Raw genomic sequence first — 55,750 nt, 5'->3', positions numbered from 1 at the left:
GCGGTGGAGTCGCCCGAACCGATCGACGTGCGCGGCCCGGACGACACCGAACGCGCCGACGCGCCCGTCCAGATCAGCATCGGTCTCGGCGGCAAGGAGGAGTTCGCGTCGGCCGTCAAGCGCATCGCAGAGTCGGTCGAATCGGGCGATCTCGATCCCGACGACGTCGACGCCGACCGGATCGAGGAGCGACTCGTCTTCGACGACGAGCCAGACCTCCTGATCAAGACCGGTGCCGAGCGGCTCTCCGACTTCCTGATCTGGCAGTCGGTCTACTCGGAACTCTACTTCACCGACGTCAACTGGCGGGATTTCCGGCGACGCGATTACCTCCGGGCTGTCCTCGACTACAAGAGCCGTCAGCGACGGTTTGGTCGGTGATCGGCGCGCCGTGTCAGCAGCCCCTCCTACCGCGGGACAGTGGTTTCCGCGTCGAAAAGCCGTCTCTCCGCCGATCAGTCGGGACCGTCGCGTCGCAACCGGAGGTCAGTGTCGGTCAGTCCGCCCTGTCGGCGGGATCGGTCCCGCGCTGACGCGCCAGTTCGGCCGAGACCTCCTGTGCGCCCGCCGAGGGGAGTTTCGACCGGAGCCTGCGAGTGACCGCCCGGGCGTCGGCGAGTTCGGTCTCCGTGACGGCGCGGACCAGCGCCACCGCCCGCTCGGTCCGCGACTGCTGCCAGGACTGTTCACGGGACTCGTACGTCCGGAGCCCGCGGAGGAAGTCAGCCTTCGAGAACTCGGGCCAGTACGGCGCGCAGAAATAAACCGCAGCCTCGTTGCCGTTGGCGTGCCACGGCAGGAAGTTCGAGGTCCGCTCGTCGCCGCCGGTCCGAACGATGAGATCGACGTCGCGCGTGGTGTGACGCGCCAGGCGCGCCTCCACGGCCGTCGCGTCGACGTCGTCGGGGTCGAGGTCACCGGATTCCACCTCGCGGGCGATCTCCCGTGCCGCGCCGAGCAACTCCGATCGGCCACCGTATGCGAGCGCGATGTTGAGCCGGAGCGTGTCGTATCCGGCCGTCTGCGACTCCGCGTACGCGACGGCCTCGCGGACCCGCTCGGGGAGTCGGTCCACGTCGCCGATCGCGCCGATCCGGACGCCGTTCTCGTGAACGCGGTCTGCGTCGGCGAACTCGTAGAGTTTCGATTCGAGGAGGTCGAAAAGCGGGTCGAGTTCGTCCGCCGGACGGTCGAAGTTCTCCGTCGAGAAGGCATACAGCGTCAACTCCTCGACGCCGAGTTCGTCGCACCACTCGAGGACCTGCTCTGTCGTCTCCGCGCCCTCGCGGTGACCCTCCGGCGCGTCGTCGCCCTGTTCGCGGGCGTAGCGTCGGTTACCGTCCTGAATGATCGCGACGTGCGCCGGTGCATCGTCGAGTTGCCGTCGAAGCATCCGTTGATACGCATCGGAGACCTTTCGACGGAGCCAACGTCTCGTACTCGACGTCACGTTACTGACCCCCAGTTCGCCATCGGGTATGTGTCTTTCCGTTCTGCCACCCCGATCGGGGGTCCGGCCGCCCCGTCGATGCGACACGGTTTTGCCGGATCCCCAAGAATCGGCCGGTATGATCGAAAGACAGTTCCTCCGCGAGAACCCCGACGCGGTCCGCGCCGCCTTGGAGCAGAAGGGCGTCGAGGACGTCGATCTCGACCGCGTTCTGGCCGTCGACGAGGAGTGGCGCGAACTGAAGACGCGCGGCGACGACCTCCGCCACGAACGCAACGAGATCTCCTCGAAGATCGGTGATCTGAAAGCCGAAGGCAACGAGGAAGAGGCCCAGGAAGCCATCGAGCGCTCACAGGAACTCAAAGCCGAAATCGACGAAGTCGAATCGCGCGCGACCGAACTCGAAGCCGAACTCGAGGCTGCTCTGCTCGAGATTCCACAGATCCCGGCCGACGAAGTTCCGATCGGTGCCGACGAGTCCGAGAACGTCGAGCGCCGCCGCGAGGGCTTCGACGACCACCGCGACCTCCCCGAATCGGTCGTTCCACACTACGATCTCGGCGAAGACCTCGAGATCCTGGACTTCCAGCGGGGCGCGAAGGTGACCGGCGGCGGATTCTACTTCACGAAGGGCGACGGCGCGCGCTTGGAACACGCCCTGATCCAGTTTATGATGGACATCCATCGCGAGCAGGGATACGTCGACGTCTTCCCGCCGATCCCGGTCAACTCACGCTCGATGATCGGCACGGGCCAGTTCCCGAAGTTCACCGAGGACGCCTACCGCATCGGCGGCGCGAACGACGATCCCTGGGACGACGACGACCTGTGGCTCTGTCCGACCGCGGAGGTCCCGGTGACGAATATGTACCGCGACGAGATCCTGCTCGACGACGATCTGCCGCTGAAGATCCAGGCCTACACGCCGAACTTCCGCCGCGAGGCGGGCGAGCACGGCACCGAGACCCGCGGCATCGTCCGCGTTCACCAGTTCAACAAGGTCGAGATGGTCAACTTCGTCCGGCCCGAGGAGAGCGAAGCGCGGTTCGAGGGACTCGTCGACGAGGCCGAGGAGGTGCTCCGTCGGTTGGAACTCCCCTACCGGATCCTCGAGATGTGTACTGGCGACCTCGGATTCACGCAGCGGAAAAAGTACGACATCGAGGTATGGGCCCCGGCCGACGATATGGAGGAGGGCCCCGACCTGGGTGGCCGATGGCTCGAAGTGTCCTCGGTCTCGAACTTCGGTGCGTTCCAGGCGCGCCGCGCCGGCCTCCGCTACCGGCCTGAGCGGCACGAATCGGCCGAGTACCTCCACACGCTCAACGGTTCGGGGCTCGCGATCCCCCGGATCGTCGTCGCAATAATGGAGTACTACCAGAACGACGACGGCACGGTCACGGTGCCGGAGGCGCTCCAGCCGTATATGAGCGGCACCGAGGTCATCGACGGCCACGACCCGGTCGGCGAATCGGCGCTCGGTGCCGATGAGTCGGACTGACTTCGCTTTCCCCCAATAACCACCGATTAAACGGACAATTCGGTCAAATCGTGGCAAACTTGACGCCAGCGTAGACCCGTTTCATACGCTTCGCAACGAACGGACTCGTATGACGAATCAGACGGGAGATCCGGGTCCGGAGGGACTCAGCGAGTGGCGGCGAGTAGGCTATCACGACTTCGACGGACCGGACGAACTCGATGCGACCCTCGCCGCAGCGCTCGTCGACAGCGAGGGATCGTGGGACGAATCGCCCCTGTACGACGCCGTCGAGACGGAACCGGCCGAACGGTTTCTCGCATCGGTAAATGACGACGACGCGAGCGTAATCTTCTCCGTGGCGGACCGAACCGTTCGCGTCTCGGCTGACGGAACGGTCGAAGTCAGAAGTATGGGTTCTGAATCCTGAGGTCGACAACTGGTCGGGCGGTAAGAGTGGCACATAGTCGGTCGAATGTATGGCCCGTGACCGGCAGATAATTGCGGCCTGCGGTGCTCTGCCGTCGTTGTCTCGCCGTCCACGCGTCGGCTACGAGCAGAGTGACCGTCCTGGATCCGTTCCTTCGGCTTCGGACGGTCGCAGTCGCGTCCGGACGGCATCCCTGCCGCCGGGAACGTTTTATCTCCCGATTCGCTACCGTGCATATGAGTTCTGACAGTACACCGGTGACAGTGGTAAGCGGATACCTCGGTGCCGGCAAAACGACGCTCGTGAATCACGTCCTCGCGAATCAGCAAGGGTACGAAGTCGGCGTCATTGTCAACGATATGGGCGACGTCAACGTCGACGCCGAACTCGTCGCCGACCGCAACGAGGAGTCCGGCGTCATCGACCTCTCGAACGGGTGCATCTGCTGCCGACTGCAGGACGACCTCCTCACGGAGGCACACGACCTCGTCACAGAGCGCGACGTCGATTACCTGCTCGTGGAATCCTCGGGCATCAGCGAACCCATCCCGGTCGCGCAGGTGTTCACTGAGGGGACCGACGAGAGCGACGTCGATCCAACGGAGCAGTTCCGTCTCGACACGATGGTGACGGTCCTCGACACCTACGGCTTCTGGAAGGAGTTCGACGCCGGGACGTCGCTTCCCGACAGCGCCCGCGCCGACGACGAACGACCGCTGAGCGAGGTGCTCGTCGAGAGCATCGAGTTCTGCGACGTGTTGTTGCTCAACAAGTGCGATATGGTCCCAGAGGACGCTCTCGACGACATCGAGGCCGTCGTCACCGAACTTCAACCGCGCGCGGAGTTCCTCCGGACGACGTATTCCGAGATCGATCCGGGCCGCATTCTCGACACCGGACGGTTCGACTTCGCCGCAGTGTCGGGCTCACAGGGCTGGAAACGCCATCTCGCGGACGAGCACGATCACTCGGCCGCCGAGCACCACGGAGTGTCCTCGTTCGTCTACCGCTCGACGCGGCCGTTCGATCCTGCGGGGTTCGCCGCGTGGCTCGAAGATCCCGATCCGTCGGTCATCCGTGCCAAGGGGTTCTGTCGCGTTGCGGGCCTCGATGACGTCCTCGGCGTCAGTCAGGCCGGCGAGGCAGTGCAAGCAGGCCCGATCGGATCCTGGGACGAGGACGACGAACGGCAGACGCGGCTGGTGTTCATCGGTCAAGACGTCCCGGAGTCGCGCTTTCGAGACGAACTCGACGCGCTACTCGTCGAGGCGGATCCGGACTCACCACCGTCGTCGGATCCGTTTCCCCTCTAGATGCCGAGTTCATCGCGGAGGTCGTCCCACGAGTCCTGAAACCCGTGTGTGGACTCCGTAGTGGGCCCCTCGAACGTCGACTGGTAGAGTTCGTCATACTCGAGTAGTTGGCCCCAGCCGTCGTCGAAGACGACGCTGCAGTACATACACATACGACAGAGTCCGGTATCCATCGTCTTACCAGTTCCCCCGTCGGAAAAAATGAGACCGTGTCGAGCGCTACGGCTCGAGGATGACTTTGGTGAAGCCCTCTTCCCGGTTGTCGAACCGATCGTACATCTCCGCCGCCTCGTCGAGTCCCACTCGATGGGAGACGACGAAACTCGGCTCCGCGCGGCCCGAGATGATGAGATCACGGAGGTAGCGGTTGTAGGACTTCACGTCGCACTGACCGGTCGCGAGTCCCTGACCCTTCTCGAAGAGCTTCCCGAAGTCGATGCCGAGGCGGCCCTGCGCCTCCATCTCACTGATCGTCTCGGGTGCGCCCGGATCCTCGGGCACGTACAGTCCGATGATCCCAAGGCGTCCTTTCGGCTCGACGACACGGATGAGTTGGTTGATGAGGACGCCCGGATTCTCCTTGGTAGGGTCGTAGGGCTCGTCGCTGTCCCGGACCGACTCCGGTTCGACTGACTGGTAGCCGACGGCATCGACCCCTTTGTTGACCATCCCCCCGTGCTCGTCGATGATCTGCTCGACGGGGTTACCGTCCTCGAAGTTGATCGCGGTGGCGTCGCAGTGCTCCTCAGCCAGTTCGAGGCGACTGGGGACGCGATCGACGACGTAGATCTCGGACGCGCCCTTGATTTTCGCGCTGTATGCGGACATCAGACCGACCGGACCCGCGCCGAAGATGGCGACGGACTCACCGGGTTGGAGGTCCGCGAGTTCGGTGCCGTGCCAGCCGGTGGGGAAGATGTCTGCCAGCAGCGCGAAGTCGTCCTCGTGTCCCTCGTCGGGGAGTTTCAGCGCGTTGAAATCCGCGAACGGAACGCGCATTCGCTCGGCCTGTCCGCCCTGATAGGGACCCATTCCGACATAGCCGTAGGCGCCGCCAGCGGGGACGCTCCCCTCCTGATTGACGTTCAGACAGAAGCCGGTCTTTCCTTCCTCGCAGTTCTTACAGTGCCCACAGGCAACGTTGAACGGGACCGAGATCCGGTCTCCGACCTCCAGTGACGAAACCCCTTCGCCTACCTCGTCGACGACGCCCATCGCCTCGTGACCGAATACGATCCCCGGTTCTGCCGCGGTCCGCCCCTCGTACATATGCAGATCCGACCCGCAGATACACGTCGACGTGACATCGATGACGACGTCGGTCGGATTCTGTATTTCCACATCGTCCACTTCTTCGACAGCAACCTCGTGTGGGCCGTTGTACACGACCCCTTGGATGGACATTAGAGTTTACCTCCGAATAAACACTAGTGATTAATCAACATAAACACAGTGGGTAGAACCGCATACTGTGTGCGGCTCTCACCTATGACGAAGGCTTTTCGCTTCCCCGACGACTATCGAGACTGTGACCTCCGAGTCCGACGCGGACGAGTCGCCCGACACCAGTGTGTCGACGGCCGGATGGGACGGTTCGCTCCACGTCCGCTACGAGGGCGACGACGACCCCGAGAAGTGCACGGCGCGGAAGTTGGCCCGTTTCGACTTCGTGGAGTTACACCGTTCGGATCGCGACACGCCTTACGGCGTCGTCCTCAACCCTCACGCAGAGCGTGCGCTTTCGCCGGCTGACGCCGATACCGGTACGCTCGTCGCGCTCGATTGCTCCTGGGAGTCGGCCGGCGAGGCCCGATTCTCTCTGCCCGGCGAGCACCGCGCGCTCCCGTATCTCGTCGCCGCGAACCCGGTCAACTTCGGTCGCCCGATGCAACTGACGACCGTTGAGGCGCTCGCGGCCGGGCTCTCGATCTTCGGTCGTCGTGACCGCGCGGAGGGGCTGCTCTCGAAGTTCACCTGGGGACACACCTTCCTGGAACTCAACGACGAACCGCTCCGGCGATACGCCGAGTGCGCTGACTCCGACGCAGTCGTCGCCATCCAGCAAGAGTATCTCGACCGCGGCGAAGACGACTGAACCCGAGCCTACTCGCCGACGAGTCCACCAATCGCACCGCCGATGGCGCTGTCGATAGCGAAGAATACAGTCGCGACGATTCCGAGGAGGAACGCTCCCGCTCCGCCGAGGAATCCGCCGAGCGACCCACCGAGCGGGCCGCCGCTGAGTCCGATTGCACCGCCGATGATCAGGCCGACCAGCCCGATCACAATCGAGACGAGGACTCCCGAGATCGACCCGGCGACCAGGCCGTTCCACGTTCCCTTTGCGATCCCCCCGCCGGCGAGGAACCCGGCTGCGGCACCGCCGAGGAGTCCGGCCGTGAGTTGTCCGAGCGGCGCGATGGTGAGTCCGATGACCGATCCGATGACTATCACTGCGAATCCGATCCCCACCGCGCGCCAGTCAGTTTCCATACCGCGACCGACGCGCCGCGGGACTAAAACGATCCGGGCCATTCCCGCGACGGATGGCGATTTCACCTCTGCAGATCGCACGTGTTACAGTAGCGCTTGCAACTGATTGTATATCCGCTCACACGCAGTCGTGCGATCGAGTGAACGAAGACTTGCAGACGCTACTACGTGTGATATCCGAACGAACGCGCTTTTACCGCTTGGCCGAGTAGGAGCAGCCAATGATTTTTGAGTCTCTTCCGACGACGCCCCGGTCGGAGGAACTTCTCGACAAAGCGTTTTCGCGAGCGGCGCGTGCGGGGCGAGCGAAATCCGGCCTGGAGGCCCAACAGTCGATGCTCCAGACCGCCTCCTCGATTCTCTCGGACAACCTGGAGAACGTCGTCACGCGGTGGCCCGACTTCGGAACGGTCGATCCGTTCTACTACGAACTCGCAGATGCGATCGTCGACGTCGACGAACTCAGACAGAGCCTCTCGGAGGTGACGTGGGCGAGCCGACAGATCGGCGAACTCCGTCGGGAGTATCAGCCGAAACTCCGCAAAACGGAGCCCACGACCGCCCGAAAGCACCGCAAGCAGGCGTTCGCCCGGATGGCCGACGTCGTCGAGGAGGTCGCAGACGACCTCATACGCATCGGCGAGGCTCGCGACGCGCTGAGGACGCTGCCAGATATCCGTCCGGGCGAACCCGCTATCGTCGTCGCCGGGTATCCCAACGTCGGCAAGTCGTCGTTCGTCAACGGCGTTACCCGCGCGGACAACGAGACCGCTCACTATCCGTTCACGACCCGCGGCGTCCACGTCGGGCACTTCGAGCGCGATCGGATCCGCTATCAGATCATCGACACGCCGGGGCTGTTGGACCGCCCCGAAGACGAACGAAACGACATCGAGCGGCAGGCTGTGAGTGCGATCGAACACCTCGCCGACGCAGTGGTGTTCGTCCTCGACGCCAGCGAGGCGTGCGGCTACCCGCTCGAATCGCAGTTGGAACTCCGCGACGCGGTGGCCGAGCGTTTCCGTGAGCGCGACGTGCCAGTCCTCACCGTCAACAACAAAAGCGACCGCTCTCGCGACGTCGACGCCGAGTACCAGATGAGCGTCGAGAAAGGCGACGGCGTTGACGCGGTTCTCGATGCGGCTGTGGACGCTGTGGCGTGGGAGCCCGACATTCCGCCGTCGCGGCAGGAGTAGCGGTCCGATCCGCGAGACCCTTCGGGGCCCACCCGCCTGTGCGACAGTGTACGTAACGTCGACGCGCGCCGTGACGGTCACCGGATCGGCCTCGAATCGTGTCCCCGACCCGGTTCCGTCGGCGGCCGACTCGCGCACCGCATAGATCGGCCCGGAACTCCCGATTGCGGCCGATTGAACGCCGCTCACCGAGAATCCGGCAGCGGGCTATCGCGCGCTCCAGCGCCTGCGATCGGAGTTCCGCGCGGACGGGACCGGCTGCGCTTTCGTGCGTCCGCTACCCCTCGGTTGCAGTCGCTCGGTCGACGCCCACGTAGCGGATCTCAACGCGGATCGATTCGTCACCGAACGGCCACAGGGGGTTGGGACCCAGCGCAGTGATGCGATCACGTATGGAGTTCGCAACGGGCGGCGGTTCCGTCGACGGCGGATGCCCGACCGTCACGACGATCCGCTGCGGCGTCTGTAGCGGGAACCCCTCGTAGGTCACGTCTAAATCGAGAAGGGTTGCCTCCGGCGGCAACTCCGCTTCGATCGCCGCGGTGGCCCCGCGCTCGAACTCCGACGTCCGGTAGGAACTGTACGTGAACGCACCGAGCAGTCCCGTCAGGACGAGCAGCACCGCTGCCAGAGCTGCGATCCGCTTGAGAGTCGTCGCCCGGGCCTCTTCCTCGCGGAACCACAGTTTCGGCCGGTAGCCCATCCGCCAGAGCACGACGAGCGCGACCAGATTGATCGCGAGGATGTTAACGAGCACGAGGACCGCCGAGCCCACAATCGTCTGTGGCTCTCCCCAGGCGATCCCGATGCCCACGACTGCCGTCGGGGGCACGAGCGCCGCCGCGATCATCACGCCGACGAGCGCCGAGGAGACGCCCGATGCGACCGAGACGGCCCCTGCAGCGCCGGCTCCGAGGGCGATCACGAGCGAGAGCACGCCCGGCGCGAGGCGCTCGCGGACCTCCCCGATCGCGAACACCTCTTCGGCGGTGAGCGGCACGATGTTCGTCACCCGCAACAAAAGGGCGAAGAACGCCGCTGCTCCGATCGCTAGCGCGCCACCGAGCGCTTGCAGTTTGACCCCTCGGAGCGCCAGTTCCCGGTCGTTGACGACGGTCCCGACGCTCGCGGCCATCGCGGGCCCGATCAGCGGTGCGATCACCATCGATCCGACGACGATCGCCGGTGAATCTAAGAGGAGTCCTGCGGTTGCGACGATGGCGCTCACCGCAGTCATCAGCACATAGGGACGGATCGTCGGCGCCATCTCGTCGGCACGGGCGACGAGTTCCTCGCGGGCGATTCGACTGCCGTTGCTGCCCTCTTCGTCGTCGGATTTATACCGCTCCTTCAACGCCTCGAAGCGGTCGGAGACGACCGTCTCAGCCTGTACGATCACCGTGTACGCGTCCCGCTCGATCCCGACGCCGCGGAGTTGCTCGAGAACCGGCTCGACGGCGGACGTCGGGAGGGGAAACGTGACCACGGCGGTATAATCGCGGCCGCTGGTCTCGTCGGAGACGGCGTAATCGACGCCTTCGTCGTCGAGCACGTCCAGCACGGCCTCCCGCTTCCCAGTCGGGATCATCACCTGAACGAGTCGCACGTCCGACGCTCACGCCGGTGTGACAAGAATCCGGCGGGTCCAGCGGTGGACCCGCTCGGTCGTAGCGTGGCGAACAGCCGGCAGGACCGCTTCCACGCCGCTGTGCCGGACAACCGCTGTGCGACGTGGAACACCTCTCAGCGCACGCCGTTGCTGGCCGCGTCTTCGCATATAACCCATCGGTCCCTCGATCAATCGACGTCGCGCGCTGCACGCCGCCCAAGCACTCATACTCACGCGGTACCCACGCACGTGTGATGCGGCGCGTCTCGGTCCCGAACCTCCTCACACCCTTCGAGAACGGCCTGCGACCGGTCTTCGTCGATCACCGGTCGTTATCGGCACCCGTCACCGACCTGCTTGTCGTGATCGTCTGTGCAGTCTACGCGATCCAAGCGTTCCAGACCGCGCTGTGGGGGGCGCCGTCGGTCTTCGTGACGACCAATTACGTGTACCTCCGCGCGCCGTGGCTCGCGTGGCCGCTGTCGCCACTTCTCCACGGCGGCCTCGTTCACGTGGTCCCGAACGTCGTGACGCTCTTCGCTTTCGGTCGAATCGCGGAAGCAACGCTTCCAGAACGTCGTTACGTGTCGATGGCGTTCGTCGCCGCGGTGATGTCGATCGCCGCACTCACCGGGTGGGGCCTCGCCTTCGGTTCGGGTCCGCAGGCCGTCTACGGGATCAGCGGCGTCGTGTTCGCCATCGGCGGCTTCGCCGTCACGTACTACCCGCGCCACCGACGCGCGACCGACCTCGAACTCCTCGCCACCCTCTTCGGGGCGTGCGCACTCGCGCTCGTCGCCACCGAATCGGTGGCCGCGTTAGTGTTGGCCTCGCCCGCGATGGCTAACGTTGGTCACACCGCAGGCCTCCTCGTCGGCGTTGCGATGGGACTGTGGACCCCCCTCCGGCAGGACGACCGACGCCAAATCGATCGCTGATCCGTCCGTTGTCGAGACTGTACACACTACGTCCCCCGACCCAGTCGGAGAAACCGCACGAACTAATCAATAGTTTCAATCCGGTCCAAGCATTTCGTGTTGGGTAGTGAAGCTCAAGCGTGCATTCTTATTCTCGCTGGTACTCGTCACTGCTGTCCTCTTGGGCGCAGTCGTGCTCGAGCATCAGGCGAAGAAAACCACGCTGTACGCCCAAGAGCGAACCGAGGTCACGCGGTCGGCTGAATACATCGACCGCTCGCTGGAACGAGACCTCGAATCGCTGAAACAGACGGTGTCGGTCGCGGCGACTAATCCCGACCTCACCCGTCACGGCAGCGACGCCCAGCACCGCGCGCTCGTGACGCTTCTGAATCGTTCGACGTTCGCCGGTGCCTCCGTCGTTGCCGCCGACGGTACGGTGACAAGCGCCGTCTCGGACACCTCCCCAGAGACGAGGCGCGAACCGATCGGCGCCGACTTCAGCGACCGTGAATACATCCAGCGAGCGCTCGCGGGTGAGACGTACGTCAGCGATCCGGTGCGGACGGACTCGGAGTCCGACATCGTCACCGTCAGCACGCCTATCCACCGCGACGGTCGCGTGGTGGGAACGCTCAACGCGGCGTTTCGTCTCGACGACGACCTCCTCGTATCGTTCGCCGACACCCTCGACGGGGGACAGCAGTTGACAGTCTACTCACGCGACGGCGAGGTGATCCACGCGTCCGACGACGCGTCTCCGCAGGACGTCGGTCACAACACGACGATCCTACAGACGGGGTGGACCGTCAGCGTCACTCAGAGCCGTGCCGCGGTAGAGTCTCCAATACGAGCGGTGACCGCGTTTCAGATCGGCTCGCTTCTCGTCGTTCTCGGGGCGCTATCGGGGCTCGGCCTCTGGGTCTCCCGACGGAACAACGAGCAATTCGATCGACTCCTGGCGGGATTCCGCGCGCTCGAATCAGGACGGTACGGAATCGAGATCACCCTCGACGACGCGGCGGAGTGGCAGCAGATCGAAGACGGATTCAACCGACTTAGCCGAACCATCGACGCGTCCCGTGCGGAGCGCCGGGCGCGGGAACGCGCAATCGAACGCGAGCGCGACCGCTTCGAGGCGTTGTTCGAGGGCGTTCCCGAACCCGTGGTCAGCGTCGAACTCACCGGCGATGGCGCGATCCTGCGAGACGTCAACCAGGCGTTCGAGCAGACCTTCGGATACGACGCGGAGACCGCACTCGGGCGCGACGTCAACGCACTGATCGTTCCCGATGACGAAGAACTCGCCGTGTCGGCCGCTGCAATCGACGACGAGGCCGCAGACGGCGAACAGGTCACACGGGAGGTCAAGCGTGAGGCTCGCGACGGCATCCGCGACTTCCTGTTCCGCTCGGCGCCGATCAACGCCGCCGACGACGCCTCGCGGCAGTTCGGCGTCTACATCGACATCACCGACCGCAACGAGTACGAAAACCGCCTCAGAGAGCAGCGGGACAATCTCGACCTCCTGAATCAGGTCGTCCGCCACGACATCCGCAACGACCTCCAGTTAGTGACCGCGTACGCTGACTTCCTCGCCGACGGGTACGACGACGAACCGGAGGCGAGCATCGAACGGACGTACGTCGAAACGATTCGTGAGAGCGCCGCTCACGCGGTCGAACTGACCGAAACCGCGCGCAGTCTCGCCGACGTGATGCTCGCCGAGGCGGACGACCAGCGGCCGATGTCGCTCCAGCACGCAATCGAGGCGGAAGTCGACAAAATCGACGCGGAGACCGGCGACGCCGTCGTCACGGCCGACCGTCCGATTCCGGCGGTGTCGGTGACGGCCAACGACCTCCTGGGGTCGGTGTTCCGAAACCTCCTCTCGAACGCCGTCCAGCACAACGACAAGGACATCTCGGAAGTGCGCCTCTCGACCTCGCTCGTCGGCGACGGCGACGCCGTCCGGGTACGTGTCGCCGATAACGGTCCCGGAATTCCCGACACCCGGAAGGACGATATCTTCGGCAAGGGTGAGAAGGGACTCGAAAGCAACGGAACCGGACTCGGCCTGTATCTCGTCCGGACGCTCGTCGACCTCTATGAGGGCGACGTCTGGGTCGAAGACGGCAACCCCCGGGGCGCGGTCTTCGTTGTCGAACTTCCGGTCGCCGACTGAGTGTCCCAAGTCGCCGCACAATCGGTCAGTCCTGCCGGCCGATCCCGGGACGCTGGCCCCTCACGAGGAGTAGAATTATGATGGACCGTTTCATCCGTAGAACTGATGGAAGACGAAGAGTACGACGAACTCACCACGTCGCTGACGCCGCACGAATCGGCCGGCGGGGTGACGACGTACCGGAACACAGTGGCGATCGCCTGTCCCGCGTGTGGTGACCCCTTCGACGACCTAGTCATCTGCGAGGACGAGTACAACAGCCTCGAACTCAGTATGCTCTTGGACCTCTGCGTAACCACTCACCAGAGCGAGGTCCTTCTGTTTACACACAAACACTGACGCTGCAGGTGAGCGTCGCTGTGCCGGGACCGACGCGGCCGCGCTAGCGTCGGCGTCTCACTCCGACCGCTGGTCGATCGCTTCCGGTGGGAGCCCCTCTTCGTTGACCACTACACCGTCCTCGTCGACGGTGTGGATCCCGCGGTTGTTGACCGCGTGGGGGTCGAGCCCGACCTCCTCGAGGAACTGTTTGTAGAGCCGCTCAGCCGTCTCGCCGTCCTTCTGGCGCTCGGACGCCCGGTCACACAGTTCCACGAGATCCTCCGGCACGTCGTTCTCGTGGACGATCCAGTGGTTGATGAGGTCCGACAGCCGTCGGATTGGCGAGGTGAAGTGCCCGTAGATGTCGAAGTTGAGCGCGTAGTGCCCGCCGAAGGGGTCGTTCATATACTTCGCACGGGGCATCACCTTCAATACCGCTCGTTGGATCTTGTTGAGCGCCCGCGAGTCGGAGTTCTCTAGAGCGTCGTTGACGGCCTTCCGCGGGTCGTCCCACGAGGCACCGGACATATTGACGCCGTTGAGGTCGTTGATCTCCCGGAGTGCATCGTCCCACTGATCGGGCGTCGGTTGCGGGTGGACGCGGTACATCGCCTCGACGCCGCGGTTCCACATCAGTTCGTGCGTCACGGCCTTGTTGGCCTTTAACATACACTCCTCGATGATCGTGTGTGCCCGGTCGCGACTCGGATTCAACACCAACGAACCGTCCTCTTTGCGCTGCTCGTGGAGTTGGTCTGCGAGTTCGTAGACCAGCACGTTCTCCTCGTGCAGCGGCGCGTCGGGGTCGTCGAGGCGGTTTTCACACTGGGTGTAAGTCAGGCGCTCGTCCGAGTGGATGACCGACTTGTAGATATCGACTGACTCGAACGACAGCGTCTCCTTGTCGATCTCCATCTCGACGGTGTGTGCCAGTCGGTCCTCCTGCGGCACGAGTGAACAGACCGTCTCCGCGAGCACTGGCGGCAGCATGTGGATCGTGTACCCGGGAAGATAGACGGTGTTGCCTCGCTCTATGGCCTCCGCCCACATCTCGGAGTCGGGGTGGACGTAGTGGGTCACGTCGGCGATGTGGACCCACAGCGTGTACGTCTCCTCGTCCTCGTCGATGCTGAGCGCGTCGTCGAAGTCCTGCGCATCGATCGGGTCGGTCGTCCACGTCGTGAGGTCCCGCAGGTCCGCTCGGTGTTCGAGTTCTTCCTCGATCTCGTCTTGGATGCCCTCCGTTCGCGAACGGGCCTCTGAGAGCACCGCCGACGGGAACCCGTCTTTGATCTCGAACTCCTCGAAGAGGTCCTCGCGTTTCTCGGCCATCTGTCGGGCGACCTCGATAGAGACTTCAACCGGTCCCTGCCCCTCAGCGGTCCCGGCTTGTGACTGCGCGTCGTTTGACATACCCATTGATACTTGGGTGAAGTAGTTAGTGGTGTCGCACGGCCCGTTCGCTCGCTGACCGGCAGACTCCGGGCCCGAAACGGTAGCGGTTTAATCGACCCGTTCGAGATCCGATCGTGTCCCGCGTCCCGATCCCTCCGGAAGTCATTCGCGGCCTCCGCGACGCTGCTCCCGTTCTGCTCGGAGTCGCGCCGTTCGGACTCGTCGCGGGGGCCGCCGCAGTCGACGCCGGCCTGACGCCCGCACAGGCAATCGGCCTCTCTGTTGTCGTCTTCGCGGGAGCGTCACAGTTGGCCGCGATCGACCTGTTCGGCAGCAACGCCGAACTCCTGGTGATTGTGCTCACCGGCGTCGTGATCAACCTTCGAATGCTGATGTACTCCGCGTCGATTGCGCCGCGGTTCCGCGCCCTACGCTCGTGGTGGAAATCGCTCTGCGCGTACGTCCTCACGGATCAGGCCTACGCGCTCTCGATTGCGCGTTACGCCGACGAGGAACTGAACCCGGCCGAACGGCGCAACTACTATCTCGCGGTCGGGGTGTCGCTGTGGGTCGTCTGGCAGAGCTGTACGATCCTGGGCATCGTCGCCGGCGCTCGTATTCCCGACGCGTGGGGGCTCGAATTCGCCGTGCCACTCGTCTTCCTGAGCCTGCTCGTCCCGGCAGTTTCGTCGCTGCCGACGTTCGTCGCCGCAGTCGTCGGCGGAACGGTCGCCGTTGCCGGGACGGTCGTCTCGGTCCCGTTCGACCTCGGCATCATCGCCGGCGGGGTCGTAGGCGTCGCTGCCGGCGTCGCTACCGACGCGGCCCTCGGCGGGACGAGATCGACGCCCGAGCCCGGAGGTGAGCACTGATGGTCACCGAATACGGCTCCGTCTCGATCTGGAGTGTCGTCGTCGCGCTCGGCGCGCTCACGTTCTCGATCCGGGCGTCGTTCATCTACCTGTTCGGTCGGATCGAGGAGGTTCCCTCCCGCCTCAGCAACGCGCTGCGCTTCGTCCCGCCGGCGGTGTTCGCCGCGATCGCGGTCCCCGCGTTGGTCGCCCCCGAGGGCACGCTCGCAGTCGTCGGCAACGAGCGACTCGTCGCCGGAGTGATCGCCGCCGCTGTCACCTGGTACGTCGACGACGTCTTCGCGACGATTGCCGTGGGGATGGGGACGCTCTGGATCCTCCGGTTCGGATTCTGATCGTTGCCGCCTGTCCGCTGTCGCCCGTCCTGCCCAACGGTGTTCGCAGACCGTCGCCCCGCGAACCATCGCCCCGTGGGCGGTCGTCCGACGAACCACCGCACTGACGCCGAGTGAATTACAAACATTTCGCCTGCCGTTCAACCGAGACCAACGGGACGCCGCCTGAACTACTACATATTTAATTCCCGGCGGTGCGTCGAACCGTTATGACGTGGCGGGAGGCGGAGGGTGACTTCGAGGATCCGGTCCTCAGCGAGGACACGATAAGTCGGCTGTTCGAGGCCAGCGCCGAACGGAACGCCGCTGACGCCGCACAGCGGTACAAAGGCGGGGTGTACGATCGGTCGCTCGTCGCAAGCGACGTGCTTCCCGCCGCCCCCGACGGGGATTTTGTCGACCTGACGTACACCGAGATGCGGGAGCTGGTCAGGCATCTCGCAGCCGGGTTCCGGTCACTCGGGGTCGGTCCCGGCGACCGCATCGGGATCCTCTCGGACACCCGGATGGAGTGGGCCCAGACCGACTTCGCGCTTCTCGCGGCGGGTGCAGTCACCACAACGGTGTACACCTCCTCCTCGGAGTCGCAGGTTCGGTATCTCCTCTCCGATCCGGGCGCGACGGGCGTCGTCGTCGAGAACGCCGAGTTGCTCTCGCGCGTCCTCGCCGTGGAGGACGACCTCGATCTCTCGTTCGTTGCCGTGATCGACGACCTGCCCGACGGAAGCGGGATGGCCGGCGCGGTTCGCGACCGCGACGACGTCGTCTCGCTCGGTGCCGTCCACGACCGCGGCCGCGAGGCCTTCGACGCCGACGCCTACGACTCTTGGCTGGGCGCTCGCAACCCCGACGACCTCGCTTCGCTCATCTACACCTCGGGCACGACGGGGCAGCCGAAAGGGGTCGAACTCACGCACCGGAACTTCCGCGCGAACGTGAACCAGTGCTACCGGCGGTTCGGTCCCCGCCCGGATCGCCCGAAACCGGCCGTCTCGCCAGCGTCGACGACCCTGTCGTTTCTGCCGCTGGCGCACGTCTTCGAGCGCCTCGCAGGGCACTTTCTGATGTTCGCGGCCGGCGCGACCGTCGCGTACGCCGAGAGCCCAGACACCCTCCGCGAGGACTTCGGACTGGTGCGACCGACGGTCGGTACGAGCGTCCCACGGGTCTATGAGAAACTGTACGACGCCGTCCGGTCGCAGGCTTCCGAGTCGGCGATTTCGCGGCGGCTCTTCGCGTGGGCTGCCGACGTGGGGCAGGCGCACCGGACTGCCGACGACCCCGGCCCCGTTCTCTCGGCGAAGTATCGCCTCGCCGACCGACTGGTCTTTTCACAGGTTCGCGAGGCACTGGGCGGCCGCGTGGAGTTCCTCATCAGCGGCGGCGGCAGTCTCTCGGCGGAACTCTGCGGCCTGTATCACGCGATGGGCCTCCCAATTATGGAGGGATACGGACTCACGGAAACCGCCCCGGTCGTCTCGGTCAACCCGCCAGAAGCGCCGAAGATCGGGACCATCGGCCCGCCGCTCCCGGGCCTCGATATCGACCTCGACCAGGACATTGCCGGTGCCGCCGAAGAAGCGGCTCGTGGCGACGTCGGCGAACTGCTCGTCCGGGGGCCGAACGTGAGCGCGGGCTACTGGAACCGCCCGGACGAGACCGACGCGGCGTTCACCGACGACGGCTGGTTCCGGACGGGTGACATCGTCGAACGGCGCCCGGATGGCTATCTCGCGTTCCGCGAGCGAGCGAAACAACTGCTCGTTCTCTCGACGGGCAAGAACGTCGCGCCGGGACCGATCGAGAGCGCGTTCGCTGCAAGCCCCGTGGTCGAACAGTGCTTCGTCGTCGGCGACGGGCAAAAGTTCGTCTCGGCCCTCCTGGTCCCCGACTTCGAGGGGCTCAGCGAGTGGGCCGATCGAGCGGGCATCGACGTCCCGGACGCGCCCGACGCACTCGTCCGCGACGACCGCGTCCACGACCGGATCCAGCGGGAGGTCGACGAGGTCAACGAGAACTTCGAGTCGTACGAGCAGATCAAACGCTTCCGTCTCGTCGCCGAGGAGTTCTCCGAGGCGAACGACACGATGACGCCGACGATGAAAAAGAAGCGACGCACCATTCTGGAGCGATACGGGGACCAGATCGAGATGCTCTACGAAGACGCCTGAACTGTCGTCTACGACGGCTCCAGCCGACGTGTGAGAAGAAAAACCACGGTTGAACACATTTAGCGGCGAAAAACCCGCTCTTCGACAGATCGTCTGGGGGTACGTCCGTCCGGAATGTGTGGGTTTATACCGGATGCGGATGCACGTTCGGGATATGGAGGTGGCATAATGGCGGCCAGTAGCGGGGCGAACCTCATCCCCCTCGTCGCGGCGATCATCGGGATCGGGGTGATCTCGCAGATCCTCTCGGATCGCTATCGGGTTCCGAGCGTCGTCTTCCTCATCGCTGCCGGTATCCTCCTCGGACCGGAGGTACTGGGCATCATCGGCCCGAACTCGTTCGGGAACGCCCTGTCAGCCATCGTCGGCCTCTCGGTCGCGATTATCGTCTTCGAGGGGGCCTTTCACCTGCGGATCGAGAAACTTCGGGAAGCCCCGTCGGCGACGCTGAAACTCATCACCGTCGGTGCTGTGATCGCCTTCCTAGGGACGGCCATCGCAGTCCGGGTGCTGCTCAACGCGCAGTGGTCCGTGGCGTCCCTGATCGGTGCCCTGCTCGTCGCAACCGGACCGACGGTCATTACGCCGATCCTGGAGGTCGTCCCGGCCCGCGACCGCGTCGAGGCTGCACTCGAGACCGAGGGGATCGTCAACGACGTCACGGCGGCGATCCTCGCGGTCGTCATCTTCGAGGCGATCATCACCGGCATCACGGAACCGGCGGCGCTCCTGACGCTGTTCGCCGAACGCCTCGGCGTCGGGATCCTGGTCGGCGGCCTCGTCGCGGCCGCGCTCCTGTATGCACTCCGCTACGTCGAACTCTCTCCGGGGAACGCGCCGCAGAACGCCCGTCTGCTCGTTCTCGCCGGCGCGCTCGTCGCCTACGGGGCCGCCGACGCACTCGCTACTGAGGCGGGCATCGCCGCGGTTGCGACCGCGGGAATCCTGCTCGGCAACGCGGACATTCCCTACGAGGAGGAGATTTCGGCGTTCAAAGGCGACGTGACCCTGCTCGTCCTCTCGTTCGTCTTCATCGCACTCGCGGCGCTCCTACAGTTCGACATCCTACGGACGATCGGGCCTCGCGGGCTCCTCGTGGCCGGGGTCATCGCCCTCGTGCTCCGCCCGGGGCTCGTGTTCCTCTCGGCGTACGGAGACCGCTTCAGTACCGGCGAGAAGTGGTTTATGAGCCTCGTCGGTCCCCGCGGAATCATCCCGGCATCGGTCGCGACACTGTTCGCGATCGAACTCCGGAACGCCGGGCTCAATCAGGCGGCGAACACGCTCGTGGGGACGGTCTTTCTCGTCATCCTCGTCACGGTCGTTCTCGAAGGTGGTTTCGCCCGCCGAATAGCCGAATACCTCGACATCATTCCAATGCGCGTACTCATCATCGGAGGCGGCAAGGTAGGCCGAACGCTCGCCGAACGCCTCGAAGGCCGCGGAGAGAACGTAGTGCTCATCGAACAAGACCCTGAAACCGTCGAAGTCGCCCGGAACGACGGCTTCACCGTCCACAACGGTGACGGGACCGACACCGAGGTCCTCCGGTCGGCCGGCGCGGAGAACGCCCGGATCGTCGTCGGCTCGACCGGGGACGACGACGTGAATCTGCTGGTTTCACAACTCGCGAGTTCGAAGTTCGATCCCGAGACGATCCTCGCACGGGTGAACAACCCGGAGAACGCGGAGGCGTTCGAGGAACTCGGCGTCCGAACGATCTCGGCGACGGTGGCGACAGCGCAGGCGATGGACAACTACATCGAGCGCCCGTCGATGATGGACTGGATGAGCGAGATCGGACAGTCGGGGGACGTTCAGGAGATCGAGGTGACCTCCGAGGAACTCATCGGACGGACGATCGCCGACGTCGGCCCCGACCTGCCGTCGGACTGCCTGATCGCGCTGGTCCAGCGCGAGGGTATGACCCGCGTTCCCGACGCCGACTACACGCTCAAGCAGGGCGATCGCATCACGATCATCGGCGGACGTGACGGGGTACAAGAAGCGATCAATTTCGCCCACCCCGACAAGTAGCGTTCAATTTCGCCCGCCCCGAGAAGTAGCGCTCGATATCCTGCCGGTGCCTACCGCAGGAACTCCACCGCTTCGCCTTGCCCGAACCCGACGCAGAGCGTTGCGAGCCCGCGGTCGACGTCTTGGTCGCGCATCTCGTGAATCAACGTGACGGGCAGGCGCGCGCCGGACGCGCCGAGTGGGTGACCGATGGCGATTGCGCCGCCGTTAACGTTGTACCGTTCCTCGTCGATGCCGAGTTCGCGGCGTGCGTAGACGCACTGACTGGCGAACGCCTCGTTGAGTTCAATGAGGCCGTAGTCGTCGACATCGGTCCCGGCGCGTTCCAAGAGGGCTCTCGTCGCCGGAACGGGGCCGATGCCCATCACGGTCGGATCGACGCCGGCGACGGCGTTGGTGCCGACCTCCGCGAGGATCTCCAGACCGCGGTCCTCGGCGAACGACTGCGACGTGACGAGCGTCGCGGCCGCGCCGTCGGTCATCTGTGAGGCGTTGCCGGCGGTGACGGTCCCGTCGCCGGTGAACGCCGGCGGCAATTCCGACAGGGCGTCCATCGACGTGTCGGGGCGAATACCCTCATCCTCGGCCACGGGTTCGCCGTCGACCTCCAAGGAGACGATCTCGTCCTCGAACCGACCCGACTGGGTCGCCTCGGCCGCCCGCTGATGTGAGCGCACGGCGTACTCGTCTTGCGCTTCACGCGAGACGTCGTACTCCTCGGCGACCTTCTCCGCAGTCATCCCCATCTGGAGTCGTGGAACGTTGTACTTCTCGGCGAGTCCCTGATGGAGGTCTTGGTAGGCGTCGCCGTCCATCGGCACCCGCGACATCGACTCGACCCCGCCGGCGATGATACACTCGCGGTTGCCCGCAGCGATCGCGTTCGACGCGGAGACGATCGCCTCCATCGAGGAGGCGCACCAGCGGTTGATCGACGTCGCCGGGACGGACTCACCCAACTCGGACAGGAGCGCGATCACGCGAGCGACGTTGTTGTCCTGTTCGCCGCGCTGCTGGGCGACGCCCCACAGCAGGTCGTTGACGTCGTCGTCCGTCAGGCCGGTCTCGGCCAAGATGTGGTCGATGAGCGAGACCGAGAGGTCCTCGCTCCTGACGTCCTCGAAGACGCCGCCGGCCTTCCCGAACGGCGTCCGGTGCGCGGCGGTAATCACTGGGGTTGGCATACCCAGGCGTGCGGGGCCTGGTGATATAAAAGTCGCAGAACCAGCAGGTTAGCACACGGGGATCGGTGCCGGCGCTTTCGACGCGCTTATGCGGGTGAACCGGCAACGTCTTTGGGATGAGTAACCGGGCTCTCGAAGTTGTCGAGTTCCTCCTCACGGCACACCTCTACACTGAGGACCGCGATCTCGACGAGAACGATCTCCCGCCTCGATACCGACGCGTCTTCTGGAGCGAACCGGAAGACGACGACGACGAGGCGGAGTCCAGCGTCGTCGGTATCGAGCGACCACTCGTCGTCACCGAAAGCGTCGCACGCAAGGCCACTGGCGTCGAGCGTCCCTGGGATGCGATCTCCGACCTGCTCTTCACCCAGCAGGAGGACTTCTCCGGGCGGCTGTCGCTTACGCAACCGGAAATGGCGACCGAGTGGTACCTCGACCGTGCAGACCGCGAGCGACTGGAGACCAACCCGACGATTGCGGCCGCAGTCGAAGGGCGCGACGACGTCGACGTAACGCACGACGAAGCGCGAGAGCACACGCGCCCGATTCAGGCGGATCGAGTCTGGATCGACAGCCTGCTCGAGCAGTACTTCGACGAGGACGAAGACGGGGAGATGCTCGATCTCGTCCAGGTCCGAGCGCCCGAGGAGATCGAGATGACCCTCGACGACCTCGTGCTGACGACCGACCAGGAGGGCGAGATCCACAAGCTGATGCAAGCAATCGAACACCGCGAGTACCTCGCGGAGATCGGCCTCCGCGAGATCGGGAAGATCCTTTTTGTTGGGCCGCCAGGGACCGGCAAGACGACCGTGTCGCGGGCACTCGCCCACGAACTCGGGCTTCCGTTCGTCGAGGTCAAACTCTCGATGATCACGAGCCAGTACCTCGGTGAGACGGCCAAGAACGTCGAGAAGACCTTCGAGGTCGCAAAACGGCTCTCGCCGTGTATCCTCTTCATCGACGAGTTCGACTCCATCGCGAAGACGCGTCGTTCCGACGAGCACGCGGCGCTGAAGCGCGCAGTCAACACGCTGTTGAAGAGCATCGACGACATCTCGCTGATCCGCGACGAGGTGATCCTCATCGGGGCAACGAACCACCCCGACCAACTCGATTCCGCCGCCTGGCGGCGCTTCGACGAAATTGTTAATTTCCCGAAACCAGACACCCAGATGCGTGCGGACATCCTCCGAATCATCACCAACCGGATGGACATCACCGAGTTCGACCCCGAGGCGGTGGCCGAACTCACCGAGGGACTCACCGGCTCCGACCTCCGGATGGTGTTCCGGGAGGCCGTTCTGGAGGCGCTGACCGAAGAGCGGACGACGCTCACCCAGCAGGACATCGTCGAAGCCGTCGAGGACTTCGAGGAGCGGGACAACCTCAAGAACATGAATATGATGTCCGACGGCGACCAGTTGGTCGCCGGCGACGGCGGCGACGGCCACTCGCACGACCACTCCCACGATCACTGACGGGGCCTCGCTGGCTCCGCCGTCTGACGGGTCGGTTGAGGCGAGCGAGACGTCGCCTACGGCTCTTTGGGGGTCAGCACTTCCAGTCCGAACGTTCCCACGGCGAACAGCCGACCGGCTGCGACCACCGGCGACGCGTACGGGGTCGCGGTCGAGGACTCGGCCTCCCACCGCAGTCGGTCGGGCGCGAACAGCCCATCGGCGGCTCGCCGGAATGCGCGGACGCCGCTCCCCGCGACGATGACGGTATCGTCTGTCGCGACTGGCGCGGCCGTCCCCTCGCTCGGTATGTGGGCCTGCCAGGTCGTCTCGCCTGACGTGGCGTCGAGTTCGTGGACGTCGCTCGCGTTCACGTAGATGTCGTCACCGGCGAGGGCGGCGGCGGCACGACTGTGGAGGTCGCGCCGCCAGCGCTCCTCACCCGCGTGATCGACCGCGACGACCTCCTGGTGCGCCGTCTGGACGACGCCGCGTCCGTCAGCGACTGCCGCGGCGTACGGCGTATCGACGGAGACACGCCAGCGATCATCCCCGCTCTCGCGGTCGAGTTTTACCAGCGCGTCCCGGTCGGGAACGTAGACCGCGTCGTCGGTCACCGTCGGCGGAATCTGCGTCGCCGTCGAATCGCCGAGATTGTACTCGTCGTAGACGAGCGGGTCGAGCGAACGTCGCCAGCGCTCCGTTCCGTCCGGACCGAACCTGACACACGTCGTCGCGCTCCGGGCGTAGACGTCGCCGTCGACGACGCTCACACCGTACGTCGCCTCGTCGCCGACGCGATACGTGGCGAGGCGCTCGCCGTCGGTAATCGCGAACGCAGCCACTGATGCGGGCTCCGGATCGACGTCAGTCGAGCCCGCGCCACGCATCGGAACGTACAGTCGCCCACGGTCGGGATCGAGCGCGGGGATGCCGAACGCTTCGCCGTCGAGACGCTCCGTCCAGATCTCGACCCCGTCGAGGCCGCTCGCGGTCACCCGCTTCTCGGCGGCAAAGTACACGACATCGTCGTGAACGGCCGGCGGCGCGTACGCCCAGCCGGTTGGAACCATCCGACTCACATCAGCGGGTTTCGGCGCGCCGGCGGCGACGCGGTTCCGGTTCTCCGGGCCGTTTCCGTACGAGTGCCAATCGCCATCGTGGAACGCTGCGGTATCGGTGTTCCCGAGCGAACCGCAGCCGGCGAGACCGGCGGTCGCGCCGACCACGATACCGGAGAGGACCCGTCGACGAACAGCACCCCACTGTGGTTGCTCGTCGCCATCGGAGGGAGGAGGTGCGGGAGACACGACTCCGTCGTTTCTGGAGGACTGGCAAGTGCTTTTCCAACAGGCGACGACAAGCGGTCGATCCGCGCGGCGGAGAGCCAACAATATATCACCTGTCGGATCCAACCCCTGACGATGCGGGTCACGCTTCTCGGAACGGGCGACACGACGGGCACACCGACGGCCGGTTGTGACTGCGACACCTGCGCCGAAGCGCACCGGCGGGGTATCGAACGCACGCGCTTTTCGGTTCACGTCGAGAACGAGCGCACCGGCGACTCGCTGCTCGTCGATTTCAGCCCCGACTTCCGCCACCAGTTCCTGACGCGCGAGGTCCCGTTGCCCGACGCCGGAATCGTCACCCACATTCATTTCGACCACCTCGACGGTCTCGGCAACGCCTTTCGTCTGTTCGACGACCTCCCGATCTACGCCGCCGACGAGACCGACCCCGTGACTGACGAGAGCGTCGCCGAGACCGTGGGTCGGAAGTACGACTACCTCGATCGGGTCGGCGTCCACCCGCAACCCCCGCTCGAACCCTTCGAGATCTGTGGCCTGCAAGCGACGCTCGTTCCCGTCGAGCATCCGCCGTTGATCTGCTACGGGCTTGCGATCGAGGACCCCGAGACCGGCGCGAAACTCTCGCTCTCCGGAGACACCAATTACGCCGTCCCCGACCCGTCGCGAGCAGCCCTGCGGGACCCCGACCTGTTTCTCGCTGACGGTATCGTCCCGGCGTCGCTCTGTGCGAAGCACCCGCTCGGCGGCGACCACCACGACGACGACGGCGTGCCCCGAACGTTCGGTTCGAAGCATATGACCCGCGAGGGCGCGCTCAGTCTCGCTGACGAACTGGACGCGTCGCAGACGCGGATTGTCCACACCGCGCACTTCTACCCTGTCGACGAGGCCTTCGAGGAACCGCTGGCGGTCGACGGGGAGGTCTACGAACTGTGAGTACAGAGTTCTGGAACCGCTGATTCGCAGGTGACGGCCAGAAGTATTGAGGATTTTATAGAATCACCATCGGTAGAACGGATTCTGTTGATACGACCTGCAGCACGCATCGTTGTCTATGCCCGCGTCTCTCGATCCGGATTTCGGTCCACTGCGACACGCCGCGAGTCCGGGGAGCGCCCTGGGACTCGTGTACGGTAGCTACCGAACGGCGAGAACCGGGCTTCCGAACCGCCGCCACTGGCGAATCGGTCAGTGGACGGTTGCCGGTGGGGATGGCTTTCTGTCGATCAACGTCGGTCTGATGCTCGCGGTCCCGCCGGCGTCCGACTTCGTCGAACGCAGTTGAGCGCGCTGGGCCGTCGCTATCGGGTCGGGAGTCGGGTTCATCGTCGGGTGGTTCGAGAATCTCTGCCGAAACGCCGCGGAACACGGCGGAACGGATGTGACTGTCCGGGTCGACTCACTCGACAGTGTTCCCGGGCTCTACGTCGCCGGCGACGGTCCGGGGATCCCCGAGGCTGACCGCGAGCGTCTCTTCGAGACGGGGACACGACTCAGGATCGGGGAGTGGCTTCGGCCTCGCAATCGTCAAGCAGATCGCTACGGCGGACGGGTGGCGATTCTGACTTAGCGAGAGCGAATACGAACGCGGTGGCGCGTGCTTCGAGTTCCGTGACGTCACTGTCGAAGCCTGAGACGACGATTCGCCGCGAACCGACCGCGAGAAGGGAAATCCGAATTCCGGTGGCGCCGGAATGGGTGAACCGCGTCACCCGAGTACGTACTTCGCGATGCGGTTGTCCGCGAAGTCCATCTCCTCGATGACGGAGTCGAGCCCGAGGACCCGACCCGCACCGAAGATGCCGAGCGTCACGAAGAGCAGCAGACCCATCAGGTCACCGTTGACCAGGCCGTGGCTCCACGCGGCGTTTCCGAGGTAGAAGAACACCATCAGGAAGGCCCCGAAGAAGCTCGCCAGTCTGACGAGCGCGCCGACCACGAGGCCAAGCCCGATGAGCGTCTCCCCCAGCGGGATCATAACGTTCGCGAACTCGAGCATCCAGGGAGTCTGACCCGCCCAGACGAAGAACCCGGTGATCGGGCTCCCGCCAGTGGCGTTGACCAGCCACCCTTGTGCGCTGAACGGCTCCGCAGCGAGGTACTTGGTCACGCCCGCGTGGAGGAACCAGTACCCGGTCACCACGCGAAGCACAGCCACCCAGTAGCCTGCAAGCGTCCCCTGCAGGTCGAATTCGACCACGTTCGAGACCGTCGTTTTTGTGGAAGTTGCCATCGTCGGTCACCTCACATTCGTATATGCGAACGCGGGATAAGTATAAACGCAGGCTGATTTTCAACAACTTAGAAACGGCTTATTCGGTCTCGAGCGGTGTTTCTGGACGTTCTCAAATCACTGGAATCGGTCGAGCCCGGACTGCTGTCGCCTGAAACCCGCTGGATCCCGTCGCCACGCTGTCCGCGACGCCCGGAGTGTATCGACATCGACGTCAGGCGGCGACGCGGACTCGCGAGCGTCGCAGTCGGCACCGCAGGCCCGCCCCGGATCGACGACTCGCTCGAAGTAGGTACACCGGGGGCGGCCGTCGGGCGTTGCCGTCGCGTGCGCACACGACGGGAAGTCGTACGTCCGCCAACCCTTGCCGTATGCGCGCTCGGCGATTCGCCGCCGTGCCGCCGCCTTCGCCGCTCGACCGACGATTGCGACCTCCGTTTCGAGGGGGTGGCGCTCGACGAGTTCGACGCCCGGATCGTCGGTCGGGAGCGCTGTCGGCTCTCGGATCACCGCTCGTTTGTCCGTCTCGGGCTGGAAGCGCCAGACGCCGACTTCCTCGGGGATCCTGTTCAGGTGCGCGCGAGTGACGTGACTCTCGGTCGCGAGGATCACGTGATCGAAGAGGCCGAGTGACACGTCCGTCCGGAGTTGGCGTTCCAGTGCTCCCGGCGAGCCCAGATCGGGCTTGTTTTCGATCCCAACGAGTCGGTCGAACCACGCGTCGGGATAGCGCGTCGTCTGCCTGAGATACGCCCGGCCGCTCCGACGCTCGCTTGCGAAGAAGCCGATGTCGACGGCTCGTTCGACGAGCGTTTCGTTCAGCCCAGGCGTCTCGCGGATCGCTCGCCGCCGCGCTACGGCCTCGCCGACGCCGACGTCGCTCTCGATAGCACGGACGGGGATCGCACGGTCAGTGATCGCCGCTCTGTCGTCGAACGCCGCGCCCATCTCGACACCGACGATGTCGACGATGCGCCGACCGGTTCGGTCGACGGCCCCGCCGAGTTGTCGTCCGACGATCCAGTCGGTCGTCGACTCGAGTTGCGCGCAGAGACCGAGTTCGAAGGCGAACTCCCGTGTGCCACCGGTGTCGCTCACAGTGGCTCGTAGGGGTGCGCGGACAAAAAGCGTGACCTGTCACCGCTCGTCGCTCTGCGGGGTTGCCTCAGTGGCTGTCCAGCGGTCTATCGCCGTCGACGATGCGCGGTCGTCGGCGTCAGAAGTGACCCGGATCCTCGGTTCCGTACTGGAGTTCGCCGCCGCGACCGCCCTCGACAGTGCTGCTGCCGTGGTCACCGGCGCTGGGGACCTTCACTCGAACGTCTTCGACCTCCTCGAAGTCCATAATGAGGTCGGCTTTGATGTTGTCTGCGGTGATGTTCGAGATGCCACACCCGGCGCAGGCCCCGCCCAGTTCGACCACGACCTCGCCCGTGTCGGGGTCGGCTTTCCGGACGACGCTCTCGCCGCCGTGCATCTGGATGATCGGCATCTGACCGACCATCCAGGTCTCGATTCGATGGCGAAGGGAGTCCTCGGAGTCGCTCATTGTCATTAGTTCGCGTTCGAGCCATTGGTACCTTGCGGTTGTACTCACCCCCGGACGCGGTCAAGAAAAGTGTATCACGGTCTTCCCTGGTGAACGTTTCGGCTCTGCGCGCTTCTCGCGGCCCCCGCGGTGGCCGCGCTGTATGCTTACAACCGAGTCCGGTCGCCCGTCCCGCCGGTCATCGCGCTCGCGAGTGCCCCCTTCACGACGACGTCGTCGCCGAGCGTCGTCAGCCTGATCTCCGGGACGTTCGTCATCACCATCTCGTCCATCCGCTCGCGGATCGGCTCTAACACCCGCGTGGAGTTGTTGAGTGCGACCGCGCCGCCGACGTAGATGACGATCGGCGCGAAGGAGTGGACGATGTTGGCGACACCCATCGCGTTCCAGTGGCCGATCCGGCTGACCACGTGTGCCGCGAACGCGTCGTCGGTCGCGTGCTCGAACACGTCGACCGCCGAGAAGTCGGGATCCCCGATCGGTAGCACCGTTTCGGCGCTTTCGACCTCGGCGAGATACTCGGCGTAGTTCGGAATGTTGTTGCCGGAGCAGTATCCCTCCCAGTGTCCGTCGTGGCCGCAGCCGCAGGTGATCTTCCCCTCCGGATCGAGCGTCAGGTGGCCGACCTCGCCCGCGTTGCCGTCCCACCCGGCGAGGACGTTGCCGTCGACGCAGACACCCGCGCCGATCCCCGAGGAAATCGTGAGGTACACCATATCGTCGGGGTTGCGCTCGGAGTGGAATCGTTCGCCGATCACGCCCGCGACGGTGTCGTTGTGGAGAAAGACGCGGTCCGTGTCCAGAAGCACCGAGAGGGGGCCCGTGAGCGGGATCCGGTCGATCGTGTCCGGGAGGTTCGCCGGGTCCTCGACCGTCCCTTCGGCCAGATCCAGTGGGCCGATCGCCCCGATGCCGGCCGCGTTTGCCCGTTCGGGGTCGATCCCGGCCGCGGCGCACGCTTCACGGACCACACCGAGGACCGCTTCGGTAACGGCAATTCCGGTGGGCCCCTGGGGGGTGCCGTCGTCTGCAGAGCCGATAACCGTCCCGTCGCCGTCGGCGACGACCGACCGGATGTTCGTCGCCCCGAGATCGACGCCCACGTAGTAGGCCATCGTGTCGATACGCGTAGTGGCGACACTTAATTAAGCGGGTTCTCGGCCGCTGTGGCCGTCGCTTTCGAGCGCCGATCGGACGCCATTCTCGGATCGTGAAACGCCTGCAACAGCTGCTGTAACGCACTCCTCTGACCGGCTACGAACCTGGGTCGAGTTGTCGTCATTCGGGGGCTAACGAATCGTTTTTGACGTCCGTATCCGACAGTTTCAGTAGTCGGGCGCGTCATCTTCGACGGCGCGCTTCATCGAGTCCCGCCGGGACTTCGCGTCCCGACCGGTGGCCTCCAGCAGGAAATCGTTCTTCGCATCGACGGCGTCGCCCGCGGCCTCGAGGTCGTCGGGACCGAGTTCCGTGGGATCGCGCTCTTCGAACTCGACGCCGAGACGGTCCTTCTTGCCGCTGTATGAGACCGTGCCAGCGACGATGCGCTGAAACACGGGATTGTCCGGTTCCTCGACGACGTAGAGGTCGCTGTCTTTGTACTCCACCGTGTCCGTGATCGAACCGAAGTACGCCTCGACGGTCGCCTCCATATCCGGGATGCGTTCCTCGAGGGTCTCCCCACGACGCATCTTGTACTCCTTCATAAGCCGTGATTCGCTAGCAGATGGTTTACTTGTTTCGTCACCGTTCGACGACCCGCGCTACCGCTCGCGCTCGGCGATATACCCCTGCTTGCACTCGGGGCAGATGTCGCCGGCCCGCATCGAGGACGCACCGGCGAGCCGCGCGTGGCCGCAGTTCGGGCAGTAAAACTCCACGCGGTCGTCGGGGACGTCGGACTCCAGCGTCGTCGACTCATTAGCACGCTTGAAGCCTTGACCGGAGTCGGTTTCCTGGGCGGCCGTTGGGTCCTCTTTCCGGTCTGGACGCGACTGCGGTGATCCCGAACGCTCGGCCTCGGCCGCGATTCCGTCGATGGACTCCTCGTGGTCGGCCCCGGCGTGCCCGTTCACTTCGGGCGTCAGTCCACCACCGCCGAGTTCGACGTCGGTGTCGTCGGTCGTCGCGTCGAAGCCCTCGTCGTCGCCGTCGTGGTCCGGCCACCCGGACGACCCCGCATCGCGCCCGTGCCACTCGCCGCGCTCCCGACCGGCGGTCATCTCGGTCGCGCCGGGGCCGCTCCCATCCTCGGCGTCGATAATCTCGGCGTCGTTCGTCACTTCCTCGTCCGCGTCCTCGGACGGCGTTGCGTCCTCTTCGGCGGCCGCGGACTCCGCTGCGGCCTGGGTGGGATCGGCGTCGGTCTCCTCGGGCCACTGCGTCTCGTCTCGTTTGCCCGCCTCGCCGTCGAGAATGACCGCGTCGTCGGCGTCGGGATCGGTCTCGACGCCCTCCCAGTTGTCGCTGCCCGTCTCCCAGCCGTCGTCGGCCTCCGCCTCGTCGATCGCCTGGACCGTCTCGGTCGCATCGGCAATCGCCTCACCGTCGGCACTCGCGGCCGTGGAAGGCGACTCCGCGCCGGGATCGGCTTCAGTTTCGGTCGTTGCCGCCGGATCGGCTTCCGCATCTGACGGTGCGTCGGCCGCTTCGCCCGCGCTGCGGTCTTCACCCGGCCGCGACGCCGTTTCTCCGGCGGCCGCCGCGGCCGATTCGTCGCCCTCGGCGCTCGCGGGACCGGCACTCCCGCCCGCCTGTGCTGCGGACTCGTCGAGGCCGACCTCCGCGGGCGACCGGATCGTTGTCACTTCCTTGTTCTGACTGACGACCTGCTCGTCGCCGCAGCGCACACACGTCTGCACTTCCCGGATCGTGACGACCACCTCGTCGCCACGTTCCTCCCTATTTCGCTCAACCTCGGGGTTTTCATACGTATGCCCGAGAAGACGGCACTTGAGTCCCATTATCCGTGTTTCCGGCAGTCAGCGTCAAAAGTGTACCTCCTGCGTCTGACGGACGGCAGACGGAAGGACGCGGGGGGTCCTCCCGCCCGATTCGGCGGTAAGCGTATACCGTATGCGAGCGAACGGTAGGTTATGAGAGCGCGGCGCGAGTTCCGAGACCGGTCTGACATCGAAGTAGCGGTTCTCGACGCTCTCGTTGACCGTGCGGAGGAGGGAATGACCGTCTTCGAGGTGCGCGCGGCGGTCGACTCCGACATTGACGAGATCGAGGAGGCCCTCGCGGCGCTGAAGCGGGACGAACTCATCTCCGTGGAGAACGGAGACGACGACCGTGTCGTGATTCTCGTCGCCGACCGCGTGGTCCCGGACCCCGAGGCGGATCGGCCAGAGGAACAGAGCATTATGGAGGCGCTTCGCAACAAATTCGGTCTCTGACAACAAACAGTCTCGCCTCGTACCGGTGGTCGCCGTGAACGTGGGCGGCGATCACTGGCAAACAGTGAGACTACAGTCGCGTTTGCAAGCCTTCGCCCACTCGATCGCACGACTGCGTGCGATCGGGTGTGCAATCAGTTACAAACGCTACTATAGCCATTGTGAGGGGTCGCCGGTGGCACCGTCGACCAGACGCACTCGGGCGGTACGTGACGCTGCGGTTTTCCCTCCCCGTCCCCCATACGTAGACGATGACCGTCGTCACTGAGCAACACGAGGCACACGGCGCGACGTTCGAGGAGCGCGACGGCCGGCGACTCGTCCGCGATTACGGCCGTCCCGCGCGGACCCACGGGGCCGTCCGCAAGGGCGCGGGCGTGATCGAGATGGGGTACGGTGTCGTCGTCGTCGAGGGCGACGACCGACTGGACTTCGTCGACGACACGGTCTCGAACCGCGTCCCGCAGGAAGACGGTGCGGGCGTCTACGCACTTCTCTTGGATCCACAGGGCCGCATCGAGACGGATATGTACGTCTACAACGCGGGCGAGCGACTCCTCTGTTTCACGCCGCCGACGCGGGCCGGGCCACTCGCCGACGACTGGTCCGAGAAGATCTTCATTCAGGACGTCACGATCCGCGAGGCGTCTACAGATTTCGCCATCTTCGGTGTTCACGGCCCGAAATCGACCGAGAAGGTGGCGAGCGTTCTCACCGGGGCGGCCGCGCCGGAGCCGCCGCTTTCCTTCGTCAGGGGATCGATGGGCGATCAGGGCGTCACCGTGATCGCGGCCGATGGGCCCACGGGGGAGGAGGGCTACGAGGTCGTCTGCGCCGCCGACGCCGCCGAACGCGTCTTCGAGACGCTCTTGACGCGCGGTATGAACGCCGTTCCGTTCGGCTACCAGACCTGGGAGGCGCTCACAACGGAAGCCGGGACGCCGCTTTTCGACACCGAACTCGCGGAGCAGATCCCAAACGTGCTCGGACTGGCGAACGCGGTCGACTTCGAGAAGGGTTGCTTCGTGGGACAGGAGGTCGTCTCGAAGGTCGAAAATCGCGGCCGGCCGAGCAGTCGCCTCGTCGGCCTCGAACTCGACGGCGACGCGCTCCCTGCGAACGGCGCAGACGTCGAACGCGACGGCGACATCGTCGGCCAGGTGACCCGCGCCATAGAGAGCCCGTCGCTCGACCGCCCGATCGCCCTCGCGCTCGTCGATTTCAACACTGATCTCGAGGGCGGGGCGTCGCTGTCGGTCGCAACGGCGGCCGGGCGCTCCGCTGCAACCCACACACCGCTGCCGTTCGTCGAGGGAACCGCCCGATCGGCGCGTCTCCCAACGTATTCGGACCTCTAAGACGGACTCGCTACGTCTCTTACGCCCGCAGAACAACATAACCCAGTCAACACGTCGGTGGAAACAATAAATACCCTCGCGCTCTCGAAACCGAGCGTGAAGTGCTACCTCCGACGGCCGGTCGATACCGTCGCCTCTCTCGGTGTCGGGAACGGCGGTTGCACGGGCACTGACCGTCGACGATGAACCGGGGTACACAGCGGCGAGTTCGCTCGTCCGTCGAGCCGCACTCGCCTCGCAGACTGACTCACCGGTCGTCGATCGCCTCGACGGAGCCGAGCGATCCACCGTCGCAAAAGCCCCTCGCAAACCACAACAACCTCATACTCGGCGGTGACTGATGCACGCACACACTCAGACGACAGGCGTGCTCGTCGCCGTCGCCGACGCCGGAAACCGGCGCGTTCTTGTCAAGTGGGTCCGAAAGACTCCCGCGTATCACCTCGTGGACCGTCGCGACGCCGACGACGGTCGGCCGCTCCCAGCGTTCGACGTCTGTCTCGCCGACGGTCCCGGTCTGCTGGGGATCGAGGCCGAACTCCGATCGGCAACCCGACGCGACGGCTCGTTCCTGCCCTGTCTGTTTGTCGAGAGCCAGACAGGTGCCTTCGAGCGGCTTCACGAGGACGCGCGCGCACTGGTCGACGACATCGTCACGACCCCGGTCGATCCGGAGCGACTCCGGTTCCGAATCGATACGCTCTCTCGACGCCGGCAACTCTCCGAGGAACTCCGACAAGCCGAACGACGGTATCGCCGACTCTTCGAGTTGGCCCCGAGTCCGAAACTGCTGGTCGAAGACGGCGTGATTGTGGCGCTTAACTCCGCCGCAGAGGAACTCTTGAACGTCGACGCTGCGGCGGCTCGCGACCGCGACCTCGTCTCGTTCGTCGCTGACTCCGACTGTCAGATCGTCGAGCGCCTGCTCACCGATGCCCCCGCGGAGGTCGACGCCAGCGGACCGCGGTTCTGGACTGTCGAGTTCGACGCGTCCGAGGCCGCGGCCATCTGCGAGTGTGCGGCGGTGCAGACGGGCGAGGGCGAAGAACGGTTGGTCGTCGCACAGGACGTAACAGAGCGGATCGACCGCGAACAGCGCCTCGAACTCTACCGACGCGCGATGGACGAGGCGTCCGTCGGCATCAGTATCACCGACCCGAGCCTCCCGGACAATCCGCTGATCTACGTCAACGATCAGTTCACCGAGATCACCGGCTACGACGCCAGAGACGTTATCGGCCGCAACTGTCGGTTCCTCCAGGGGGAGGGCACCGACGACGAGACCATCCGCCACATCCGCCGTGGACTCGACGCGGAACGCCCGACCTCTGTGACCATACTGAACTACCGAAAGGACGGCGAGCCGTTCCACAACGCGCTCGAGGTGACGCCCGTCCGGAACGCAGCGGGCGAGGTGACGAACTATCTGGGCTTCCAGCGAGACGTCACCGAGTCAGTCAGGCAGCAACAGCGTCTGTCCGTGCTCGACCGAGTGCTCCGACACAACGTCCGCAACCGGATGAACGTCGTCACCGGCTACGCCGCGCAACTCACCCAACACGAGGACGAATCGGTCCGTAACGTCGCAGAACGGATCGCACGCGCCGGCGAGGACCTCCTCCAGCAGAGCGAGACCGCCCGAAATTTCCGGCAGATCATCGATTCGACGTCGCAGGCCCTGGGAAGCCGGGACCTCGTCGACGTCGCAACCGAGGCCATCGAGGAGATATCCAGCGCGTATGACGACGTCGAGATCCGGACCGAGTTCCCCGACACCGCACCCGTCCACGCCGACGAGAGCATCAAACTCGGGATCGTGGAACTCGTCGAGAACGCGGCCGAACACGGTACTCCGCCGGTTACGATCACCATCACCGCCGACGAGGGCTGGACGTCGCTCTCGGTCACCGACGAGGGACCGGGGATTCCGATCGAAGAGCGAAACGTCTTCCGCGCGGACGAAGAGCGCCCCACAGAGCACAGCGGCGGCGTCGGCCTGTGGCTCGTCCGCTGGACGACCGAACGCGTCGGCGGTCGCGTGCTGTACGACGACGCCAACCCTGCGACGGTCACGCTGCAGTTCCGCCCGACTGACGCCGACGATGGCGCGACTGCCTTCGATTACGACGCCCCCTCCGGGTCAGAACCGGGCTGAGCGCGAACGCAATCGAACCGCAGTGCTGCTGTCTCTCACAATCCCAGTACCTTTCGCAGGTGATCGCGCGAGAAGAACGAACTGGGGCGGTCCATATGGACGCCGATCTCGCCGGAGAGCGCTCGGAGTCCGACTTGCTGGACCGGTCCCGGAAGCGAGTACGCCCGCCGGAGCCAGTGGCCGAGGGCGATCTCCCGCGACAGTGCCGACCGCCACGCCGACTCGTAATCGCGCAGCGTCGCTGGGTCCGCCGGATCGATCGTGTCGGCCGCGCTGTCGGCGGCGGTCATCCCGTAGAGGATCCCGCCGCCGGTGAACGGCTTCGTCTGTGCGGCGGCATCTCCGATCAGGAAGACCCGGCGGCTGTGGACGCGCTCCGGTGGACCGATCGGAATCGCGCCCGAACAGAAGTGCTCGGTCTCGACGGCGTAGTCCTCGGTCAGCCGACCGAACAGTTCGTTGACCGACCGGCCGGGCGGGGCGGCGAGGCCGTACTCGACGCCGGCGTCACCGCGAGGGATCCGCCAGGCGAAGAACCGCGGTGCAGTCAGGTGCACGTCGACGAAGTCGCCGTCGTCGGCTTCGGAATCGAACGCAAGGACGCCGTGGAGGAGTTCCTCGGGTTCCGGCAGGTCGCACTGTTTTCGGACCCGCGAGGTCGGGCCGTCGCATCCGGCGACCATCTGGGCGCGGACGGTTTCGGTCCCCCCGTCGTGGGAGACCGTGAGCGCCACTCCGTCGTGTCGTTCGTCGACGTCCACGACGGTGTGGTGTTCGCGAACGTCCGCGCCGGCCTCACGCGCGAGTTCTGCGAGCGTCCGATCCAGTCCGACGCGGTCGATCACGTTCGAGATCTCCTCGCGCTTGTAGAAGGGATACGTCGCGGAGTCGGGTCCGCCGACGTGGAAACGCGCGCCGTACACGCGGTTCTGGAAGAGGTCGGCTTTCGCTGTCTCGGGGACGTACCCCCAGATATCCGTGCTGACGTGTCCAGAACACGCGAGCGGCGTTCCGACGGTCCCCTGCTCGAAGGCGACGACGTCGTATCCGGACTCGGCCGCGCGCCGGGCGAAGCGCGCACCCGCGGGACCGACGCCGACGACCGCGAAGTCGTACATCAACGCTTTCTATCGGTCCCGCCGGCAAATACTTTCTTCGTCGGCCGTCCTCACGCGCTGTGACGCTGGCTCACACGATTGCGAGTCCGCGGCTCGTCTGGTCCCGAAACGATTCCGGCCACGCTACGTCGACACGGGTGAACGAGCCGCCACCGTCGACGGTCCGGAAGAGCCCCCGATCGGTGAGCGCGAACAGTTCGCCGGCCTCGGTGCCGCTGGCGAGCGTCGCCCGGAGGACGCCCTCGCCCGTCGGGACGTCGACGTCGGTGAGGCGTGTCCACGCCGACGCGTCGCTTCCCGTGTCGGTTCGGCGGTATAGATACGACGCCGCGGACGCAGACCGGTGTGCTCGACGGGCACTTGCCGCCGCAGAGAGGAGGACTCGGTCCGGATCGCCGGGATCGACTGCGACGCTCCAGCAGTAGCGGTGACGCAGTCCGTCTTGTGGAAACGACCACGTCTCGCCGGCGTCGTGACTCTCGGCGTATCCGTCGCCTGCTGCCGCCCGGACTGTGCCGGGTTCATCGGAGTGGATCGCCATCTCGTGGGTGTCGCGGCGGGTGGACGGCGATCGCTTCTCCCACGTGTCGCCGGCGTCGTGAGTCTGAAGCAGCGCGCCGGCCTCGACGGCGACGTAGAGGTGGTCGGGATCCCCCGGATCGACCTCGATCCAGCGGACGTGGTGGGTGTCCGGGCGGGGCGGGAACGCCCAGGCTGACGCCGACGGCAGGTCGGTCAGCCCCGGCAACTCCGACCAGGTGTCGCCGCCGTCCTCGGAGCGAAAGACGGCACTCGGTTCCGTCCCGGCGTAGACCACGTCCGGATCGTGCGGCGAGACGGTCACACTCGTCACCGACTCCGGGAGCGTCGCCTCCCCGACTCGCTCCCACGTGCCGCCGCCGTCTGTCGACCGGTGCAGTCCGGCGTCGAACGTTCCGCAGAACGCTCGCTCCCGCGCGTCGCTCGTGGCGTCGAGGCACTCGATGCTGTGCTCGGTCAGCGACAGCGTTCCCGCTGGCCGGAGGCCGGTGTCCGGTTCCGCGACGTTGTGGACGACGAGCACGCTGGCCCGGGAGGCGGCGTAACAGATGGCCATACCCTCCGTAAGCGCTTCTGTCACTTGGCCGTGCGGGACGCTCGTTGACTGACACACCGGACGTTGACACGTGCTGACCGACGCAGTGGACACTGGCACTCGTGGCGAACTGTCGGCACCTCCGCCCTGTTTCCCGCGCCGACGTGCCGAGCGACCCCTGCCGACGCGGGACGACTGCTACGTCACGGGGGTTCTGGTCTCGGCTTCGTATATATCATCGCGGTCCGCTTAGTCGTCGTTGGCCGGCTTAGTGGGTGTACGTCGATCCGCACGTGGCCCCTCGGCATCGACGTCCGGGAGCAGGTCTCGGAGATACCGACCGGTATGAGACGCCTCGACAGTGGCGACCGACTCGGGCGTTCCGTTCGCGACGATCTCACCACCGCCCTCGCCGCCCTCTGGTCCGAGGTCGATGATGTTGTCCGCGTTCTTCACCAGATCGAGTTCGTGCTCGACCACGACGACGGTGTTGCCGTTGTCGGTGAGTCGCTGGAGCACCTCGATCAGTTTACGTTCGTCTTCCTTGTGGAGGCCAGTCGTCGGTTCGTCGAGGAGATAGAGGGTATCGCCAGTCTGTCTCTTGCCGAGTTCCTCGGCGAGTTTCACGCGCTGGGCCTCGCCGCCCGAGAGGGTCGTCGACGGCTGGCCGAGCGTCATATAGCCGAGACCCACGTCTTCGAGCAACTTGAGTCGCCGCCGGAGTTGCGAGTTGGCCTCGAAGAACGACAGCGCCTCCGAGACCTCCATATCGAGTACGTCGGCGATGGTCTTGCCCTTGTACTCGACGTCGAGCGTCTCGTCATTGTACCGGGCGCCGTTACACTCCTCGCAGGGAACGTAGACATCCGAGAGGAAGTTCATCTCGATCTTCACCGTTCCCTGCCCGCCGCAGGCCTCACACCGCCCGCCCTTGACATTGAACGAGAAGCGCCCTTTCTCGTAGCCGCGCTGTTTCGCGAGTTTCGTCTCCGCGAAGAGGTCGCGGATGTAGTCGAAGACGTCGGTGTAGGTCGCGGGGTTCGAGCGCGGGGTCCGCCCGATCGGCGACTGATCGATCAGCCGCACGGTCTCGATCTCGTCGATCCCCTCGATCGCGTCGTGGTCGCCGGGATCCACCGAGGTGTTGTCGTTCATCTCCCGTGCCAGCCCCTTGTAGAGGATCTCGTGCATCAGCGTCGACTTCCCCGAACCGGAGACGCCCGTGATGGCGGTGAACTGCCCGATCGGGATCGCGACGTCGAGGTCTTTGAGATTGTGCTGGCGCGCGCCGCGGATCTGGAGGGCGGTGTCGCTGTCGCGGCGCTCGTCGGGGACCGGAATCGTCCGTCGTCCCGACAGATAGTCGCCCGTGACCGACCTGTCGGCGTCGCAGACGTCATCGAAGTCGCCCTGGACGACGATCTCGCCGCCGCGCTTCCCCGGACCGGGGCCCATATCGATAATGTTGTCCGCGCGCCGCATCGTCTCCTCGTCGTGTTCGACGACTAGAAGCGTGTTGCCGAGGTCACGGAGCCCCTCCAGCGTGTCGAGCAGACGGTCGTTGTCGCGCTGGTGGAGCCCGATCGAGGGTTCGTCGAGGACGTACAGCACCCCGACGAGTCCTGAGCCGACCTGCGTGGCCAGCCGAATCCGCTGACTCTCGCCGCCGGAGAGCGTCGCGGCCTCGCGGTCGAGCGTGAGATATTCGAGCCCCACCTCCTCCATAAATCCGAGTCGTGCACGGATCTCCTTGAGGATCTCTTCGGCGATCGTCTTGTCCCGTTCTGAGAGTTCCGACTCGAGTCCCTCGAAGTGTGCCAGCGCGTCGCCGATGCTCATCTGATTGACTTCGGTGATCGAGGTCCCGGCGACGAGGACGTGCCGGGACTGTTCCTTCAGGCGCGTCCCCTCACAGACCGGACAGGTGGTGACGGCCATATAGTCCTCGATGTGCTCGCGCGTCGAATCCGAGTCGGTCTCGACGTGGCGGCGCTCCAGATTCGGAATGACGCCCTCGAAGCGCTTGGTCTTCCGCCGCGTTCCGTTTCTGGTCTGTCGCTCGAAGACGACCTCCCGGTGGGTGCCGTAAAGGAACTGCTGCTGTACGTCCTCGCTGAGCTCCTCGAACGGCGTCTCGACGCTCACGCCGAAGTGTTTGGCCACCGCGTCCAGGCGCGTTCGATAGTACGAGCGGTTGTACGACCACGCCTCGAAGACGTGTTTGATCGGCTTCGAGGGATCGCGGACGACGAGATTCTCGTCGACTTCCTTGGTCTGGCCGAGTCCCTCGCACTCCGGACAGGCGCCGTACGGGCTGTTGAACGAGAACGACCGCGTCTCGATCTCGGAGAACTGGAAGTCCGAGTTCGGATTCCCCAGTTCCTCGGAGAACTCGAGGACGAGTCGGTCGTCGCCCTCGCCCCCGAGCGCGCCGGTCGAGCGGGTGTTCGACGCGAACGGCACGTCCGCCGGCGGATCGGGAACGATCACCTTCAGCACCCCGTCGGCCTTCTCGAGGGCGGTCTCGACGGAGTCCGCGAGCCGCGAGCGATCCGCGGCTCGGATCTTCACCCGGTCGACGATCACGTCGATCGTGTGGTCGTAGTTCTTGTCCAGATCGGGCGTGTCGAGGGTGAGGTCGTACGCTTCCCCGTCGACCTCGACCCGCGCGTATCCCTCGCTCACGAGGTCCTCGAACAGCTCCTCGAACGCGCCCTTCTGGTCGCGCGCGACCGGCGCGGCGATCTTCGCGCGCGTCCCCTCCGGGAGTTCGAGCAGTTGGTTCACCATCTCTCCGGCCGACTGCTCGCCGACCTCCTCGCCCGTCACGGGATCGTACTGCGTCCCGACGCGAGCGTACAGCAGTCGGAGGTAGTCGTGGAGTTCCGTGACGGTCCCGACCGTGGATCGCGGGTTGTTGGCCGCGTTCTTCTGATCGATCGAGATTGCCGGCGAGAGCCCCTCGACAGACTCGACCTGGGGCTTGTCCATCTGCCCGAGGAAGTTGCGGGCGTACGCCGACAGCGATTCGATGTACCGACGCTGGCCCTCGGCGTAGATTGTCTCGAAAGCGAGCGACGATTTACCCGACCCCGAGAGCCCAGTGACGACGGTGAACGTCTCGCGCGGAATCCGGACGTCGAGGTCCTCGAGGTTGTGCTCCTCAGCACCCCGGACCTCGATAAAGTCCTTACTCATCTACGGCTGGCTATGGAGAGCGGAGAGGAAAGTTCGTCGGTTCCGGCGGTGCGAGCGATTGGCACCCCACCCGGTCGGGTAGTCCGGGCACGGCGCGCGGTCGGCAACCCGATGGAGCGGTCCGGGTACTGCGTGTGGAAGGCGCCCGACAGGGTGATCCACAGACACGGCGTGCGGTCGGCGACATCACTCAGCCGCAAGTTCGGTCCCGCACTCCGGACAGACGTTCTCCTCGCCCCCGAGTTCGTGTCCGCAGGCGGGACAACCCGGACGCACTTCCTCGCCGCACTGTGGGCAGAAGTTCTCGCCTCCCTCGAGTTCGTGTTCGCAGTTGTGACACTGCGCGGCGGCGCTCACAGCGTCCGCAGACACCGATCCGTCTGCACTCCCGGATGCCGCTCCGCCACGGTCTCCGTCACCATCTCCTCGTACTCCGGTGGGACCGGGACTTCGGCCGGCGCGAGCGAGAACCCCGCACTGGGGTCGGGATCGGAGAGCAGCCCGATGTCCACGAGTTCCGCCGTTATTTCCGTGACGATCTCGCGGACGCCCGTCGACGCACCGGTATCAACGAACAGCGTTCCGTTGCCGAACACGACCACGACCGTATCTTCGGACGCGTCTGGCTCGTACACGATTCCGGGGAACCGGCCCGGGTCGTATATGACCGCTTCGAGCCCCAGGCCGATCGCGACGGCGTTGAGATTGACCGCCGTCTGGAGTGCAGTCTACGCTGCCGTTGTCGCACCGTCGCCCGCGTCCACACCGAGCGCGTCGAGTTACTCGACGAGTTCCGCTGCCGAGACTGTCGACCCAGTCATATCTCGACGTTTCGAAACGAAAACATACATTTTCGGCCGACAGAACCGACGCGCCCCCGTGTCGTCGTTGCTCACGTCAGTTCAGTTTTCGCCGGGCGACGCCGACGCCGGTCGGCGCGATGATGACCTGATCGTCGCCCTTCTGGGCGATATCGCCGTCGACCTCTTCGGCTACCTGTCGGAGATCGTCCATAATGCGCTCCATCGTACTGTCGCTCGTGGTGTGGCGTGTGATGTCCGCGATCACCAGATCGCCGTCGTAGACGGCGTCTTTGATGTCCACGACGTCCTGCTGACCGCTGATGGTCGCGATCCGGACGCTCATCCCGGCGTCACCACGGGAGGTCTCGACGCCGTCGATGTCGAGATCTATGTACTCGTCAGTCGTGTTCTGTCCGCCCCCGCTGATGATCTTGCTCATAATCCCCATACCAACCTCAAACGACAGTACCACGTTAGTTCTTACGTCAGACGTGCGTCTGACGCGTCGTTCTCGGCCGTCTCGTTCTGCGACGCTCAGACGGCGAACTCGAAGAGGGCGTCGCCGACGTGGTGGATGGACTCGACGACTTTCCCTGCGTCGCCGGACATCTCCTCGCCGTCGACGAGCGCACGACCGATCGCTAGCACCTTCCCGTGGGTCTCCTCGGCGATCGTGACCAGATCGCCCTCGGCGACGTCGTCGTCGGCCTCGACGATCCCGGGTCGCATCACGTCCGCGCCGTCGCTGACGAACGAGATCGCTCCCGCGTCGACGGTGACCACGCCGGCCGAGGGCCCGTGGCGGTTTGCGCCCTGAACGGTCAAGAACGCCTCCACGCCCGCGTCGGATCCGGCGTCGAATCTGACCACGTCGGGGTCGCCCTCGACGAGGACGACGTCGAACGGCTCGTCGGCCAGTTCGACCATCTCGTAGGTGTCGCCGTCGAGTTCGACGCCCGTCCGCGATTCGATCTGCGTCTCCAGGTCGTCGATCTCGTCGGCACGGAGGTGGTGTCTGGACTTGACCTGCATATCGGGTCGCACGGCGCGCCGGCGAATAAATGGCGCGACACAGTTCGCCCGGGGAGCGCGTCCGCCGGAGCGCTGACACTCGTCCGACGTCGACGGTCGCTCGCGGAAAAACGCTAAGTGCGGGTGGTGCGTGCGTCTCCGTATGTGGCGTTCCCGGAACAACCGGGATGAAACGACGGTAGTCTGTATCGCCTGCGGGACATCGCTCCCGCGTTCGGAGGCACGGGAGTACGACAAGCACGGCAACCGCTGGGAGCGACACGGCAAATCGTTCGAACACCTGTGTAAGGAGTGCTACCGCGACCTCTGTCACCAGCCCCGCGCCGACCTCGAATCGTTGCTGACCGACATCGAGCACGAGGCTTCGTTCACCGAGACGACCGCCTCCGACGAGGACGACGACTCGCGCGTAGCCTTCCTCTCGCGATACTTTACCGCCGTCGAAGAACGGTCGAGCTCCGCCGAAGAGCAGGGCCGAGAATCCTGAGTTACGGCTCCGAGCCGAGCGCCGTGTCGTCGTTCCCTTCCCCCTTTTTGCCCCCTGTCTCCTCGCTTCCCCCCTCGTGTCCGATCACCACCGCCTCGCGGATCTCCAGCGCCGTCTCGAACTCGTCTCGCCGGTCTGTCTTCGTCCCGAGTCGGCGGAGTTGCTGTCCGTGCGCGCGCCGGACGGCGTCGACCTCCCTGTCGGTGAGTTCCAACTCCGCGCCGAGTGCCGCTAACTCCCCTTCGGGACAGAGGTACACCGACCGCGACTCGTCGACGAACACCCGCTCGTACGCGCGGCGGTAGCGTCCAGCGCGCTCGGCGAGCGCCGACTGGACGCGGCGAAGCAACGGCCCGAGCCGTTCGGGGGCGAGGCTGGCCGTCGCGCCGGTGTACTGGATGACGTCGCCGTCGAGCGGGATCGTCGCCGATCCGTCGGATCGCTCGCCGCCAGAGGACTCCTCGGCGACCATCTCACCCACCGGCGCGCATCGCCTTCTGCGAGAAGCGTTCGATCAGCGGATCCAGCGTGGACGGGTCGCCCTCGAAGACGACGGTTACCTCCGTCAGCTTCAGCGACGGCCCGATCGAGACTTTCTCGTCGGCAAGTGTGGCGACCCACGCGTCGCCCTCGACCCGGTTGTCGGCCACGGCGCTCCCGCCGAGTTTTTGGAGATACTTGCGCGCCAGACGGACCGAGATACCGCGGTACGATCGCTCGCGGGTCTCGCGTTCCGTGCTCACGGTGCGTTCCTCCGCGCACCGCCCGCGACGGGCGGAAAAATGCTCAGCGTGTCCTCCGGTTCGATCGGGGTCTCGACGCCCGACTCGTGTTCCACGTCCCGCCCGTTCAGGAGTACGTTCACTTGCGGTCGGACCGCGCCGTCTTCGAGCATCTCGCCCGCCAGCCCCTCGAACTCGGATTCGAGCGCGACGAGGACGTCGCCGACGGTCTCGGCGTCGTACTCCCGCGTGATCGTCTTCGTCCCCACCGCCTCCCGAAAGGTGGCGAAAAACCGCAGTTGAAACGTCATACTCGATTCTGGAGCGGGCCGAACAAAAAAGGTGCCCGGCTGTGCGAGTTTCGCATCGACCGCTCGTCGGAGCCCGTCGTTGACCGACCACGGCTCATACTGTCAGACACACCTGTTCTACGACATTCCCGACCCGGGCCACGAAATTCCTCTCAGACCGGTGTCTGACAGTATCAGTCGCCGAACCGGATGCCATCCTCGACGATCCGGTAGTTGCGCTCGCGATCGATCTGGGTGGCGAGCCACTCGTGTTCGTAGAGTTGCGCGATCACCTCGGCGTAGAGATTCCGCCAGGCGATCGCGTAGATCGGCGACTGTCCCCACGCCCGGAGTTCCGGGATGAAGCCGTCGTAGGTCTCCATCCGCTCTTCGAGGTGCTCGATCGCGTCGACCGCGTAACTCGCTGCTTCGGTGTCCGACTCCGCCTCGTCGATCGCCTCCGCCAGATTGTTCTCGAGTCCCGCGACGGCCTCCTTCATATCCGCGGCGGTGTTCGATCCGTCCTCCGGGAGCGATTCGAGGACGCCCCGGGGGACGCCGAGAGAGAGTTCTCGATCCGTGTCTGTCTCGTCTGCCATACCGTAATCGAGGTACGCCCAGGTGAAAAAGTCGCGGTCGCGAGCGACGATCCGCATCCCGAACCCGACGGCGACTACACGTTCGGACCGTCGTAGATCCCGACGAACTCGCGCTGTACCGTGACCGCTTCGGGGTCGAGGTCGATCACCAGGTCGTCCGGCCGGCGGTCGAGCGCCGCGCGGATTCCTCCGTCGGGTCGGACGACGAGCGAGCGACCGGCGTACTCGATCACGTCGTCGCCGGTTTCCCGCCGCCCAGTGCGCCCCGCGCCGACGACCCAGCGGACGCCGTCTATCGCCCGGGCGCGGAGGAGGAGCGTCCAGTTCTCGCTGTAGGTTTCGGGCCACGCGCCGAGAACGAACAGCGCGTCGACCCGTTCGTCGGTGAGAGCCGCGCTGTCGCCGACGAAGTTGAGATCGTAGCAGGTGAGCACGCCGGCCGCGCCGACCGGCGTCTCGACGATCACGAGTTCGTCCCCGGCTTCGAGCACGTCTCTTTCGCCGTCCCACAGGTGCCGCTTCCGGTAGACCGTAGTCGCCCCGTCGGTTTCGATATACGCGGCGGCGTTGTATAGGCTGTCTCCCTTGCGCTCGACGAAGCCGACGAGCAGGGCCGTGTCCTCGGCGGCGGCGAGTCGGCGAAGCCGTTCGACCGGCGTTCCGTCGCGAGCGAGTGCGACGTCGTCGATGCGTCCGTCAGCGACGAACCCAGTGAGCGCGTATTCGGGGAACACCGCGACGGCGACAGACTCTGGGAGGCCGCGAACGCGTCGCTCGACGGTCGTGAAGTTCGCCGCTACGTCGAGGTCCGCGACGTCGATCTGACAGGCCGCGACGGTCGGTGCCATACGTTCGGCAGCGGTCCGAAGCGTCAAAAAGTGCCGGCTACGCGTCGCGCTCTTCGACGTGTCGGACCTGCACCGCTTCGCCGCGCGTCGAGTCGACCATCTCTGAACCGAACATTCGGGCGCGCCCGACGCCGAACGCCCGCGGTCCGTCGACGACGACTTCGTCGCCGACGCGAATGTCCTCGTCGGCGTTCACGACGCCCGGGGCTAGAACGCTTCCGTGCGGAACGAACTCGTCGATTTCGACGCGCTTGGTCGGCACGGCCGACTCGCCCCACACCCGAGCGCCGGCGAGCGTGAGCGAGAGCACGCCGTACTGCGGGACCATCGTCGCCAGTTGCTCACCGTCGTTGTTGCCGTCGGCGGCGTCGCGGTCGCCGTCGCGGACCTGCAGTTTGGGGTAGCGACTCGTCGTCTGCAGGTCGACGTCCGCGAAGAGGTCGTCGCCCGCGCCGGTACCGAACTGGTAGTCCGCGATGGCTTTCACCGTGTTGTGCTGTCGCTCGCGCTTGCCGTATTTGAGTTCGCCGTCGAGCGTCGACATCAGGTTCGCGATCGAGTCGGTCGTCGTCGGGTGGTCCTCGACAGTGTACTCGAACGGGACGTCAACGTCGGCCGCGACGCGCTCACAGATGTCGCGATACCCCTCGTCCGGCACGTGCGCGATGACCCGCGGGTACTCGTTTCGCTCGAGGTACTGCCGGAGGATGTCGGCGACGAACGCCTTCTCGTCCTCGGACCACCGCCCGGTCACGACCGTGTCGTAGTGCTGTGCGGGATACGTCAGTTCCAGTTCCATCGGGACGATGCCGATCGGCGACGTCATCGAGACGAGGTGCCCGCGGTACTGGATCGCGTCGTGGAACTGCGCGTGGCTCTGGGACTCGCTGTAGGGCTTCGTCGCCGAGCACGGCACCAACACGAGCGGGTTCGAGAAGCGGTTCCGGTACCGACTCGTCACCCGGTCGGCGAAGCGCTGAATCTCGATCCGGTGGAGGCTGTCTTCGTTTGTCGCCGCGAGTTCGGTGTCGCGGACGACCGGAGTTCGCTCCTCCAGATAGGTGTACTGCTGGTCGAACTCGCGGAACGCCGCCGTGAGCCACTGATCGTGGCGCGCCTGTCCCTCGATGTAGTCCCGTAGCCGGCCGTCCTGAATTCGCCGCCGAACCGTCGCCAACTCCGATTTCAGGGCGTACTCGTTGTGGTCGGCACAGTCCTCACGGTCGAAGGCGGCGGCACCGGTGGGGCCGTCGTCGTCCGGGTCCATATCGATGCGCTTGCCGCGGCACGCGGGGCAGGAACACGGCAGTTCGTCGAGGTCTTCGAGGAAGAACTCGTCCTCGGCGGTGAGATAGAAGCCCTCTAATCCCCTGATACGGGCCCGCTTCGCGTCGAGCAGGTCGACACCGGCGTACACGAGCGTGGCGGCGTTTCGCGGCGTCGCGACCCCGGAGAGGTACAGCGCGGTGTCGGCTGGGAGCGCCTCCCGCGCGGCGATGATCTCCTCGCGAAACGCCGACGCGTGGCCGACGAACCCGGTCGCAGTAGAGAGAATGTAGGCATCTGCGCCGTGGTCTGCGGCCGTCTCGGGGGTGACGACCACCGCATTCGGGTAGTCGACGTCCGGATAATCGACGGCGAAGGTGTCCTGCACGCGCTCGTCGGTCCCGGCAGGGAACGCACGGTGTGGAAGCACCGTCAGGATCTCTCTGTACCCCTTCGGGATGCCCCGGTCATCGGTCCAGAGACTGCCGGCGTCGTCGACGCTGTCGTCGACGAGCGCGGGTGTCCGAAGGGGATCCGAGAGCCGAAGCTCCCCGAGTCGGGCCGCGCCGTCCCGCCCGTGGACCTCGAAGTAGTCGGTCATACATCTGAATGCAACACCGAGGGTGAATTATCTGTCTGTTCGGGCGCCCGACTCGAACCGGCCCGCGCGCTTTTGCCCACAGCCTGCAAACGGATCTCGTATGCACGTCACCGGCCCGTGGTCGCGGTCGACGCTCGACGAGTTCCTCCTCGAGCGGCGGATCCCTGTCCGTCTCGGCTGTCGCACCCCCGGTGGCCACCCGTGGCTGGTGTCGCTGTGGTACGCCTGGGGCGACGGTGACGCCATCGACGACGCGGAAGGAGACATCGTCTCGTTCTCCGACGCCGACACCGGCGATTCTCCCGAGATTATGTGTGCGACGAGTGCTGATGCGGACCTCGTGGAGTTTCTCCGGAGCGACCCCGAAATCTCGTTCGAGGTCTCGACCAACGAGATGCCGTACCGCGGGGTTCGCGGCCGCGGCGTCGCCGACCTCGAGGCCGACACCGACGAACGACTGCTCCGGTCGCTCTTCGAACGGTATCTCGGCGGCACCGACAACGAACTGGCCTCCCATCTTCTGTCCCCCGGCCGCGAGGAGATCCGGATCCGCGTGACACCGAAGCGACTCCACACCTGGGACTTCTCCGGCCGAATGTCGGACGTCGCGCCGGCCGAAGGGGGGTGAGCGTGCGCTGCGGCTATCGGCCGTCGTGGACCAGTTCGGTCTCGACGCGGTTCGGTACCCGCGACAGCGCGGACGCCGGCCAGTCGTCGTGTGCGAGGACGAACGAGGTTTCGGGATTCGCCTCGACGACCCGTGCGACGCCGCTCGCTGCGGCTTCCTGTGCGTGTCGGTCGGTCCGCGCCGGCACCTCGCCGGTGAGCGGATAGGTCTCCGAAAGCGCCCGCGGGAATGGACCGAACGGTGGCACAACGCGCCAGGCGGCGTCGTACGTGTCGCCGGAAGGGATCCCGCCCTCGGTGAGTAACACGGTCCCGTCCGGGTCAAGTCGCGTCACCCGCTCGTGGTGCCTGTGGACCTCCGGTCGCTGTGCGGACTCCCCCGAGAGGTAGAAGAACGATCCTTTCGACGCGGGGTCCTCTCGCTCTAATTGCTCGGCGTGGTCGAGCAGCGCGCGGTAGCCATCGAGCATCGCGGGGTGCGAGCGGGCTCGTGACTCGACCAGTTCGAGGAGGTTTCCCGAGCGGATCGCCTGCTTCACGCGCCTGATCTCGGCGAACGAGACGTGGAGGTTGTGCTCGGCCAGGCGGCGTTCGCGCTCCTCGTCGGGGCGCTCCCGCAGATCGTCGGGGCTGTGCTTCGTGCAAACCGCACACGAGCACGGGAGGTACTCGAGGTCTTCGAGGTGCTCGGTCCCACGGACCGTGAGGTATCGGTCATCGCGGGCGTAGATGGCGTACGCCGCCGAGTCGAAGAGGTCACAGCCGGCGGCGACCGCCAGCGCGAACATCATCGGGTGACCCGCGCCGAACAGGTGGACGGGGGCGTCGCGGCCGAGGCCTCGTTTCGACCCGGCGACGACGTCGATCATCTCCGCGTAGCGGTAGCTGTTCATCAGCGGGACGACCGCGCCGACCGGGAAGACGTCCAGGTCGGTCGCGTACGCGCTCCGCCCGGCTGTCTCCCGAAGGTCCGGATACGTCGATCCCTGCACCGGCGCGTTCACCAGCATCTCCCCGGTGTCGACGGACTCAGCGTCAGAGAGGGCCCGCTCGGTCGTGGCCAACTCGCGCTCGGCTCGTTCTCTGCTGACGTCCGGCGGCGTCGGGACGTCGACGGGTGTGCCGACGTCCGCGCCGATCTCGCGCTGGAATTCGAGGATCTCACGCGTCGTCACGTCGATATCGCCGTACTCCGCGAGTTGGAACGACCCCGAGTCGGTGACAATCGCGCCGTCGAATCCGAGCAGGTCGTGGAGCCCCGTTTCGAGCGCCCGCTCTCGGAGGTCGTCGGTGCTGTGGACGATGTAGGAGTTCGTGATGAGGATCTCGGCCCCGAACGCCGATTCGATCCGGCTGGGCGAAATTGTCCGGATGTTCGGGTTGACGACCGGCATCAGCGCCGGTGTCTCGACGGTGACGCCCGCCCGAGGGACGGACAGCCGGCCGATCCGACCGGCGGCGTCCCCGTTGCGAACCTCGAAGTGATCGCGCATATCCGTGTTCTCGGGAGCGCCCGGTAAGTATCGTCGCTTTCGCGGCGGTGCGGTGACCGCCGACCGGGAGTATAGTAGCGTTTGCAACTGATTACACAGCCGATCGCACGCAGTCGTGCGATCGAGTGAGCAAAGACTTGCAAATGCTACTGTAGGGCAAACAGCCGGCACCGTCTCCGATCCCCGCGCCGGTGTGCCGGACCACCGCTGTCCGACGCGGGAGCACGCTCAGGTCACACGGTTGGTGGCCCCGCTTCGGTATTTGAAGTTTCGTGGTGACGACTCCCGCTAACATTCGTCTCTCGAACGAGTATCAGGCGACGATCCCGGGGCGAATTGACAGACGGCATCGGTCTCGGCTTCGATCACCGAGTACTTCTGTCTGAATAGTCAACGAAGTTCCCGTATGAGACACCTGGGACTGAACGCGCGAATGGCATTCGTCGGTGCGGTCCTGTTCGCGTTCTACGCCGTCGCGGCTGTGGTCGTGATGGGCGTCTTCGGCTGGTCGATCTGGCTCGTCCTTCTCGCCAGCGTGGGCTTCGTCGGGGTCCAGTACAAGATCGGCAAGTGGATGGCGATTCGCAGCGTCGGCGCGGAGGATCTCCCCGAAGACCGATTCCCCCACATCCACCGCCGCGTCGAATCGCTCTCACGATCGATGGGAATCGAGAAGCCCCGATTGATGATCGCGCAGATGGGTGTGCCGAACGCCTTCGCCGTCGGTCGCAAGGCGGCGGGGACGGTCGTCGTGAGCGAGGAACTGCTCTCGCGGCTGGACGACGACGAGATCGAGGGCGTGCTCGCACACGAACTCGCGCACATTCGCAACCGCGACGTGGTGATGATGGTGCTCGGGCAGGGCGTCGCGTCGATCGTCGCGATTGTCGCCCAGTGGGTCGTCCTCCTGACCGGCGACAACGACATCGCGGACTTCTTTCTCGCAATCGTCGTCGGGCAGATCACGCAGTTACTGGTGATGCTCTTCGTTTTCGCCATCTCCAGATATCGAGAGTACGTCGCCGACAGCGACGCCGCTGACGTCATCGGCGGCGGCAGCCCGCTCGCCCGGGCGCTGGAGAAGATCAGTCGCGGCAACGAGCGACGCGACGAATCGGCGGTCGATTCGCAGGTCAACGCGCTGTGCATCTTCGACGAGGAGCGTGGCCTCACCCGACTCTTCGCAACGCACCCGCCGATAGAGCAGCGGATCGAGCGCCTCCGCCGCTGATGGTCGACGTCCGAACGCTCGCGGCGGCCGTTCTCGGCGTCGCGCTCGGCCTGCTGTTTCTCGTTGCGCCCGGAACCGTCGTCCGGGTCCACACTGCCGGCCGCGTGCCGGGCGATCGCCACGGTCGGTACGGGGAAGACGGCGTCTCAACTGAGCGCGGCGCGGACGCAGAAAACGATGGATCCGGGTTCCCGACTCGGTGGCGACGACTCGTTCAGGCGGCTGGCGCGGTGCTGCTTCTCGGTGGCCTCTACTTCGGGTCGACGGTGGTGTAAGGCGGGATCGGGGCGTTGGTGAGTCGCGAATCAGGCCCCGACGATCGCGAGCAGCGCCTGTGGGAGTTGACCGGAGTCGGCGAACTGGATGGAGAGATACAGCATCCCGAACAGCGTCGCGTTGTACGAGCCGTGGATCAGCGCCGGAACGACAATGTTGTCTGTGAGTTCGTACACCGTCCCGAACACCAGCGTCGGGAGCACCAGCACGGAGATGCTGACCAACCGGGCTCGTGGCATCCCCGTGAGCGAAAAGTAGTGGATCGACGCGAAGATCAGACTCGCAAGGAAGATCGCCGCGGGTGCCGGCAGCGCCTCGCTCAGGCGGTTCTGGACGACGCCGCGGTAGAGCAACTCCTCGCCGGGACCGATCAGGAGCAGCGAGGCGGGGATCAACAGTAGGAGTATCTCGGGGTTCTGCAGACCGACTTCGGCGGCGCTGTTCGACGCCGTTTCGGCCCCCAGTGTTCGGATGATCACCGACGCGATCACCAGGAAGCCCATCGCCGTGACGTAGCCGCCGACGACGGACGCGACGTCCCGGAGCGAGGGCACGCCGAGTCCGACGTAATCGATTCCGGTGTCGCGGTAGTGGAGGTACGCGAGCGCAACCCCGCCGAAGCCGAATCCAGTCGCGAGGACCAACGAGAGCAGGATGCTCAGGAGCGGCGTCACCTGCACACCGGCGACGCCGAGCACCAGGGCTGCAGCGACGACGAGCACCCCGCCCGCCACGATGCCGACAACTGAGAGAACTACCGCGGCGAGGAGCGCGCGGAGGACGTCGCGGACGGCGTCGCCCGGGACCGAGCCACCCGCTCCGTCAACAGAGTCGAATTCGGAAGACACACGCGCGATACGTGCTGCGTCGTCAAAATCCTTCGCTCTGTGACCCCGCGATCAGGAGCGCGCCCAGCGCCCAGCGAGTTCGTATCGGGTGAGCGCGAGGACCGTCCGACCGTCGCGGATCTCGCCGTCCAGCGCCGCCGTCAGAAGGTCGTCGTAATCGACGGTATCGACTCGGATGCTCTCGTTGAAATCGAGTTCCTGCTCGGCGCTCGGTGTGCATCCACGGGCGAGGTAGTAGTGGTGGACGCTGTTGAGGAGGCCGTTGGCCGGCTCGGCGGCGAACAAGTGCTGGACGCTCGCCGCCTCGTGACCGGTCTCCTCGCGCAGTTCTCGTCTGGCGACGGCGTCCAGATCCTCGTCGTCCGGTTCGACTGTCCCGGCGGGAACCCCCCGGTTGACCCGTCCGACGGCCTGCCGCCACTCCTCGATCACGACGACGTCGCCGTCGTCAGTGAACGGCAGCACGACGACTGCGGGCGGTTCGTCAACGTAGTGGAAGTCGGTCTCGGTGCCGTCGGGGAGCACCACGTCGTCCCGGCGGACGTCGAACCCCGGACAGGAGTAATCGAGTTCGCTCCCGACCGTCGTCCACGTCAGGCCGGTGTCGGGGTCTTCAGCGGTATCGGACTCGGTTGTGTCTGGTTCGGCCATACGTTGTTCTCGGACTCGGAGGCAAGAAGTACCGGGGTCGATCCGGTGGGTCGCGGCCGCGTCGTGATCGGCTGACTGCTCTCCGACTCGATGTGCAGTCAGCCGCGTAGTCGCCCGTGGAGGACGATTCCGCCGCCACCCAGGACGCACCCGAGGGAGACGAGCGTGACGGCGACGTGCGCCTCGGTGAACCAGAACGGCGTCTGCAGCCCCGTCTGAAGCAGCAGCAGCAGGAACGACAGGACAGGGATGTCCTGGTGCTCGCCGACCGTCGCTTCTCCACCATCCGCGTAGGCGACCCCGCCGACCGTTTCGCCGGCTGGCAGGCGCTCGGCCTCGTACGGCACGTGCGGCGTCGCATAACTCCACGCGGTCGCACCCGTGGCATTGACCTCGACGACTCGCTTGTTCAGCGAGTCGGTGATCAGGGTGTTCCCGTTCGGGAGTCGGTCGGCGTCGCGCGGCCAACTGAACGGCACGCCCTCGGCGCTGTCGACGGCCCACGCGACGTTCCATACCCCAGTCTCGTTCCGTCGGAGTTCGACGATCCGGTCGTTGTGGCTGTCGGCGACGAGGACCGTTCCGTTTCCGAGCCACTGTGGGTTGTGCTGCTGTCTGAGTACTGTCGGGTCGCCTTTGGGATCCGGGCTCTCGTCGTCCGTCGGATCGTCGTCCGCGTTGATGACTTCGACGACTCCCTCACCGCGCTCGACGATCACGAGTTGATGCGCGTTCCGGATCGAAACCAGGTAGCGGTCCTCGGAGATGACGTCGACGTCGTTGATGTGGAGCCAGTCGGTTCGGGTCGGATCCGCTGGCGCGTCGTACCGGCTGCTCGCGTTCCACTGCCAGGTGATCGTCCCGTTCTCGACGATGAAGATCCGCTCGTACTCCATATCGGTGACGAGGAATCCGCCGGAGCCGAGTCGCTCGACGTCGTGTACTTCGCTGTTCGCTCGCGTTCGCACGGGGAAGGAGTACTCGTAAACGATTTCGGGGGCTGCGCCACTGTCGGCGTTCGGCTCGATGATTCGGAAGCCGGTGTGGGTACAGGGCGACTCGTAGGGGCCGCAGTCCTCGTAGCCGCTGTTCATGAAGCCGGTCATCACGCTCCCGTTGTCGAGCATCGTGACGTCGAAGTAACTGTCCGTCTCACCCGCGCGCCACTGTATCTCGCGGCCGTCGAGCAGATATACCGATCCGGCTTCGTGGAGGCCGGGGCCGCCGCCTTGTGACCCGACGAGCGTCCGCCTCGTTTCGCCGTCGTCCGCGCCGCCGACGCTCGGCGCAAGTGCCGCGCCGACGAGGAGCGAGGCGACAAAGAGCACGACGCCGAAGAGCGCGAGTGTCGTGCCGGCGCGTGTTCCGGTGAGTGTAGTGGGGAGCTTCGTTCGCATCGACTGCGTGTAGCACGGCGGAGCGCCGAAAAAAACTGTTCGGTGTGGATTGCCGCGACGTTACCCCTGCTCGGCCTTCAGTTCGACCCGGTAGCCGAACGGATCGGTGATGTAGACGGCGGGTGCGACGCCCGTCGCGCCGAGCGGGTCCAGCCGACGGTCGATCTCGACTTCCGCCTCCGCCAGCGTGGCCTCGATGCCCTCGATGTCGTCCGCGACGCGGACGGCGATGTGGTCGTATGCCGTATCTGTCGGCTCCGAGAACCCCTCGTCGGGTTCGAGATGCACGACGGCATCGGGTGCGAGTCGGACGGAAAAGAACGGCTTCTCGCCCGATTCGTACAGGTCTATCCCGTCGATTCCGAACCCGAGTGCGTCCCGGTAGAACGCCAGCGCGGTCTCGATCCCGTCGGACGGGATGAACAGTTTCACGTGGTCGATAGCGGTTCCATCCATACCGGTTCGTTGGCGGCCGGCGGACAAAAGTACGGGTGCCGGCCGGCCCTCGCCGACGCAAGAGCTATTTCGTCCGACGGCAAGGCCCGAATTAAATAATGTTCGTCGGCCACGAGTTCCTCGCGTTCGCCCTCGTCGGGTGGGGCGCACGCCGCGCTGGTCACGACGCCCGGACGGCCCTCTGGCTCGGCTGTGTGGCCGCGCTGGCCGCATTGCTTCCAGATCTCGACGTCGCGTACGCGGTCGGAACCTACGCCGTGGCGGTCGCCGGAGGAACACCGATCGGCTGGGAGCCGTTCTGGGGCGTCGCGAACGGGGTCCACCGCGTTGTCACCCATCCACTTCCAGTCGGTGCCGTCGCGGCGCTGACCCTTGGGACGGGCGTCTCACTCGCCCGATCGGGTCGACGGATCACACCGGTTGCAGTCGGTCTCGTGGGCGTCGCCGCCGCCGCGGCATCAATCGCGGTCCTGTGGGGATTCTGGGACGAGAGCCCGATCGCTGCGGCTGTCGCCACAGTGTTCCTCTCGATTACGACCGTCGCAGGCGCTGTTGTCGGGCGTCGGACCGTACTCACTCCCGTTTCGTCGATACTCGCAGCCGCTGTTGGCTTCCTCACTCACCCGTTCGGGGACGTCTTCCTCGCCGTGCCGCCGCCGTTGCTGGCACCGTTCGGACCGCCACTGTTGGCCGACCGGGTCGTACTCGCGGCCGATCAAACGCTGAATCTCCTCGGGATCCTGTTCGTGGAAGTCGCGACAGTCTGGGCGGGGCTGGCGGTGGCCGTCCGGCTGTGGTCGTCTGTCTCGTTCGGGTTCCGCCCCGTTCGGCTCCGTGACGCGCTCGGCGGCAGCGCTGCGGCCGGTCTCGCGTACGCCCCAGCGGCGGTCGTCCTGCCCCGGCCGACAATCGCAGACGCACACGTCCTCGGATTCACGATCGTCCCTCTCGCAGTCGCCGTGGCGCTCTGGGCCTTCTACGACGCCTCAACCGACGGCCGCGGGACTGTCTCCGCCGTCTTGATTGGCCTCGTCAACGGCCTCGCGGCGATTACACTCGGTGCGGGCGCGTCGCTGCTCGTGTACGTCCCGGGCTGACCCCTCGTCGAACCAAACTCTTAGTATCCGTCAGCAAAACATTCTGTTAGAGTATCACATTCATAGACGACACCCGTCCGCCAGTTTGGGCTCCAACGGTGACGCCGGAGTCTCGATGGCTCTTATGTCGTCTGTTGACAGAACCCATCATATGGATACCGACACTCACCCCTCCATCGACCTCCTGTCAGACCTGACGTCCCTGTGGTGGCAGGCCGCCATCGTGTTCTTTCTCGTCGGCGACCTCGTGACGACGTTCGCCGGCTTTCAACTCCGGCAGGTCGTCGAAGCGGGCCCGCTCGCGGCTTGGGTCGTCAACTCCCACGGAGCGACGCTCATCATCCCGCTGAAACTGGTCGTGGTGGTCGCCTTCTACGGGCTGTATCGCGTCGTTCCGAGCCCCCACCGTGTCGGCGTGCCGCTGGGACTCGCCGCGCTCGGGTTCGTGGTCACCGTCTGGAACGGCGCGGTAATCGTCGCAGCGCTGTTCTGAGTCGGCCGCGCGGTCGTCGGCCGACGGCAGCCGTCCGGGGGAGAAGTGCGAGGGTCCGAGGGTCACCGCTCACCGAGTGTGGATGCGACTACCTGAGAGTCACCGCTCGCCAGGCAAGAGTGCGGGAGAAGTGGGCCGGCGCGAATTCGAATCACGCCCGGACGGGCTCGCGTTGCTGCGCGCGTCCGGTCTACTTCGAATTCCCGCAGTGACACGACTCACCGCACTCGGAGCCCATCGCTATCGCTCCGGGTTCGTGAGTGCGGGAGAAGTGGGCCGGCGCGA

At 65.5% G+C, this 55,750-nt stretch carries 58 protein-coding genes (1 of these 58 cut by a window edge); 26 read left to right on the top strand and 32 right to left on the bottom strand.

Features of this window, described 5'->3' with window-relative positions:
* On the top strand, positions 1-381 hold the 3' portion of the coding sequence (locus ABEI27_RS06895) for an undecaprenyl diphosphate synthase family protein (RefSeq protein WP_375798671.1). 228 nt of this gene lie to the left of the window's left edge; the window shows 381 of its 609 coding nt (coding positions 229-609); its start codon lies beyond the left edge, outside the window; its stop codon occupies positions 379-381.
* A 115-nt stretch (positions 382-496) separates the two neighbouring features.
* Here the strand turns inward: ABEI27_RS06895 and uppS are convergent, their stop codons facing one another.
* A complete protein-coding gene (gene uppS, locus ABEI27_RS06890; protein WP_375798670.1) occupies positions 497-1,393 on the bottom strand; it encodes a polyprenyl diphosphate synthase in 897 nt (298 codons plus the stop codon).
* A gap of 175 nt (positions 1,394-1,568) precedes the next feature.
* On the opposite strand from uppS, the gene serS reads away from it, so the two are divergent.
* The 3 genes from serS (at position 1,569) to ABEI27_RS06875 (ending at position 4,673) form a co-directional block, all read left to right on the top strand.
* Entirely contained in the window at positions 1,569-2,951 is a 1,383-nt protein-coding gene (serS, locus tag ABEI27_RS06885) for a serine--tRNA ligase (RefSeq protein WP_375798669.1), read from the top strand.
* A gap of 109 nt (positions 2,952-3,060) precedes the next feature.
* A complete protein-coding gene (locus ABEI27_RS06880; protein ID WP_375798668.1) occupies positions 3,061-3,360 on the top strand; it encodes a HalOD1 output domain-containing protein in 300 nt (99 codons plus the stop codon).
* 236 nt (positions 3,361-3,596) lie between these two features.
* Positions 3,597-4,673 (top strand): CobW family GTP-binding protein, encoded by a 1,077-nt coding sequence (locus tag ABEI27_RS06875; protein WP_375798667.1) that lies wholly within the window; start codon positions 3,597-3,599, stop codon positions 4,671-4,673.
* Here the strand turns inward: ABEI27_RS06875 and ABEI27_RS06870 are convergent.
* Together ABEI27_RS06870 and ABEI27_RS06865 are read right to left on the bottom strand one after the other, a co-directional pair.
* Complete coding sequence (locus tag ABEI27_RS06870) at positions 4,670-4,825, bottom strand: hypothetical protein (protein WP_375798666.1); 156 nt, start codon at positions 4,823-4,825, stop codon at positions 4,670-4,672. The two genes, ABEI27_RS06875 and ABEI27_RS06870, sit on opposite strands and share 4 nt — an antisense overlap.
* A 67-nt stretch (positions 4,826-4,892) precedes the next feature.
* Positions 4,893-6,071, bottom strand: a complete 1,179-nt coding sequence (locus ABEI27_RS06865; protein ID WP_375798694.1) for a glutathione-independent formaldehyde dehydrogenase — start codon at positions 6,069-6,071, stop codon at positions 4,893-4,895.
* Positions 6,072-6,243: 172 nt separating this feature from the next.
* Here ABEI27_RS06865 and ABEI27_RS06860 point away from each other — a divergent pair, with 172 nt between their 5' ends.
* On the top strand, positions 6,244-6,768 hold the full coding sequence (locus ABEI27_RS06860; protein ID WP_375798693.1) for a DUF367 family protein: 525 nt from the start codon (positions 6,244-6,246) through the stop codon (positions 6,766-6,768).
* Positions 6,769-6,776: 8 nt separating this feature from the next.
* On the opposite strand, the gene ABEI27_RS06855 is transcribed toward ABEI27_RS06860, so the two are convergent.
* Entirely contained in the window at positions 6,777-7,166 is a 390-nt protein-coding gene (locus ABEI27_RS06855; protein WP_375798665.1) for a DUF5518 domain-containing protein, read from the bottom strand.
* A 221-nt stretch (positions 7,167-7,387) separates the two neighbouring features.
* Between ABEI27_RS06855 and ABEI27_RS06850 the strand changes: the two genes are divergently transcribed.
* Positions 7,388-8,362 carry an NOG1 family protein gene (locus ABEI27_RS06850; RefSeq protein ID WP_375798664.1) on the top strand — a complete coding sequence of 325 codons (975 nt, stop codon included), beginning with the start codon at positions 7,388-7,390 and terminating at the stop codon, positions 8,360-8,362.
* A 277-nt stretch (positions 8,363-8,639) separates the two neighbouring features.
* Here the strand turns inward: ABEI27_RS06850 and ABEI27_RS06845 are convergent, their stop codons facing one another.
* Complete coding sequence (locus ABEI27_RS06845) at positions 8,640-9,968, bottom strand: TIGR00341 family protein (protein WP_375798663.1); 1,329 nt, start codon at positions 9,966-9,968, stop codon at positions 8,640-8,642.
* A 257-nt stretch (positions 9,969-10,225) separates the two neighbouring features.
* Here ABEI27_RS06845 and ABEI27_RS06840 point away from each other — a divergent pair, with 257 nt between their 5' ends.
* The 3 genes from ABEI27_RS06840 to ABEI27_RS06830 all read left to right on the top strand — a co-directional run bounded on the left by ABEI27_RS06840 (position 10,226) and on the right by ABEI27_RS06830 (position 13,412).
* Positions 10,226-10,909 carry a rhomboid family intramembrane serine protease gene (locus ABEI27_RS06840; protein ID WP_375798662.1) on the top strand — a complete coding sequence of 228 codons (684 nt, stop codon included), beginning with the start codon at positions 10,226-10,228 and terminating at the stop codon, positions 10,907-10,909.
* Positions 10,910-11,015: 106 nt separating this feature from the next.
* A complete protein-coding gene (locus ABEI27_RS06835; protein ID WP_375798661.1) occupies positions 11,016-13,073 on the top strand; it encodes an ATP-binding protein in 2,058 nt (685 codons plus the stop codon).
* A 105-nt stretch (positions 13,074-13,178) separates the two neighbouring features.
* Positions 13,179-13,412, top strand: coding sequence for a hypothetical protein (locus tag ABEI27_RS06830; protein ID WP_375798660.1), 234 nt, complete (start codon positions 13,179-13,181; stop codon positions 13,410-13,412).
* A 57-nt stretch (positions 13,413-13,469) separates the two neighbouring features.
* On the opposite strand, the gene ABEI27_RS06825 is transcribed toward ABEI27_RS06830, so the two are convergent.
* Positions 13,470-14,807 (bottom strand): ribonuclease catalytic domain-containing protein, encoded by a 1,338-nt coding sequence (locus ABEI27_RS06825; RefSeq protein WP_375798659.1) that lies wholly within the window; start codon positions 14,805-14,807, stop codon positions 13,470-13,472.
* Positions 14,808-14,923: 116 nt separating this feature from the next.
* Here ABEI27_RS06825 and ABEI27_RS06820 point away from each other — a divergent pair, with 116 nt between their 5' ends.
* From ABEI27_RS06820 to ABEI27_RS06805, 4 genes are all read left to right on the top strand, one after another.
* Positions 14,924-15,661: an AzlC family ABC transporter permease gene (locus tag ABEI27_RS06820; protein ID WP_375798658.1), complete on the top strand. Its 738-nt coding sequence runs from the start codon at positions 14,924-14,926 to the stop codon at positions 15,659-15,661.
* A complete protein-coding gene (locus ABEI27_RS06815; protein ID WP_375798657.1) occupies positions 15,661-15,996 on the top strand; it encodes an AzlD domain-containing protein in 336 nt (111 codons plus the stop codon). Before ABEI27_RS06820 ends, ABEI27_RS06815 begins: the two co-directional genes overlap by 1 nt.
* A gap of 209 nt (positions 15,997-16,205) precedes the next feature.
* Positions 16,206-18,167: an AMP-dependent synthetase/ligase gene (locus ABEI27_RS06810; RefSeq protein ID WP_375798656.1), complete on the top strand. Its 1,962-nt coding sequence runs from the start codon at positions 16,206-16,208 to the stop codon at positions 18,165-18,167.
* 168 nt (positions 18,168-18,335) lie between these two features.
* The gene (locus ABEI27_RS06805; protein ID WP_375798655.1) at positions 18,336-20,204 is read left to right on the top strand and encodes a cation:proton antiporter; all 1,869 of its coding nucleotides are present in this window, start codon (positions 18,336-18,338) and stop codon (positions 20,202-20,204) included.
* A 50-nt stretch (positions 20,205-20,254) separates the two neighbouring features.
* On the opposite strand, the gene ABEI27_RS06800 is transcribed toward ABEI27_RS06805, so the two are convergent.
* On the bottom strand, positions 20,255-21,388 hold the full coding sequence (locus tag ABEI27_RS06800; protein ID WP_375798654.1) for a thiolase family protein: 1,134 nt from the start codon (positions 21,386-21,388) through the stop codon (positions 20,255-20,257).
* 116 nt (positions 21,389-21,504) lie between these two features.
* Here ABEI27_RS06800 and ABEI27_RS06795 point away from each other — a divergent pair, with 116 nt between their 5' ends.
* A complete protein-coding gene (locus ABEI27_RS06795; RefSeq protein WP_375798653.1) occupies positions 21,505-22,872 on the top strand; it encodes an ATP-binding protein in 1,368 nt (455 codons plus the stop codon).
* Between the two features lie 56 nt (positions 22,873-22,928).
* Here ABEI27_RS06795 and ABEI27_RS06790 read toward each other — a convergent pair whose 3' ends face one another.
* The gene (locus tag ABEI27_RS06790; protein ID WP_375798652.1) at positions 22,929-24,161 is read right to left on the bottom strand and encodes a PQQ-binding-like beta-propeller repeat protein; all 1,233 of its coding nucleotides are present in this window, start codon (positions 24,159-24,161) and stop codon (positions 22,929-22,931) included.
* Between the two features lie 114 nt (positions 24,162-24,275).
* On the opposite strand from ABEI27_RS06790, the gene ABEI27_RS06785 reads away from it, so the two are divergent.
* From ABEI27_RS06785 to ABEI27_RS06775, 3 genes are all read left to right on the top strand, one after another.
* Positions 24,276-25,100 carry an MBL fold metallo-hydrolase gene (locus ABEI27_RS06785; protein WP_375798651.1) on the top strand — a complete coding sequence of 275 codons (825 nt, stop codon included), beginning with the start codon at positions 24,276-24,278 and terminating at the stop codon, positions 25,098-25,100.
* 118 nt (positions 25,101-25,218) lie between these two features.
* Positions 25,219-25,449, top strand: a complete 231-nt coding sequence (locus ABEI27_RS06780) for a hypothetical protein (protein WP_375798650.1) — start codon at positions 25,219-25,221, stop codon at positions 25,447-25,449.
* A gap of 96 nt (positions 25,450-25,545) precedes the next feature.
* Positions 25,546-25,734, top strand: a complete 189-nt coding sequence (locus ABEI27_RS06775) for a hypothetical protein (protein ID WP_375798649.1) — start codon at positions 25,546-25,548, stop codon at positions 25,732-25,734.
* Positions 25,735-25,872: 138 nt separating this feature from the next.
* Here ABEI27_RS06775 and ABEI27_RS06770 read toward each other — a convergent pair whose 3' ends face one another.
* The 6 genes from ABEI27_RS06770 to ABEI27_RS06745 all read right to left on the bottom strand — a co-directional run bounded on the left by ABEI27_RS06770 (position 25,873) and on the right by ABEI27_RS06745 (position 30,909).
* Entirely contained in the window at positions 25,873-26,397 is a 525-nt protein-coding gene (locus ABEI27_RS06770) for a DoxX family membrane protein (RefSeq protein WP_375798648.1), read from the bottom strand.
* 117 nt (positions 26,398-26,514) lie between these two features.
* Positions 26,515-27,495 carry a DUF5787 family protein gene (locus ABEI27_RS06765; protein ID WP_375798647.1) on the bottom strand — a complete coding sequence of 327 codons (981 nt, stop codon included), beginning with the start codon at positions 27,493-27,495 and terminating at the stop codon, positions 26,515-26,517.
* A 118-nt stretch (positions 27,496-27,613) separates the two neighbouring features.
* Positions 27,614-27,946 (bottom strand): NifU family protein, encoded by a 333-nt coding sequence (locus ABEI27_RS06760; protein ID WP_375798646.1) that lies wholly within the window; start codon positions 27,944-27,946, stop codon positions 27,614-27,616.
* 146 nt (positions 27,947-28,092) lie between these two features.
* Entirely contained in the window at positions 28,093-29,061 is a 969-nt protein-coding gene (locus ABEI27_RS06755; RefSeq protein WP_375798645.1) for an ROK family protein, read from the bottom strand.
* A 210-nt stretch (positions 29,062-29,271) separates the two neighbouring features.
* Complete coding sequence (locus ABEI27_RS06750; protein ID WP_375798644.1) at positions 29,272-29,652, bottom strand: DUF5611 family protein; 381 nt, start codon at positions 29,650-29,652, stop codon at positions 29,272-29,274.
* Between the two features lie 57 nt (positions 29,653-29,709).
* Entirely contained in the window at positions 29,710-30,909 is a 1,200-nt protein-coding gene (locus tag ABEI27_RS06745) for a hypothetical protein (RefSeq protein ID WP_375798643.1), read from the bottom strand.
* Positions 30,910-31,041: 132 nt separating this feature from the next.
* Here ABEI27_RS06745 and ABEI27_RS06740 point away from each other — a divergent pair, with 132 nt between their 5' ends.
* The 3 genes from ABEI27_RS06740 to ABEI27_RS06730 all read left to right on the top strand — a co-directional run bounded on the left by ABEI27_RS06740 (position 31,042) and on the right by ABEI27_RS06730 (position 34,857).
* Entirely contained in the window at positions 31,042-31,344 is a 303-nt protein-coding gene (locus tag ABEI27_RS06740) for a DUF6432 family protein (RefSeq protein ID WP_375798642.1), read from the top strand.
* A gap of 251 nt (positions 31,345-31,595) precedes the next feature.
* Positions 31,596-32,702, top strand: a complete 1,107-nt coding sequence (locus tag ABEI27_RS06735; RefSeq protein ID WP_375798641.1) for an aminomethyltransferase family protein — start codon at positions 31,596-31,598, stop codon at positions 32,700-32,702.
* A 340-nt stretch (positions 32,703-33,042) separates the two neighbouring features.
* Complete coding sequence (locus ABEI27_RS06730) at positions 33,043-34,857, top strand: PAS domain S-box protein (RefSeq protein WP_375798640.1); 1,815 nt, start codon at positions 33,043-33,045, stop codon at positions 34,855-34,857.
* Positions 34,858-34,892: 35 nt separating this feature from the next.
* Here the strand turns inward: ABEI27_RS06730 and ABEI27_RS06725 are convergent, their stop codons facing one another.
* From ABEI27_RS06725 to ABEI27_RS06695, 7 genes are all read right to left on the bottom strand, one after another.
* Complete coding sequence (locus tag ABEI27_RS06725; protein WP_375798639.1) at positions 34,893-35,975, bottom strand: geranylgeranyl reductase family protein; 1,083 nt, start codon at positions 35,973-35,975, stop codon at positions 34,893-34,895.
* Positions 35,976-36,045: 70 nt separating this feature from the next.
* Positions 36,046-37,071 (bottom strand): WD40/YVTN/BNR-like repeat-containing protein, encoded by a 1,026-nt coding sequence (locus tag ABEI27_RS06720; protein WP_375798638.1) that lies wholly within the window; start codon positions 37,069-37,071, stop codon positions 36,046-36,048.
* 228 nt (positions 37,072-37,299) lie between these two features.
* Positions 37,300-40,248 (bottom strand): excinuclease ABC subunit UvrA, encoded by a 2,949-nt coding sequence (gene uvrA, locus ABEI27_RS06715; protein WP_375798637.1) that lies wholly within the window; start codon positions 40,246-40,248, stop codon positions 37,300-37,302.
* A gap of 186 nt (positions 40,249-40,434) precedes the next feature.
* Positions 40,435-40,620 carry a zinc-ribbon domain-containing protein gene (locus ABEI27_RS06710; protein WP_375798636.1) on the bottom strand — a complete coding sequence of 62 codons (186 nt, stop codon included), beginning with the start codon at positions 40,618-40,620 and terminating at the stop codon, positions 40,435-40,437.
* On the bottom strand, positions 40,602-40,913 hold the full coding sequence (locus tag ABEI27_RS06705) for a hypothetical protein (RefSeq protein ID WP_375798692.1): 312 nt from the start codon (positions 40,911-40,913) through the stop codon (positions 40,602-40,604). Before ABEI27_RS06705 ends, ABEI27_RS06710 begins: the two co-directional genes overlap by 19 nt.
* Positions 40,914-41,145: 232 nt before the next feature.
* Positions 41,146-41,499 (bottom strand): cell division protein SepF, encoded by a 354-nt coding sequence (sepF, locus tag ABEI27_RS06700; protein ID WP_375798691.1) that lies wholly within the window; start codon positions 41,497-41,499, stop codon positions 41,146-41,148.
* An 86-nt stretch (positions 41,500-41,585) separates the two neighbouring features.
* Positions 41,586-42,083 (bottom strand): RNA-binding protein, encoded by a 498-nt coding sequence (locus ABEI27_RS06695; protein WP_375798635.1) that lies wholly within the window; start codon positions 42,081-42,083, stop codon positions 41,586-41,588.
* A gap of 142 nt (positions 42,084-42,225) precedes the next feature.
* Between ABEI27_RS06695 and ABEI27_RS06690 the strand changes: the two genes are divergently transcribed.
* Entirely contained in the window at positions 42,226-42,570 is a 345-nt protein-coding gene (locus ABEI27_RS06690; RefSeq protein ID WP_375798634.1) for a hypothetical protein, read from the top strand.
* A 1-nt stretch (position 42,571) separates the two neighbouring features.
* On the opposite strand, the gene ABEI27_RS06685 is transcribed toward ABEI27_RS06690, so the two are convergent.
* The 6 genes from ABEI27_RS06685 to arcS all read right to left on the bottom strand — a co-directional run bounded on the left by ABEI27_RS06685 (position 42,572) and on the right by arcS (position 46,896).
* Entirely contained in the window at positions 42,572-43,042 is a 471-nt protein-coding gene (locus ABEI27_RS06685; RefSeq protein ID WP_375798633.1) for a hypothetical protein, read from the bottom strand.
* A gap of 1 nt (position 43,043) precedes the next feature.
* Entirely contained in the window at positions 43,044-43,313 is a 270-nt protein-coding gene (locus tag ABEI27_RS06680) for a hypothetical protein (protein ID WP_375798632.1), read from the bottom strand.
* A complete protein-coding gene (locus tag ABEI27_RS06675; RefSeq protein WP_375798631.1) occupies positions 43,310-43,603 on the bottom strand; it encodes a ubiquitin-like small modifier protein 1 in 294 nt (97 codons plus the stop codon). The genes ABEI27_RS06680 and ABEI27_RS06675 overlap by 4 nt, the downstream gene beginning before the upstream one ends.
* A 173-nt stretch (positions 43,604-43,776) precedes the next feature.
* Positions 43,777-44,181, bottom strand: a complete 405-nt coding sequence (locus tag ABEI27_RS06670) for a hypothetical protein (RefSeq protein ID WP_375798630.1) — start codon at positions 44,179-44,181, stop codon at positions 43,777-43,779.
* Between the two features lie 74 nt (positions 44,182-44,255).
* A complete protein-coding gene (locus ABEI27_RS06665) occupies positions 44,256-45,029 on the bottom strand; it encodes a carbon-nitrogen hydrolase family protein (protein WP_375798629.1) in 774 nt (257 codons plus the stop codon).
* Positions 45,030-45,066: 37 nt separating this feature from the next.
* Positions 45,067-46,896 (bottom strand): archaeosine synthase subunit alpha, encoded by a 1,830-nt coding sequence (arcS, locus tag ABEI27_RS06660; protein ID WP_375798628.1) that lies wholly within the window; start codon positions 46,894-46,896, stop codon positions 45,067-45,069.
* Between the two features lie 100 nt (positions 46,897-46,996).
* On the opposite strand from arcS, the gene ABEI27_RS06655 reads away from it, so the two are divergent.
* Positions 46,997-47,524, top strand: a complete 528-nt coding sequence (locus tag ABEI27_RS06655; RefSeq protein WP_375798627.1) for a pyridoxamine 5'-phosphate oxidase family protein — start codon at positions 46,997-46,999, stop codon at positions 47,522-47,524.
* Between the two features lie 13 nt (positions 47,525-47,537).
* On the opposite strand, the gene tgtA is transcribed toward ABEI27_RS06655, so the two are convergent.
* Positions 47,538-49,016 (bottom strand): tRNA guanosine(15) transglycosylase TgtA, encoded by a 1,479-nt coding sequence (tgtA, locus tag ABEI27_RS06650; protein ID WP_375798626.1) that lies wholly within the window; start codon positions 49,014-49,016, stop codon positions 47,538-47,540.
* A gap of 406 nt (positions 49,017-49,422) precedes the next feature.
* Between tgtA and ABEI27_RS06645 the strand changes: the two genes are divergently transcribed.
* Positions 49,423-50,247 carry a M48 family metallopeptidase gene (locus tag ABEI27_RS06645; RefSeq protein WP_375798625.1) on the top strand — a complete coding sequence of 275 codons (825 nt, stop codon included), beginning with the start codon at positions 49,423-49,425 and terminating at the stop codon, positions 50,245-50,247.
* A complete protein-coding gene (locus ABEI27_RS06640) occupies positions 50,247-50,522 on the top strand; it encodes a hypothetical protein (protein ID WP_375798624.1) in 276 nt (91 codons plus the stop codon). Before ABEI27_RS06645 ends, ABEI27_RS06640 begins: the two co-directional genes overlap by 1 nt.
* Before the next feature lie 30 nt (positions 50,523-50,552).
* Here ABEI27_RS06640 and ABEI27_RS06635 read toward each other — a convergent pair whose 3' ends face one another.
* From ABEI27_RS06635 to ABEI27_RS06620, 4 genes are all read right to left on the bottom strand, one after another.
* Entirely contained in the window at positions 50,553-51,371 is an 819-nt protein-coding gene (locus ABEI27_RS06635) for a lysostaphin resistance A-like protein (protein ID WP_375798623.1), read from the bottom strand.
* A 51-nt stretch (positions 51,372-51,422) separates the two neighbouring features.
* On the bottom strand, positions 51,423-52,022 hold the full coding sequence (locus tag ABEI27_RS06630; RefSeq protein WP_375798622.1) for an NUDIX hydrolase: 600 nt from the start codon (positions 52,020-52,022) through the stop codon (positions 51,423-51,425).
* A 98-nt stretch (positions 52,023-52,120) separates the two neighbouring features.
* Positions 52,121-53,419 carry an aryl-sulfate sulfotransferase gene (locus tag ABEI27_RS06625; protein ID WP_375798621.1) on the bottom strand — a complete coding sequence of 433 codons (1,299 nt, stop codon included), beginning with the start codon at positions 53,417-53,419 and terminating at the stop codon, positions 52,121-52,123.
* A gap of 60 nt (positions 53,420-53,479) precedes the next feature.
* Positions 53,480-53,875, bottom strand: a complete 396-nt coding sequence (locus tag ABEI27_RS06620; RefSeq protein WP_375798620.1) for a VOC family protein — start codon at positions 53,873-53,875, stop codon at positions 53,480-53,482.
* A 98-nt stretch (positions 53,876-53,973) separates the two neighbouring features.
* Between ABEI27_RS06620 and ABEI27_RS06615 the strand changes: the two genes are divergently transcribed.
* Positions 53,974-54,972, top strand: coding sequence for a metal-dependent hydrolase (locus ABEI27_RS06615; protein WP_375798619.1), 999 nt, complete (start codon positions 53,974-53,976; stop codon positions 54,970-54,972).
* Between the two features lie 151 nt (positions 54,973-55,123).
* Positions 55,124-55,465 carry a hypothetical protein gene (locus ABEI27_RS06610; protein ID WP_375798618.1) on the top strand — a complete coding sequence of 114 codons (342 nt, stop codon included), beginning with the start codon at positions 55,124-55,126 and terminating at the stop codon, positions 55,463-55,465.
* Positions 55,466-55,750: the final 285 nt, after the last annotated feature.

It is taken from the genome of Halobellus sp., assembly GCF_042218505.1.
Taxonomy (GTDB): Archaea; Halobacteriota; Halobacteria; order Halobacteriales; family Haloferacaceae; genus Haloquadratum.
This window is presented reverse-complemented; position numbering and strand designations above follow the sequence as displayed.

Excerpts from the sequence above, each read along its gene's own strand:
- uvrA (WP_375798637.1), bottom strand. The coding sequence starts at position 40,248 with ATGAGTAAGGACTTTATCGAGGTCCGGGGTGCTGAGGAGCACAACCTC.
- ABEI27_RS06785 (WP_375798651.1), top strand. The coding sequence starts at position 24,276 with ATGCGGGTCACGCTTCTCGGAACGGGCGACACGACGGGCACACCGACG.
- ABEI27_RS06750 (WP_375798644.1), bottom strand. The coding sequence starts at position 29,652 with ATGAAGGAGTACAAGATGCGTCGTGGGGAGACCCTCGAGGAACGCATC.
- tgtA (WP_375798626.1), bottom strand. The coding sequence starts at position 49,016 with ATGCGCGATCACTTCGAGGTTCGCAACGGGGACGCCGCCGGTCGGATC.
- ABEI27_RS06870 (WP_375798666.1), bottom strand. The coding sequence starts at position 4,825 with ATGTGTATGTACTGCAGCGTCGTCTTCGACGACGGCTGGGGCCAACTA.
- ABEI27_RS06760 (WP_375798646.1), bottom strand. The coding sequence starts at position 27,946 with ATGAGCGACTCCGAGGACTCCCTTCGCCATCGAATCGAGACCTGGATG.
- sepF (WP_375798691.1), bottom strand. The coding sequence starts at position 41,499 with ATGGGGATTATGAGCAAGATCATCAGCGGGGGCGGACAGAACACGACT.
- ABEI27_RS06770 (WP_375798648.1), bottom strand. The coding sequence starts at position 26,397 with ATGGCAACTTCCACAAAAACGACGGTCTCGAACGTGGTCGAATTCGAC.
- ABEI27_RS06780 (WP_375798650.1), top strand. The coding sequence starts at position 25,219 with ATGCCCGCGTCTCTCGATCCGGATTTCGGTCCACTGCGACACGCCGCG.
- ABEI27_RS06725 (WP_375798639.1), bottom strand. The coding sequence starts at position 35,975 with ATGTACGACTTCGCGGTCGTCGGCGTCGGTCCCGCGGGTGCGCGCTTC.
- ABEI27_RS06810 (WP_375798656.1), top strand. The coding sequence starts at position 16,206 with ATGACGTGGCGGGAGGCGGAGGGTGACTTCGAGGATCCGGTCCTCAGC.
- ABEI27_RS06825 (WP_375798659.1), bottom strand. The coding sequence starts at position 14,807 with ATGTCAAACGACGCGCAGTCACAAGCCGGGACCGCTGAGGGGCAGGGA.
- ABEI27_RS06685 (WP_375798633.1), bottom strand. The coding sequence starts at position 43,042 with ATGGTCGCCGAGGAGTCCTCTGGCGGCGAGCGATCCGACGGATCGGCG.
- ABEI27_RS06640 (WP_375798624.1), top strand. The coding sequence starts at position 50,247 with ATGGTCGACGTCCGAACGCTCGCGGCGGCCGTTCTCGGCGTCGCGCTC.
- ABEI27_RS06805 (WP_375798655.1), top strand. The coding sequence starts at position 18,336 with ATGGCGGCCAGTAGCGGGGCGAACCTCATCCCCCTCGTCGCGGCGATC.
- ABEI27_RS06630 (WP_375798622.1), bottom strand. The coding sequence starts at position 52,022 with ATGGCCGAACCAGACACAACCGAGTCCGATACCGCTGAAGACCCCGAC.
- ABEI27_RS06735 (WP_375798641.1), top strand. The coding sequence starts at position 31,596 with ATGACCGTCGTCACTGAGCAACACGAGGCACACGGCGCGACGTTCGAG.
- uppS (WP_375798670.1), bottom strand. The coding sequence starts at position 1,393 with ATGCTTCGACGGCAACTCGACGATGCACCGGCGCACGTCGCGATCATT.
- ABEI27_RS06625 (WP_375798621.1), bottom strand. The coding sequence starts at position 53,419 with ATGCGAACGAAGCTCCCCACTACACTCACCGGAACACGCGCCGGCACG.
- ABEI27_RS06675 (WP_375798631.1), bottom strand. The coding sequence starts at position 43,603 with ATGACGTTTCAACTGCGGTTTTTCGCCACCTTTCGGGAGGCGGTGGGG.
- ABEI27_RS06800 (WP_375798654.1), bottom strand. The coding sequence starts at position 21,388 with ATGCCAACCCCAGTGATTACCGCCGCGCACCGGACGCCGTTCGGGAAG.
- ABEI27_RS06755 (WP_375798645.1), bottom strand. The coding sequence starts at position 29,061 with ATGGCCTACTACGTGGGCGTCGATCTCGGGGCGACGAACATCCGGTCG.
- arcS (WP_375798628.1), bottom strand. The coding sequence starts at position 46,896 with ATGACCGACTACTTCGAGGTCCACGGGCGGGACGGCGCGGCCCGACTC.
- ABEI27_RS06875 (WP_375798667.1), top strand. The coding sequence starts at position 3,597 with ATGAGTTCTGACAGTACACCGGTGACAGTGGTAAGCGGATACCTCGGT.
- ABEI27_RS06610 (WP_375798618.1), top strand. The coding sequence starts at position 55,124 with ATGGATACCGACACTCACCCCTCCATCGACCTCCTGTCAGACCTGACG.
- ABEI27_RS06740 (WP_375798642.1), top strand. The coding sequence starts at position 31,042 with ATGAGAGCGCGGCGCGAGTTCCGAGACCGGTCTGACATCGAAGTAGCG.
- ABEI27_RS06795 (WP_375798653.1), top strand. The coding sequence starts at position 21,505 with ATGAGTAACCGGGCTCTCGAAGTTGTCGAGTTCCTCCTCACGGCACAC.
- ABEI27_RS06690 (WP_375798634.1), top strand. The coding sequence starts at position 42,226 with ATGTGGCGTTCCCGGAACAACCGGGATGAAACGACGGTAGTCTGTATC.
- ABEI27_RS06670 (WP_375798630.1), bottom strand. The coding sequence starts at position 44,181 with ATGGCAGACGAGACAGACACGGATCGAGAACTCTCTCTCGGCGTCCCC.
- ABEI27_RS06745 (WP_375798643.1), bottom strand. The coding sequence starts at position 30,909 with ATGGGACTCAAGTGCCGTCTTCTCGGGCATACGTATGAAAACCCCGAG.
- ABEI27_RS06695 (WP_375798635.1), bottom strand. The coding sequence starts at position 42,083 with ATGCAGGTCAAGTCCAGACACCACCTCCGTGCCGACGAGATCGACGAC.
- ABEI27_RS06720 (WP_375798638.1), bottom strand. The coding sequence starts at position 37,071 with ATGGCCATCTGTTACGCCGCCTCCCGGGCCAGCGTGCTCGTCGTCCAC.
- ABEI27_RS06815 (WP_375798657.1), top strand. The coding sequence starts at position 15,661 with ATGGTCACCGAATACGGCTCCGTCTCGATCTGGAGTGTCGTCGTCGCG.
- serS (WP_375798669.1), top strand. The coding sequence starts at position 1,569 with ATGATCGAAAGACAGTTCCTCCGCGAGAACCCCGACGCGGTCCGCGCC.
- ABEI27_RS06855 (WP_375798665.1), bottom strand. The coding sequence starts at position 7,166 with ATGGAAACTGACTGGCGCGCGGTGGGGATCGGATTCGCAGTGATAGTC.
- ABEI27_RS06850 (WP_375798664.1), top strand. The coding sequence starts at position 7,388 with ATGATTTTTGAGTCTCTTCCGACGACGCCCCGGTCGGAGGAACTTCTC.
- ABEI27_RS06730 (WP_375798640.1), top strand. The coding sequence starts at position 33,043 with ATGCACGCACACACTCAGACGACAGGCGTGCTCGTCGCCGTCGCCGAC.
- ABEI27_RS06830 (WP_375798660.1), top strand. The coding sequence starts at position 13,179 with ATGGAAGACGAAGAGTACGACGAACTCACCACGTCGCTGACGCCGCAC.
- ABEI27_RS06665 (WP_375798629.1), bottom strand. The coding sequence starts at position 45,029 with ATGGCACCGACCGTCGCGGCCTGTCAGATCGACGTCGCGGACCTCGAC.
- ABEI27_RS06880 (WP_375798668.1), top strand. The coding sequence starts at position 3,061 with ATGACGAATCAGACGGGAGATCCGGGTCCGGAGGGACTCAGCGAGTGG.
- ABEI27_RS06840 (WP_375798662.1), top strand. The coding sequence starts at position 10,226 with ATGCGGCGCGTCTCGGTCCCGAACCTCCTCACACCCTTCGAGAACGGC.
- ABEI27_RS06615 (WP_375798619.1), top strand. The coding sequence starts at position 53,974 with ATGTTCGTCGGCCACGAGTTCCTCGCGTTCGCCCTCGTCGGGTGGGGC.
- ABEI27_RS06645 (WP_375798625.1), top strand. The coding sequence starts at position 49,423 with ATGAGACACCTGGGACTGAACGCGCGAATGGCATTCGTCGGTGCGGTC.
- ABEI27_RS06620 (WP_375798620.1), bottom strand. The coding sequence starts at position 53,875 with ATGGATGGAACCGCTATCGACCACGTGAAACTGTTCATCCCGTCCGAC.
- ABEI27_RS06655 (WP_375798627.1), top strand. The coding sequence starts at position 46,997 with ATGCACGTCACCGGCCCGTGGTCGCGGTCGACGCTCGACGAGTTCCTC.